Origin of the sequence: Sporosarcina sp. P20a (genome assembly GCF_002743175.1) — a bacterium.
In the GTDB taxonomy this organism is placed as follows: Bacteria; Bacillota; Bacilli; order Bacillales_A; family Planococcaceae; genus Sporosarcina.
On the sequence record NZ_PDYT01000012.1, the window covers coordinates 1 to 57,671 of the forward strand.

At 42.4% G+C, this 57,671-nt stretch carries 53 protein-coding genes, 2 riboswitches and 2 other annotated features (1 of these 57 running past the window's edge); of the genes, 43 read left to right on the top strand and 10 right to left on the bottom strand.

What is annotated here, in order from left to right; genetic code table 11:
* Nucleotides 1-599: 599 nt before the first annotated feature.
* The 4 genes from desA to CSV72_RS10615 all read left to right on the top strand — a co-directional run bounded on the left by desA (nucleotide 600) and on the right by CSV72_RS10615 (nucleotide 4,852).
* Nucleotides 600-1,646 (top strand): Delta(5) desaturase DesA, encoded by a 1,047-nt coding sequence (desA, locus tag CSV72_RS10600; protein WP_099678340.1) that lies wholly within the window; start codon nucleotides 600-602, stop codon nucleotides 1,644-1,646.
* Nucleotides 1,647-1,762: 116 nt separating this feature from the next.
* Nucleotides 1,763-2,890, top strand: coding sequence for a sensor histidine kinase (locus CSV72_RS10605; RefSeq protein WP_099678341.1), 1,128 nt, complete (start codon nucleotides 1,763-1,765; stop codon nucleotides 2,888-2,890).
* 3 nt (nucleotides 2,891-2,893) lie between these two features.
* Nucleotides 2,894-3,505, top strand: coding sequence for a response regulator transcription factor (locus CSV72_RS10610; RefSeq protein ID WP_099678342.1), 612 nt, complete (start codon nucleotides 2,894-2,896; stop codon nucleotides 3,503-3,505).
* 51 nt (nucleotides 3,506-3,556) lie between these two features.
* The gene (locus CSV72_RS10615) at nucleotides 3,557-4,852 is read left to right on the top strand and encodes a D-serine ammonia-lyase (protein WP_099678372.1); all 1,296 of its coding nucleotides are present in this window, start codon (nucleotides 3,557-3,559) and stop codon (nucleotides 4,850-4,852) included.
* 158 nt (nucleotides 4,853-5,010) lie between these two features.
* Here the strand turns inward: CSV72_RS10615 and thiW are convergent, their stop codons facing one another.
* From thiW to thiM, 4 genes are read right to left on the bottom strand one after another with little or no spacing between them, the layout of a single operon-like run.
* Nucleotides 5,011-5,499, bottom strand: a complete 489-nt coding sequence (gene thiW / locus CSV72_RS10620) for an energy coupling factor transporter S component ThiW (protein ID WP_099678343.1) — start codon at nucleotides 5,497-5,499, stop codon at nucleotides 5,011-5,013.
* Between the two features lie 11 nt (nucleotides 5,500-5,510).
* Nucleotides 5,511-6,170 (bottom strand): thiamine phosphate synthase, encoded by a 660-nt coding sequence (thiE, locus tag CSV72_RS10625; RefSeq protein ID WP_099678344.1) that lies wholly within the window; start codon nucleotides 6,168-6,170, stop codon nucleotides 5,511-5,513.
* Nucleotides 6,170-6,985, bottom strand: a complete 816-nt coding sequence (gene thiD / locus CSV72_RS10630; RefSeq protein WP_099678345.1) for a bifunctional hydroxymethylpyrimidine kinase/phosphomethylpyrimidine kinase — start codon at nucleotides 6,983-6,985, stop codon at nucleotides 6,170-6,172. The genes thiE and thiD overlap by 1 nt, the downstream gene beginning before the upstream one ends.
* A gap of 19 nt (nucleotides 6,986-7,004) precedes the next feature.
* Nucleotides 7,005-7,775 carry a hydroxyethylthiazole kinase gene (thiM, locus tag CSV72_RS10635; protein WP_099678346.1) on the bottom strand — a complete coding sequence of 257 codons (771 nt, stop codon included), beginning with the start codon at nucleotides 7,773-7,775 and terminating at the stop codon, nucleotides 7,005-7,007.
* Nucleotides 7,776-7,837: 62 nt separating this feature from the next.
* Nucleotides 7,838-7,940: riboswitch (TPP riboswitch) on the bottom strand.
* 192 nt (nucleotides 7,941-8,132) lie between these two features.
* Here thiM and CSV72_RS10640 point away from each other — a divergent pair.
* Nucleotides 8,133-9,329, top strand: a complete 1,197-nt coding sequence (locus CSV72_RS10640; protein ID WP_099678347.1) for a DUF3238 domain-containing protein — start codon at nucleotides 8,133-8,135, stop codon at nucleotides 9,327-9,329.
* A gap of 55 nt (nucleotides 9,330-9,384) precedes the next feature.
* Here CSV72_RS10640 and CSV72_RS10645 read toward each other — a convergent pair whose 3' ends face one another.
* Genes CSV72_RS10645 through CSV72_RS10655 form a run of 3 tightly spaced genes read right to left on the bottom strand, consistent with a single transcriptional unit; the run spans nucleotide 9,385 to nucleotide 13,096 of the window.
* Complete coding sequence (locus CSV72_RS10645) at nucleotides 9,385-10,527, bottom strand: Ger(x)C family spore germination protein (protein WP_099678348.1); 1,143 nt, start codon at nucleotides 10,525-10,527, stop codon at nucleotides 9,385-9,387.
* Nucleotides 10,524-11,963 carry a spore germination protein gene (locus CSV72_RS10650; protein ID WP_233191237.1) on the bottom strand — a complete coding sequence of 480 codons (1,440 nt, stop codon included), beginning with the start codon at nucleotides 11,961-11,963 and terminating at the stop codon, nucleotides 10,524-10,526. Before CSV72_RS10650 ends, CSV72_RS10645 begins: the two co-directional genes overlap by 4 nt.
* Before the next feature lie 56 nt (nucleotides 11,964-12,019).
* Complete coding sequence (locus CSV72_RS10655; RefSeq protein ID WP_099678350.1) at nucleotides 12,020-13,096, bottom strand: endospore germination permease; 1,077 nt, start codon at nucleotides 13,094-13,096, stop codon at nucleotides 12,020-12,022.
* Nucleotides 13,097-13,386: 290 nt separating this feature from the next.
* On the opposite strand from CSV72_RS10655, the gene adh reads away from it, so the two are divergent.
* Both adh and CSV72_RS10665 read left to right on the top strand, forming a co-directional pair.
* A complete protein-coding gene (adh, locus tag CSV72_RS10660) occupies nucleotides 13,387-14,928 on the top strand; it encodes an aldehyde dehydrogenase (protein WP_099678351.1) in 1,542 nt (513 codons plus the stop codon).
* A 42-nt stretch (nucleotides 14,929-14,970) separates the two neighbouring features.
* Nucleotides 14,971-15,327: a DUF779 domain-containing protein gene (locus tag CSV72_RS10665; protein WP_099678373.1), complete on the top strand. Its 357-nt coding sequence runs from the start codon at nucleotides 14,971-14,973 to the stop codon at nucleotides 15,325-15,327.
* Between the two features lie 103 nt (nucleotides 15,328-15,430).
* Here the strand turns inward: CSV72_RS10665 and CSV72_RS10670 are convergent, their stop codons facing one another.
* Nucleotides 15,431-15,832 carry a thiol-disulfide oxidoreductase DCC family protein gene (locus CSV72_RS10670; RefSeq protein WP_099661750.1) on the bottom strand — a complete coding sequence of 134 codons (402 nt, stop codon included), beginning with the start codon at nucleotides 15,830-15,832 and terminating at the stop codon, nucleotides 15,431-15,433.
* A 172-nt stretch (nucleotides 15,833-16,004) separates the two neighbouring features.
* Between CSV72_RS10670 and CSV72_RS10675 the strand changes: the two genes are divergently transcribed.
* Complete coding sequence (locus tag CSV72_RS10675; RefSeq protein WP_099678352.1) at nucleotides 16,005-16,205, top strand: hypothetical protein; 201 nt, start codon at nucleotides 16,005-16,007, stop codon at nucleotides 16,203-16,205.
* Nucleotides 16,206-16,342: 137 nt separating this feature from the next.
* Complete coding sequence (locus CSV72_RS16575; protein ID WP_143561171.1) at nucleotides 16,343-16,729, top strand: hypothetical protein; 387 nt, start codon at nucleotides 16,343-16,345, stop codon at nucleotides 16,727-16,729.
* Between the two features lie 107 nt (nucleotides 16,730-16,836).
* On the opposite strand, the gene metH is transcribed toward CSV72_RS16575, so the two are convergent.
* Together metH and CSV72_RS10690 are read right to left on the bottom strand one after the other, a co-directional pair.
* On the bottom strand, nucleotides 16,837-20,271 hold the full coding sequence (metH, locus tag CSV72_RS10685) for a methionine synthase (RefSeq protein WP_099678353.1): 3,435 nt from the start codon (nucleotides 20,269-20,271) through the stop codon (nucleotides 16,837-16,839).
* Nucleotides 20,252-22,111 carry a bifunctional homocysteine S-methyltransferase/methylenetetrahydrofolate reductase gene (locus CSV72_RS10690; RefSeq protein WP_099678354.1) on the bottom strand — a complete coding sequence of 620 codons (1,860 nt, stop codon included), beginning with the start codon at nucleotides 22,109-22,111 and terminating at the stop codon, nucleotides 20,252-20,254. The genes metH and CSV72_RS10690 overlap by 20 nt, the downstream gene beginning before the upstream one ends.
* A gap of 83 nt (nucleotides 22,112-22,194) precedes the next feature.
* Nucleotides 22,195-22,306, bottom strand: a riboswitch (SAM riboswitch).
* Between the two features lie 164 nt (nucleotides 22,307-22,470).
* On the opposite strand from CSV72_RS10690, the gene CSV72_RS10695 reads away from it, so the two are divergent.
* The 34 genes from CSV72_RS10695 to rplC form a co-directional block, all read left to right on the top strand.
* Entirely contained in the window at nucleotides 22,471-22,668 is a 198-nt protein-coding gene (locus tag CSV72_RS10695) for a hypothetical protein (RefSeq protein ID WP_085132042.1), read from the top strand.
* Between the two features lie 127 nt (nucleotides 22,669-22,795).
* Entirely contained in the window at nucleotides 22,796-23,398 is a 603-nt protein-coding gene (locus CSV72_RS10700; protein WP_099678355.1) for a biotin transporter BioY, read from the top strand.
* Nucleotides 23,398-24,399, top strand: coding sequence for a biotin synthase BioB (bioB, locus tag CSV72_RS10705; RefSeq protein ID WP_099678356.1), 1,002 nt, complete (start codon nucleotides 23,398-23,400; stop codon nucleotides 24,397-24,399). The genes CSV72_RS10700 and bioB overlap by 1 nt, the downstream gene beginning before the upstream one ends.
* Before the next feature lie 362 nt (nucleotides 24,400-24,761).
* Complete coding sequence (locus tag CSV72_RS10710; RefSeq protein WP_099633777.1) at nucleotides 24,762-25,232, top strand: CtsR family transcriptional regulator; 471 nt, start codon at nucleotides 24,762-24,764, stop codon at nucleotides 25,230-25,232.
* Nucleotides 25,233-25,243: 11 nt separating this feature from the next.
* Nucleotides 25,244-25,795 (top strand): UvrB/UvrC motif-containing protein, encoded by a 552-nt coding sequence (locus tag CSV72_RS10715; RefSeq protein WP_099678357.1) that lies wholly within the window; start codon nucleotides 25,244-25,246, stop codon nucleotides 25,793-25,795.
* Nucleotides 25,785-26,855, top strand: coding sequence for a protein-arginine kinase McsB (gene mcsB / locus CSV72_RS10720; protein WP_099678358.1), 1,071 nt, complete (start codon nucleotides 25,785-25,787; stop codon nucleotides 26,853-26,855). Before CSV72_RS10715 ends, mcsB begins: the two co-directional genes overlap by 11 nt.
* Nucleotides 26,856-27,057: 202 nt before the next feature.
* Nucleotides 27,058-29,508, top strand: a complete 2,451-nt coding sequence (locus CSV72_RS10725) for an ATP-dependent Clp protease ATP-binding subunit (protein WP_099678374.1) — start codon at nucleotides 27,058-27,060, stop codon at nucleotides 29,506-29,508.
* 89 nt (nucleotides 29,509-29,597) lie between these two features.
* Nucleotides 29,598-30,968 (top strand): DNA repair protein RadA, encoded by a 1,371-nt coding sequence (radA, locus tag CSV72_RS10730; protein ID WP_099678359.1) that lies wholly within the window; start codon nucleotides 29,598-29,600, stop codon nucleotides 30,966-30,968.
* A 163-nt stretch (nucleotides 30,969-31,131) separates the two neighbouring features.
* A complete protein-coding gene (locus CSV72_RS10735) occupies nucleotides 31,132-32,220 on the top strand; it encodes a PIN/TRAM domain-containing protein (protein WP_099678360.1) in 1,089 nt (362 codons plus the stop codon).
* A gap of 26 nt (nucleotides 32,221-32,246) precedes the next feature.
* On the top strand, nucleotides 32,247-32,927 hold the full coding sequence (gene ispD / locus CSV72_RS10740; RefSeq protein WP_099678361.1) for a 2-C-methyl-D-erythritol 4-phosphate cytidylyltransferase: 681 nt from the start codon (nucleotides 32,247-32,249) through the stop codon (nucleotides 32,925-32,927).
* A 13-nt stretch (nucleotides 32,928-32,940) separates the two neighbouring features.
* Nucleotides 32,941-33,420 carry a 2-C-methyl-D-erythritol 2,4-cyclodiphosphate synthase gene (ispF, locus tag CSV72_RS10745; RefSeq protein WP_099678362.1) on the top strand — a complete coding sequence of 160 codons (480 nt, stop codon included), beginning with the start codon at nucleotides 32,941-32,943 and terminating at the stop codon, nucleotides 33,418-33,420.
* Nucleotides 33,421-33,503: 83 nt separating this feature from the next.
* On the top strand, nucleotides 33,504-34,964 hold the full coding sequence (gltX, locus tag CSV72_RS10750) for a glutamate--tRNA ligase (RefSeq protein ID WP_099678363.1): 1,461 nt from the start codon (nucleotides 33,504-33,506) through the stop codon (nucleotides 34,962-34,964).
* Nucleotides 34,965-35,021: 57 nt separating this feature from the next.
* Nucleotides 35,022-35,236: a binding site (T-box leader), on the top strand.
* A 93-nt stretch (nucleotides 35,237-35,329) separates the two neighbouring features.
* Nucleotides 35,330-36,004, top strand: a complete 675-nt coding sequence (gene cysE / locus CSV72_RS10755; RefSeq protein ID WP_099678364.1) for a serine O-acetyltransferase — start codon at nucleotides 35,330-35,332, stop codon at nucleotides 36,002-36,004.
* The gene (cysS, locus tag CSV72_RS10760; RefSeq protein WP_099678365.1) at nucleotides 35,985-37,385 is read left to right on the top strand and encodes a cysteine--tRNA ligase; all 1,401 of its coding nucleotides are present in this window, start codon (nucleotides 35,985-35,987) and stop codon (nucleotides 37,383-37,385) included. The genes cysE and cysS overlap by 20 nt, the downstream gene beginning before the upstream one ends.
* A 4-nt stretch (nucleotides 37,386-37,389) precedes the next feature.
* The gene (locus tag CSV72_RS10765; RefSeq protein ID WP_099633788.1) at nucleotides 37,390-37,809 is read left to right on the top strand and encodes a Mini-ribonuclease 3; all 420 of its coding nucleotides are present in this window, start codon (nucleotides 37,390-37,392) and stop codon (nucleotides 37,807-37,809) included.
* Nucleotides 37,806-38,564 (top strand): 23S rRNA (guanosine(2251)-2'-O)-methyltransferase RlmB, encoded by a 759-nt coding sequence (rlmB, locus tag CSV72_RS10770; protein ID WP_099678366.1) that lies wholly within the window; start codon nucleotides 37,806-37,808, stop codon nucleotides 38,562-38,564. The genes CSV72_RS10765 and rlmB overlap by 4 nt, the downstream gene beginning before the upstream one ends.
* The gene (locus tag CSV72_RS10775) at nucleotides 38,561-39,076 is read left to right on the top strand and encodes an NYN domain-containing protein (RefSeq protein ID WP_099633790.1); all 516 of its coding nucleotides are present in this window, start codon (nucleotides 38,561-38,563) and stop codon (nucleotides 39,074-39,076) included. Before rlmB ends, CSV72_RS10775 begins: the two co-directional genes overlap by 4 nt.
* A gap of 82 nt (nucleotides 39,077-39,158) precedes the next feature.
* Nucleotides 39,159-39,797, top strand: coding sequence for an RNA polymerase sporulation sigma factor SigH (gene sigH, locus CSV72_RS10780; RefSeq protein ID WP_099678375.1), 639 nt, complete (start codon nucleotides 39,159-39,161; stop codon nucleotides 39,795-39,797).
* Nucleotides 39,798-39,878: 81 nt separating this feature from the next.
* Complete coding sequence (gene rpmG, locus CSV72_RS10785) at nucleotides 39,879-40,028, top strand: 50S ribosomal protein L33 (protein WP_099633792.1); 150 nt, start codon at nucleotides 39,879-39,881, stop codon at nucleotides 40,026-40,028.
* A gap of 57 nt (nucleotides 40,029-40,085) precedes the next feature.
* A complete protein-coding gene (gene secE, locus CSV72_RS10790) occupies nucleotides 40,086-40,271 on the top strand; it encodes a preprotein translocase subunit SecE (RefSeq protein WP_085132026.1) in 186 nt (61 codons plus the stop codon).
* Nucleotides 40,272-40,378: 107 nt separating this feature from the next.
* Nucleotides 40,379-40,915 (top strand): transcription termination/antitermination protein NusG, encoded by a 537-nt coding sequence (gene nusG, locus CSV72_RS10795; protein WP_099630597.1) that lies wholly within the window; start codon nucleotides 40,379-40,381, stop codon nucleotides 40,913-40,915.
* 170 nt (nucleotides 40,916-41,085) lie between these two features.
* Nucleotides 41,086-41,511 carry a 50S ribosomal protein L11 gene (gene rplK / locus CSV72_RS10800; protein WP_029053289.1) on the top strand — a complete coding sequence of 142 codons (426 nt, stop codon included), beginning with the start codon at nucleotides 41,086-41,088 and terminating at the stop codon, nucleotides 41,509-41,511.
* A 121-nt stretch (nucleotides 41,512-41,632) separates the two neighbouring features.
* Nucleotides 41,633-42,334: a 50S ribosomal protein L1 gene (gene rplA, locus CSV72_RS10805; protein ID WP_099633793.1), complete on the top strand. Its 702-nt coding sequence runs from the start codon at nucleotides 41,633-41,635 to the stop codon at nucleotides 42,332-42,334.
* 40 nt (nucleotides 42,335-42,374) lie between these two features.
* Nucleotides 42,375-42,513: a sequence feature (ribosomal protein L10 leader region), on the top strand.
* A 30-nt stretch (nucleotides 42,514-42,543) separates the two neighbouring features.
* Nucleotides 42,544-43,044 (top strand): 50S ribosomal protein L10, encoded by a 501-nt coding sequence (rplJ, locus tag CSV72_RS10810; protein ID WP_099633794.1) that lies wholly within the window; start codon nucleotides 42,544-42,546, stop codon nucleotides 43,042-43,044.
* Nucleotides 43,045-43,111: 67 nt separating this feature from the next.
* On the top strand, nucleotides 43,112-43,471 hold the full coding sequence (gene rplL, locus CSV72_RS10815) for a 50S ribosomal protein L7/L12 (RefSeq protein ID WP_085427471.1): 360 nt from the start codon (nucleotides 43,112-43,114) through the stop codon (nucleotides 43,469-43,471).
* 87 nt (nucleotides 43,472-43,558) lie between these two features.
* Complete coding sequence (locus CSV72_RS10820) at nucleotides 43,559-44,161, top strand: class I SAM-dependent methyltransferase (protein WP_099678367.1); 603 nt, start codon at nucleotides 43,559-43,561, stop codon at nucleotides 44,159-44,161.
* A 221-nt stretch (nucleotides 44,162-44,382) separates the two neighbouring features.
* Nucleotides 44,383-47,928 carry a DNA-directed RNA polymerase subunit beta gene (gene rpoB / locus CSV72_RS10825; protein ID WP_199168427.1) on the top strand — a complete coding sequence of 1,182 codons (3,546 nt, stop codon included), beginning with the start codon at nucleotides 44,383-44,385 and terminating at the stop codon, nucleotides 47,926-47,928.
* A gap of 180 nt (nucleotides 47,929-48,108) precedes the next feature.
* Nucleotides 48,109-51,702, top strand: coding sequence for a DNA-directed RNA polymerase subunit beta' (gene rpoC / locus CSV72_RS10830; protein WP_099678368.1), 3,594 nt, complete (start codon nucleotides 48,109-48,111; stop codon nucleotides 51,700-51,702).
* Nucleotides 51,703-51,999: 297 nt separating this feature from the next.
* Nucleotides 52,000-52,419 (top strand): 30S ribosomal protein S12, encoded by a 420-nt coding sequence (rpsL, locus tag CSV72_RS10835; protein ID WP_085132019.1) that lies wholly within the window; start codon nucleotides 52,000-52,002, stop codon nucleotides 52,417-52,419.
* 35 nt (nucleotides 52,420-52,454) lie between these two features.
* Nucleotides 52,455-52,925, top strand: a complete 471-nt coding sequence (gene rpsG / locus CSV72_RS10840) for a 30S ribosomal protein S7 (RefSeq protein WP_029053281.1) — start codon at nucleotides 52,455-52,457, stop codon at nucleotides 52,923-52,925.
* A 47-nt stretch (nucleotides 52,926-52,972) separates the two neighbouring features.
* Nucleotides 52,973-55,051 (top strand): elongation factor G, encoded by a 2,079-nt coding sequence (gene fusA / locus CSV72_RS10845; RefSeq protein WP_099678369.1) that lies wholly within the window; start codon nucleotides 52,973-52,975, stop codon nucleotides 55,049-55,051.
* Between the two features lie 117 nt (nucleotides 55,052-55,168).
* Nucleotides 55,169-56,356: an elongation factor Tu gene (gene tuf / locus CSV72_RS10850; RefSeq protein WP_099633799.1), complete on the top strand. Its 1,188-nt coding sequence runs from the start codon at nucleotides 55,169-55,171 to the stop codon at nucleotides 56,354-56,356.
* A 351-nt stretch (nucleotides 56,357-56,707) separates the two neighbouring features.
* Nucleotides 56,708-57,016, top strand: a complete 309-nt coding sequence (gene rpsJ, locus CSV72_RS10855; RefSeq protein WP_085427465.1) for a 30S ribosomal protein S10 — start codon at nucleotides 56,708-56,710, stop codon at nucleotides 57,014-57,016.
* A 36-nt stretch (nucleotides 57,017-57,052) separates the two neighbouring features.
* Nucleotides 57,053-57,671, top strand: partial view of a 50S ribosomal protein L3 gene (rplC, locus tag CSV72_RS10860; protein ID WP_085427464.1) — the 5' portion only. It continues 11 nt past the right edge of the window; the window shows 619 of its 630 coding nt (coding positions 1-619); it begins with the start codon at nucleotides 57,053-57,055; its stop codon lies beyond the right edge, outside the window.

The window sequence follows — 57,671 nt, forward strand, 5'->3', positions numbered from 1 at the left end:
TTCCGTCAACCGCGTTTGAGGTTGGGTAAGATACGCAATTAATCATTCTTAGAACTGCAACCAAAGTAAATTCCACTCAGCAGCGCAGGCACAACTGCGGGGTAGGCCGTGGCCGGGAGACAACTGGCAGCACCACCGCCAGCTGGCTCCTGGCTGTAGGCAATCCCCCAAGTGCCTGCGCGGATCCAGAAAGCAGACACTCACTAACTTCCGTCCCCAACAATCAGTCGAGCAACGCCCCCCAGCAAAAAGTGGCAAAGACCCGCAGCCGCCTAGTCTTTCCGCCAACCACGTTTGCAGGTTGGGTAAGATACGCAATTTATCATTTTACTATCCTACTTAGAACCACAACCAAAATAACTACCACACAGCAGTGCAGACACGCACTAACTTCACTGTCCAACAACTAAATTGAGCACTGACCTAACTCAACTTATCTTTCACAACTTATCTCTCACAACGCATATTGTAATAGGACTACTTGCCCCAAAACATATGACATTTGTCATCTCAAAGTCATGACATCTATGTCTACCCCTCCCGCCGCATACAAGTTATTCTTAATGTACTAGCAAACCCAATAGGAGGGAAATTCAAACATGAGTAAAGAGCAAACGAAGCAACTGCATAAAGACGTCGCGCCTTTCGCGAAGTCTGATTTGAAAAAGAGTATCATTCAGATGATCAATACAATTCCACCAATATTTATCTTATGGTTCCTGGCTTACCAAAGCTTGAGTGTGTCGGTCACATTAACGGTTGCGTTGTCAATCGTTGCAGCGTTCTTCGTAGTTCGTACATTCATCATCTTCCATGACTGCACGCACGGTTCATTCTTCCGCAATAAAAAAGCGAATAGCATTGTAGGAACAATCACTGGCGTCTTGACATTATTCCCATATGAAAAATGGAAAAGAGAGCACTCGATTCACCACGCAACTAGTTCAAACCTAGATAAACGCGGTGTTGGAGACATCTGGGTCATGACGGTTGAAGAATACAAAAATGCTTCGAAGTTCGAGCGTTTTAGCTATCGTGTTTACCGTAACCCTATTGTCTTGTTTGGATTTGGGCCTTTATATTTGGTACTGATCGCAGGTCGTTTTAACCGTAAAGACGCGCGTAAGAAAGAGCGCATGAATACGTATCTAATCAACATTATTTTAGTTGCAGTCTATACAGTACTAATCGTAGCTATTGGCTGGAAAGCATTCTTGTTGATTCAAGGTACTATGATGTTCACAGCTGGTGCCCTTGGTATTTGGTTGTTCTACATCCAACATACATTTGAAGATTCTTATTTTGAAGAGGAATCTGACTGGGATTATGTTAAAGCAGCAGTTGAAGGAAGTTCATACTATCAATTGCCACGTGCTCTTCAGTGGGCAACAGGCAATATTGGATTCCACCACGTACATCACTTGGCACCAAGAGTACCAAACTATAACTTAGAAATGGCGCATGAATTGACACCGCCATTGCAAAAAGCTACAACGATTACATTGAAAACTAGTTTTGAATCATTACGTTACCGCTTGTATGATCCAAATAATAAAAAGTTCATCACATTCAAAGAAGCAAAACAATATTCACTAAAAGATAAGTTGTCGATTGATTTAAAACCAAAACGTACACGTTTATCATAAAATGGCGAGAGAAGGGGCGATCCTTCTCCGCCTTTTTATTTTGTCCATGTCTCTCAAAAGAGCTAGCAGAGACAATATTTGTTACAATGGGATGAAAAGGACGGCGATGAGAACTGATGTATAGTTGGTATAGTATTTTTCCTAAAAGCCCCTGGCTCAGTATTTATGCTTGGGTTGTATTTTGTATTTTACCTTTCTTTTTTATTTTACGAAGTGCATCTTCATTTAATTTAACAATAGGCATCATGTTATTAGTGTTATTTTTCCTTTCTTATTATTTTTCCGCCAAGTCCAAAAGCGGTCTTATGTATATGTGGATCAGTTTTGAAATTGTCATTTCGGTCGTGATGACCTTGTTGTTTGGATATGTGTTTCTATCACTGTTCATTGCGTTCTCTATTGGAAATATAAGAAGACCAGTAGGCTTTTTTATTATTTATGGATTGCATATTGCGATCTTGATCGCGGCGATTGTTGCAGGGTTCTTTCTTGAAATTGAATTATTTTTACCGCAAATCCACTTTGTTATTATCACCGTTATTGGTGTAGTATTATTGCCTTTCAATTTATATAATCGTCAAAAACGAGACTTACTTCAAGATCAGTTGGAGATTGCAAGGGAAAGGATTTCCGAACTGATGATCATTCAAGAGCGTGAGCGTATTGCACGGGATCTCCATGACACGCTTGGGCAAAAGTTATCCATGATTGGTTTAAAAAGTGACTTGGCTTCTCGATTAATGGATCGAGATATCGAGTCTGCCAAAGCAGAGATTCAAGATATACGTCAAATTTCTAGTACGGCATTAAAAGAAGTCCGGGTTCTCGTCAGTGGGATGCGGCGTGTGAAGCTTAAAGATGAGCTGGTGCGCGTCCAACAATTGTTGAATGCGGCGGAAATCGATTTAGATGTAGAAGGCAATCCGAATTTCCCCGACGTGTCTCCCATTGTAGAAAATGTACTTGTCATGTGTTTGAAAGAAGCAATCAATAACGTAGCGAGACATAGTTATGCAAAGCGGTGCTGTATCATATTTGAACAGACAGAAAAGGCATTTGTAATTAAAATAAAAGATAATGGTATTGGTATCGCGCAAAATGGTGCGAATTTACCGGGTAACGGGCTCGATGGTATGAAGGAACGATTGGAGTTCGTCAACGGTAAATTGTTGATTAAAAGTGACGATGGGACTCAACTGAAAATCGTGGTACCTGCTGTTCTAAAGCAAATAAAGGAGGGGTAACGTATGATCCGCATTGTAATTGCAGAAGACCAAGGAATGCTGCTCGGTGCACTAGGGTCGTTGTTGAACCTGGAAGAAGATATGGAAGTAGTAGGCAAGGCTAAGAATGGTCAAGAAGCTGTGGACTTGGTTAAAAGTCTTCAGCCAGATATTTGTATAATGGATATTGAAATGCCGATTAAAACCGGCTTGGATGCAGCGGAAGAGCTACAAGATATGGAATGCCAAATTATTATTCTAACGACGTTTGCTAGAGCGGGTTATTTTGAACGTGCACGCAATGCAGGGGTTCGTGGTTATTTACTGAAAGACAATCCGATCGAAGAACTGGTGAAATCGATTCATTCTATTATTGAAGGTCGCCGAATTTATGCACCAGAATTAATCGATATGGCATTTGAAATGAAAGAAGAAGAGAAGAATCCATTGACTGAACGGGAAGTTCAAGTACTTAAATTGGTATCGGAAGGGAAGACTACGAAACAGATTGCGACTGAACTGTTTTTATCACCTGGCACTGTCCGTAACTATATCTCCACGATTCTGGATAAACTTGGTGTGCGTAATCGTATTGAAGCAATTACGTTATTTAATGAAAAAGGCTGGTTCGAATGAAATCTGCACAGGCATACATTCATAATAGGGAGTGGTTAGTGAGTGAATAAAATGACGCAAAGTGAGTGGCTTGTAAAGCTACCCTTATTACAAAGCGTGGTAGAGAAGAAGGAAGTATTATGGTGTAACCCTACTATTGAATCAGTAAAAGCTGGCCTGTTGAAGACGCGTTTATCAAAAGACAATATAACAGATGCTAGAAATCGCTTAGAAAGATTTGCTCCCTATTTGGCCAAAGTTTTTCCAGACACGGATCAAGGTATCATTGAATCTCCATTAACGCCGATTCCAAAGATGAAGCAAGAAATTGAAGCGGCATACGCTATTGATATTCCAGGCAGGCTTTTATTAAAGCAAGATAATGCGTTACCAATCTCCGGCTCAATCAAGGCGCGTGGTGGGATTTATGAGGTGCTTAAACACGCAGAGACACTTGCATTAGATAATGAGTTGCTGGATCACACAATGGATTATAGCCAATTCGATTCACCGACATTCCGTGCATTGTTTGCAAAGCACAAAATAGCTGTAGGCTCGACTGGTAATCTAGGATTGAGTATTGGCATTATGAGTGCAAAACTTGGCTTCGATGTAACGGTGCATATGTCAGCCGATGCTAAACAGTGGAAAAAAGATTTACTGCGCTCAAAAGGTGTTCACGTAGTGGAGTATATGGATGATTACAGTAAGGCAGTAGAAGAAGGTCGTCGTCAGGCAGAGGCTGATCCGTCTTGTCACTTTGTGGACGATGAAAACTCTACGGATTTATTCTTGGGATATGCAGTGGCGGGGGAACGTGTTGCAGCACAATTGAAAGAGCAGAATATTGCTGTCGATGAAGCGCATCCACTATTCGTCTATTTGCCTTGCGGCGTAGGCGGTGGACCTGGCGGCGTGGCGTTCGGATTAAAACTAGCATTAGGCGATCATGTCCATTGCCTTTTCGCTGAACCAACACACTCACCGTGCATGATGATTGGAATGATGACAGGAATGCACGATCAAGTCTCGGTTGCAGACTTTGGACTGGACAATAAAACTGCGGCCGATGGATTAGCAGTCGGCACAGCTTCGGCATTTGTTGGGAAAACGATGGAACCTTTCCTGACAGGATGCTATACGGTAGAAGATATGACATTATTCACGCTACTGAAAAAGCTGGCGGACAGTGAAGATATCTGGCTAGAACCTTCAGCACTGGCTGGTATGACAGGGCCTGTACAAGTTATTCAGTCTAAATTACCATTAGCGGACTCCAAAGACACGACGCATCTCGTATGGGGAACGGGTGGGAATATGGTGCCTGAAGACGAAATGAAGGGCTATTATAATCATATGAGGAAATAATGCACACTATTTCCCGGGAAATCGACAAAAGATCCGCAGACATTAGTCTCTGCGGATCTTATTTTTTGAGTGTGTAATTTAGGAGCGCTTAGATATCACGGAAGGCGTTGTGAAGTGACAATCCGCCCTTACTATTAATTTTGCCACACTTCATAGTCTTACTGTAAATCTTTAAATAGCTTCAATCTCAAAAGTCTTGGAGCTAATAATAGACCGATAATTGTCCCGCTCACTGTCGATACCAGAAAAGGGGGGAGGAAGAAGAAAGCCGTTACGGTTGTGCCCATCAATATTTTTGCATAAGGTACCGCAAACAAAGGTGCTATCAAACCGGTACCGATTATCTCCCCAATACCTGCACTCCAATTGTTTTTGAAACGCTGATATAATATGCCGGCCAAAACGGCGCCGATCATCCCGCCTGGAAATGCGAGCAGTGAACCTGTTCCCGTCAGTACGCGTACGAGTCCTGTCATAAACGCTACTATGACAGCGGCCCCCGGACCCATTACAATTGCCACTATGACATTCACAGCATGTTGTATGGGATAAGCTCTGGCGATACCAGCAGGAAATGAAACGAACGCAGAGCCGGCAACTGCGATTGCGACAAACATGGTCATGAACATCATTTTGCGTGTATTCATATGGACCTCATTCATTTCAAAAAGGAGTGAATGGTTTTTAATAAATCGCTTGCTGCATACTGTGGATCTTTCGCCGATGCAATTGCAGAAACAACAGCTACACCATCTGCCCCAGCTTGGATAGTGGAGCTAGTAGTAGCCAGTGTAATGCCACCTATAGCAACTAGCGGCATGTTAGGAAACGCAGTATGGATTTCTTCTACCAAAACAGTACCTACAACGGCTGAAGCATCGAGTTTGGTCGAAGTCGGATAAATCGGACCTAGTCCTATATAATCCGCACCAATTGATTGTGCGAGTTGTACTTCTTTTGAGTTGTGAGTAGAAACTCCAAGCCATTTATCCGGACCGATTCGCTGACGCACGCTGTCTGCCTGTTCGTCATCTTGTCCAACATGAACTCCGTCTGCATTAATTGCCAATGCTAGATCCACATCGTCATTGATGATGAAAGGAACGCGGTACAGTCTGCAAAGTGCCTGACACTTCTTGGCGAATCCGAGCAAAGCTTCGCCTTCAAGTGCATTCGATCCTTTTTCACGCAACTGAAAACATGTGATACCACCGCGCAGAGCTGCTTCCACTATTGTTAATGGATCCTGACTACCCGAGTTTGGTGTGCCCATTACAAAATATAAGCCTAATGCTTTCCTCACTTCCATCGTTCGCATCAGTGCAACTCCTTTTTTAGCTCACCGTATGCCCAGTGATTTGTCGGTCCGTGTCCTGAACCAATCTTTAAGCCATGTTCAATCGCAGCCTGTATGAACTGCTTTGCTTCGGCGACTGCATCTGGCAACGAAAAGCCTCTCGCTAGAAAACTCGTCAAAGCAGCTGCAAATGTGCATCCAGTTCCATGTGTATCTTTCGTTTGAATCCAAGGTGTTGTCACAGTGAACGATTGACCGTCTGCGTCCGCGTAATAATCTTTTGCATCCAGCACGTCATTACGGTGTCCGCCTTTCATCACGACGGCTTTCGCTCCCATCTGGATAAAAGCGGTTGCGGCTTGCCGAATGTCTTCGTCTGTCTGTATTTTCATTCCAGTCAGCACTTCCGCTTCAGGAATATTCGGTGTAACAATTGTAGCCAGTGGTAGTAAATGTTCTTTTAATGCTTGAATCGCCTGTTGTTGCAATAAAGATTGTCCGCCCTTTGCAATCATGACAGGGTCAATAACTAAAGGAATTGGAGGATATTCTTTTAATAGCGCAGCAACTTCAGTAATGATTTCTGCCGAAAATAGCATGCCGGTTTTACATGCTTTTACATCAAAGTCATCAAGCACTGCACGTATTTGTGCTATGACTCCGTCGGTCTGTATCGGATATACACCGTGAACGCCATGTGTGTTCTGTGCAGTCACTGCGGTGATCGCAGACGTTCCGAATACACCTAGCTCTTGAAATGTCTTTAAGTCGGCCTGAATTCCTGCTCCTCCTCCGCTATCCGAACCTGCAATGGTCAATGCTACTTGTACTGTCAATTGAAAAACCTCCTGTCTATTATGCTAAAGATGTTTTCGATTCGCGATCCAATGTATGTAATATATTTAAGAAGTTCACAGCAAAGTCTCCAGGACCACGGGAAATTTTCGCTGTTTGTTCACCAGCTCGTTTATAAAATAAAAGTGCATCTGCAACGGCTTCCAAAGGATGTTCCATTCCTACTGAGAGAAAAGCACCTGTGACAGAACTGAGTAAACATCCTGTGCCGGTTATGGTAGTCATCATAGGGTGGCCGCCTGTGATAGACAATGTGGAATGGCCGTCCGTGACGATATCGACTTCGCCCGATACTGCTACGAGACAGTTGTACTTACGAGCAGTCTTTTTCGCCAGATCTTCGATGTCTGCAGAACCTTCTCCTGCGTCCACACCTTTAGCGGCCCAAGGTACATCTGCAATCGCAGCAAGTTCCCCTGTATTACAGCGGATCAATGTGACATCTACTTCGTCCAGTACTTTCAGGACGCTAGCTTTACGAAAAGGGGTGGCGCCTGCACCAACCGGGTCTAGTACAACAGGTTTTCCTGCTGCACGGGCACTGTTTCCAGCTAAAATCATTGCGTCCACTGTTTGTTGCTTTAACGTGCCAATATTTAAAATACTGCAAGCGGCAATTTTTGCAATATCTTCTGCTTCCTCTACTGCATCCGCCATAACGGGAGATGCACCTATTGCAAGTAAACCATTTGCTTGGAAATTCGCGACTACAAAATTTGTAATGCAATGAACGAGCGGTTGCTTTTGACGAAGTTGTTGAATAAGCTGCATGTTTCTCTTCCTTCCTTTAAAGGTATATATACAAAAAGCCCATGCATTGATGGGCGGTTGGGTATGAAAACTACCCACTTTCCTCCGCTAGTATGTACTAGATCAGGTTCAAAGGGTTTGCGTAATTGCATCTCAGCCAAAAAGTAGGCACCCCTAGTGGTTGCTATGTATCAGACAGGCTAATTATATCATATACATGAAAAAGGTTAAAACGATACTGGAATAATGGGGTGGAAGTACGTGGAAATGAGCGATTGCGCATAGAGGAAGAGGTATAACTATATGCTGAATGTTACATAATTATCTGAAGGCGTATAACTGTTTCAGATGAAATAGATAAAAGGGAGCAGATCGCAAATGGAGAAATTATTCGAAATTCAACAAATGGACCATTCAATGGATGATATATCGTTTACGTGGAGTGACACAGGTGGTTATTATCGTGTCTATAAAAATGACCAGCAAGTATATGAAGGAACGGCCCCGAAGTTTACAGATGGGCAGCTAGACCCATCACATCCTTTCCAGTATACAGTGGAACGAGTAGAGGAAGGATGGGTTCGAGATGTAATTGTTATCCAGACATCTGCCCTGACCGCGGTACAAGAAGATGAACATCCTTTACAACGACTAGTGATCACGACGATTGCCGCCTCCTCACAAATTGCTCTGTCGTGGGAGTGGATTAAGGACGTGGAGAAATTCGATATTTACCGTAACGGTCAATACCTCGAAACAATTGCTGATAATCGTTTTATTGATCGCGAGGTAAGTTCTTCGGAGTCGGTCGTTTACAGTGTGTCGGCAACATGCCCGTTGATTGATAGCAATCAGAAAATGAATATCAGTAAGTCAATCGCATCAAAAGTGTATGAAGTGATTATGCCCCCGAATCCGAATAATAAACCAACAGAAGAAGTCTACACCTTTTCTGTGCGTGTAAAGCAACGGGATCAATTACTCACACCGATAGCTGACAGAAAAAAATTAAATGAAGTGAAGCAATGGAAGTTCCGCTATACGACGTTTTTAAAGGAAGATATTATAAAGAATCCAAATCTCTTTTCACCTATTTCATACTTTACGGGGGATGATCGAGACTTTAATCCGGAAGGGAAAAGTTTCCGCACACGTGTGGATATAGAAGGACAGTTTGTCGCAGGAGATAGCACACTTCAATTTACAAAAGCAACCGGACCAACAATTGGTATGAATTATATGAAACGATATAAGCGCCATGACCATGCGTCTGTAGACGGTATAGAAATTGAGCGATTAGAAGGGAAATCGACTGAAGTTCATTTTGCAATCAACCATGACGTGGGCAACCCACTAACTGCTTCGCCACCTATTCATTATGAAGTGAAAGCTCATTTGGATCGGAATGGGAACTTAGACTTAGTTGGTTATCATAATGATGCGCCTCATCATGAAATCTATTTAGCACTTGATGACGAGGACTGGCGATCGGTGCATCGTACTGAAAGTGAAGGGTTAGCGTATTTGACTGGTGTGCTTGGAGATAATTATTGGCGTTACGTGACATGTAATTAATAATAAACCGCCGCAGTCCATAGTGGATTGCGGCGGTTTACTTGACTAAGTCGTGCTATTTGATCGTTTCTTGAAAACTCTTTCGGTCTGAATTAAGCTTGGTGACCCGTACGTTCAACTTACTGATTGATTCCTCTGTTAGTTCAATTCCTCCGTCTTGCTCATATTTCTTCCACGTGTTCAAGTCTTTTCTGTATAACTGTTCGGAAAATCGATAGACGTCAATGTTTTTTTCTATAGCCTCTTTGTATGTCTCTAAAATTTGTTTAGATATCTCTTCCTCCAATCTTTTCTGGATATCTTTTATCGAAATGGAGCCTTCCTTTGTACTCAGTGATGCTTCGACATCTACTTCCACATTAAATTTCACACCATTTTTATTGATGGGTGTAATGGTCGGTTTTACTTTATCGACTATTATGGATACGTGATCATCTTTTTCTGTTTTGAAAGAAATTCGACCACGTTTAGTTTTCTTATTCATCCACTGCAATCCTCTTGCGCTAGAACCCGAAATAAATCCTTTGAAATTGTGGCGTGAAATGGACGCTATGCCTGATAATACAGGTGCTGCAACGGATTCTTTTGCAGACTCCCAATTATCCTTTACATCGATGAGAGGGATTGCTGCTTCGTGACCTGGCTCGTCCAAACCGATAATCAGCTCGCGTATATTCGTAGGATAGACAAACGATTCTTGTTCGTAGGAATTGTCTGGATCACCAAGCTTTGATAGGGTAAGTGCTTTATTAATAACAGGCCGGACCAGCAACACGTCCTGCACCGGATCTTTTGTGGCGTATAACCAAATTTGATAGCGCGTTTCTAGATACCGTGTAATTCTGTCAATGACTGTATTCAATTTGCCGTGCTCCAACACCTTTTCCGATACAACAATGTAAGAAGCATGTCCCCAAAATACCTGCTGGTCAACGGAATGGTACAGCTGGGCAAGGGCATCATCAAACGTATCGGCCTTTGCAAATCCTACTTCTGCCTGAGGTATGTCACTCACGGGTTGTTCAGATTTTGGTGTGTTGGCAAAGTCGATGATCTGTATATATATGTGAAATTGATTGTCTATATAATCAACACCCAAGCCGTTGACATACAGCATTCGCTCGGGTTCTCTCATATCCCAGCAACCCGCCAGTAATAACGTCAGACAAAGTGTTGCGTACAACGCAGCTTTTTTCATTCTCCCGTTCCTTTCTGGCGTGTTTTATCCTTTGGATGCAATACGTCAGGTCGCTCATTGTATTGCTCAGTAGGTAGACGGAACAATGTCTTTTTAATATTTTTCCACTTGATGTCTGTTGCAATACTTAAATAAGGGACCCCGAATGTATGGATAGTTGATAAATATAAAAGGGTAGCAAATAAAGACACATAAAAACCAAATAAACCCATCAGTCCGGTAAGTAAAATAAAAAACACGCGTAATGCACTGACAGCTGTAACGAGTGATTGATTAACTAAAGTATAGGCCGCAATTGTAGAAGTGGCGATCACGACAATCATAGCGGGACTTGTTAAACCTGCGCGTATTGCTGCATCTCCAATAATCAATCCACCTACAACTCCAATCGTACTTCCGATTACAGTTGGCAGACGTAGACCCGCTTCTCGAAATAACTCAAATAAGCCAAGCATCAATAACATTTCAAACATAGAAGGAAAAGGTAGACCTAAGTTTGCCTGTACGATGGTTGCTAACAATTGAATAGGCAACTGATCTTGATGAAAGGCGGTGAGTGCAAGCCAGAAAGCGGGTAACAGTAAACCAATTAATAAACTGCCGAGACGAAGCAGTCGTTGTATCGAACTTTGTAGACTTGGAAATTCAAAATCCTCGGATGTTTTCATTAATAAAAACAAGCTGACCGGAGTGATGACGGCGTAGGCTACGCCGTCCACTAGAATAACAAAGCGGCCTCTCGCCAATGACTGGATTGCATTGTCAGGTCGTCCCGTATAGTCAGATCGGGGAAAGAGCAAGGCTTTTTTATTCACTAACTCCATCAATGCATCACCGCTGAACACAATATCGGTATTCACTTTGCCCAGCTGTGTCCGCAGTTGATTTAATGTATCTTCACTGGCAATATCATCGAAGTATATAAGTGCTACAGAAGTTTTTGACCGTGTGCCTAATTCAAACTTTTCAACGCATAAAGAATTGGTTGGAAGGCGTTTTCTAATGAGTGCAATATTAACTGAGATATCTTCAATGAAGTTATCACGAGGTCCTTTAACCGGAACTTCTAAACGTGTTTCTTCAGGTGACCGATTTGGTTTACTTTCAATATTACCGGTTACAACTAATTGGAGATCTTCAAAATACACGAGCACATGCCCCGTATACACTAGCATAATTAGTTCTTTTTCTGTTTTTGGAATCTGAAGTTTTGGTATATATAAAGAAGAGCAGAGAACTTGCTTACTTATGCTTTCTTTATTGTCAGTATATAATTCACGTACATTTGGAATCACGACTTCATTCAATAATTGTGCGTCGAACATTGAATCGCATGTGATGAAGTAGACTGTATGTGATTGAAAAGTATAGGGCTGGAACTGTATATCACCAGAATGTAGAAAAAGTTGCTGTAGTGAATCCAGATCAATGTTCATATCAGGAGCTTTCATACTATATCACCATTTCCTAATAGATTAGTTCGGCTGTTTTCTTATTTCCTTCCCGACCGTTGTGCGGCAAAGACAAGAAAGAATGTTAGTAGAAACAAGAATACAAATGTGCCAGTTAAAACATAATCACCTTTGATTTTAAGAAACACATGGTCACTCACTAAAAGTAAGGATACGCTCATAAAGAAAAGGGCCGGCAAGATGATCTTTGAAATCCGCTTCTTATCACCAGTCATCCCTAACAGATCAATTGCAATGAAGAGTAGCAAACCAATGCGGATAAAAGCACCGGTTAGCCATTGATAAATGGAAAGGAAGTCTAAGTGTTCAAAAAAACGACCGATCGAGACAAGTCCCCATTCCTCATAAGCAGGATAAAGTTGCTTCGCGGCTTCATTTGGTCCGAACTCCGTAATAGCACCAACGAGGGGACCGATCGTCAGCCCGAGCAAAATGAGCATCATGACCGTGAAATGGTACCAGCGAAACGGATTTTTCACGCGATGCTGAATGAAGAGAAGCAATGACAGCTCTATAAATCCCGACGCAGGATAAATAGCGGATTTGAGGACAGGTTGTACGCCGTGTTCTAAAAAAGGCATTAACATGTTGTAATCTTTCACTTGCAAGTTAGTAAACGCTACGAAAAATCCGAAAATGACTACACCAAATAATACGATTGCATTGACGGTGACTATGGATTGTATATTGGCCATCGCAAGTAGAACGCATAAGACGCTAAATGTTAGCAATAATAAAAATAGGGGAGTTTTCGGCAAAAAAGTGGCGGCAATCCACTCCAACATCTCGACCATTGTAAAAGCAGACAAAATCAGCAGAAAAATTGCAACCATATATCGGATGACGGCCGATGGCACCTTGCCGACATTATCAGTTAGCCACTTCGTCAAATGTTTCCGTTCGGACTTTTTATGGATATAGATAAAAAGAAAGACAAAGGGAAAGATAGCAAGAAACGCAATTATGACCGATATCCATCCATCTCTTCGTGCGTCCTCCAACAGTGAAGGAATAATGGTCACATGATTTTTCAGTCCAATAACCGTCATGGATAAGAATATGACATGCAGAATGCTGATAGAGCTCTTTTGATTCATAGAAACCCCTTCTTAACTAAAGTAGTTTCCTTTAGCTTTACCTAAAATGTGCAGTTTTATAATCTATATAAGTAATTAAAAAGGAACAGCAATATTACAGTCTACGATTTGTATGATCTATAAAACTATTTGATTGAAAGCGCTTACCAAATAGTTTAGAATAAAAGATAGCTTATGAAAGCGTACGCATCAGGAATAAAGTGAAACTATGTTTCGTATAATAGCTTTGCGTGCATAATGATTGCGCTGAGATACAAGCAAAATAATGAGAACAGGGAGTGTGACGCAGTATGGTACAAGCTTCAGAAAATCTAGTTTACGCAAATCCAAATACAGAAGGTTCAAAGGTTCAGTTCAAAGAACGCTATGATAATTTCATCGGTGGCAAGTGGACGGCACCAGTAAAAGGCCAGTATTTCGATAACTCAACGCCAGTTACAGGTAAGGTATTTACTCAGGTGGCGAGATCTACAGAAGAAGACATTGAACTGGCTCTGGATGCAGCTCATGCAGCAAAAGATGCGTGGGGAAAAACATCAGTCACTGAACGTTCGAATATTTTGCTGAAGATTGCTGATCGTATTGAAGAGAATTTAGAAATGCTAGCTGTAGCTGAAACATGGGATAACGGAAAGGCTGTACGTGAAACATTAAATGCCGATCTTCCGCTTGCAGTTGACCATTTTAGATACTTTGCTTCTGCAATTCGTGCGCAAGAAGGCGGAGTCAGTCAAATAGACAACGATACTGTAGCCTACCATTTCCATGAGCCACTAGGAGTTGTAGGGCAGATTATTCCCTGGAACTTCCCTATTTTAATGGCAGTATGGAAACTTGCTCCGGCATTGGCCGCAGGAAACTGTGTCGTGCTAAAACCAGCTGAGCAAACACCAGCGTCTATTTTAGTATTGGTTGAATTAATCCAAGACTTACTGCCGGCAGGTGTTCTGAACGTAGTCAACGGTTTCGGACTGGAAGCAGGAAAACCACTAGCATCCAATCCGCGAATCAATAAGATTGCCTTCACAGGAGAGACGACAACAGGCCGTCTAATCATGCAGTATGCTTCACAAAACTTGATTCCGGTTACTTTGGAATTGGGCGGAAAATCCCCGAACATTTTCTTCGAAGATGTAATGGCGGAAGATGATGCGTTCCTTGATAAAGCAGTTGAAGGTTTTGTTATGTTCGCATTAAACCAAGGAGAGGTCTGTACGTGTCCATCTCGTGCGTTAATTCAGGAATCCATTTACGATAAGTTCATGGAACGTGCACTTGAGCGGGTTAAAGCGATCAAGACAGGAAACCCATTGGATCCAACAGTCATGATGGGTGCTCAAGCATCAACTGAGCAACTAGAGAAGATTCTTTCTTACCTAGACATCGGAAAACAAGAAGGTGCAGAATGTCTGACAGGTGGAGAGCAGAACAAACTCGAAGGTGATCTTGCAGAAGGTTATTATGTGCAACCGACTGTATTTAAAGGACATAATAAGATGAGGATCTTCCAAGAAGAAATCTTTGGTCCTGTAGTAGCAGTAACGACGTTTAAAGATAAAGAAGAAGCGTTAGAAATTGCGAATGATACATTGTATGGACTGGGTTCAGGTGTATGGACGCGCGATATGAATACAGCGTACCGCTTCGGTCGCGGGATTCAGGCAGGGCGCGTATGGACGAACTGCTATCATGCATATCCGGCACACTCTGCTTTCGGTGGCTACAAAGCTTCGGGTATCGGCCGTGAAAACCACTTACAGATGCTAGCGCATTATCAGCAGACAAAGAACATGCTAGTTAGCTACGCAGAAAGCAAACAAGGATTCTTTTGATCGAATCTGTCTGGAGGATCCGCAGTGAATGGAGGAATTCCTATGCCAGATCGAGTAGTCGCAACAGAAGAAGCATTGGCTCTTATAGAGTTGTTAAAAGAGAAGCACGGACCTCTGATGTTTCATCAGTCCGGCGGTTGCTGTGATGGATCTTCCCCGATGTGTTACGAAGATGGAGATTTAATTGTCGGTAACCAAGATGTATTGCTAGGGCACATCGGCGGCATGCCATTTTATATGATGAAAAGTCAGTTTGAGTATTGGAAACATACACAGCTAATTATTGACGTAGTCGATGGACGTGGTGGAATGTTTTCGCTCGAAGGAGTGGAAGGGAAACGTTTCCTGACTAGATCCCGGGCCTTTACTGACGAAGAATATAAGGAATTAACTCCATAAAAAAGCCTTCCGTTAAATAGGAAGGCTAGGACTGAAAGCAACTCCAGGAACATCGGAGTATGTTTTCAGTCCATTTTTTTATAAGTAGATATATATATAATCTTTACGAGATAAAACGTTGCCGTTCTTCAGGTGAGGGCAACATACAAGATAACTCCTTTTTGCCGAACCATTTATATCGATTTGTTGCAATGTAGTCATAGACGATGTCGCGGATTGCGGGTGGAATGACTATGAATAGAAATGCCAAGTGCCATAAACCATCCAATTTTTTTGCGATACGTAAAGCTGCGCCTGACTTTGTATAGGCTTTACCATTTTCAATCAATACTAAGCTATCTACGTTATCAGGAATTTGATAATCCTTACGAAATTTTCTACCTACATCATCTTGTAACGAAGCGAATGAAAAGTGTTTGTAAGGGTCACGTTTAATAATAAATTGCACGCTTGCGTCACAGAAGTTACATTCGCCATCAAATAGTATAATTCTATTTCGTTCCATAAATATTCTCTCCTTCAAAAATACATGATATCGTACTATACCCACATAGCATGAACTTAACTCACTCTATATAAACGGAATAGTTTGACATCTTTAGTGATTCGTATATAATAGAAGGTGACTAGGTTGGTTCTGTCTTGTGTATCATATATAGAAGAAAGGGTGAAAAGGTATGGAACGTCAATACATCCATCCAGCTGAGCTGGAGTTGCGTCGTGACTCTGACTTTTTACGTTCCGAGAATATGGTAGGCGAAGGTGCTCCGGTCTATGGCGCATTAAATGAGTGTAAAATTCTTATAAAGAAATTGGAATCGATAGAAAATAGCCTTGGTTTTGAGAAGCCTTCTACACCTAGAAGCTGTGAGTTATAAATTGTCTATTAAAAGTAAAGCAATCTCCTTTATCTCTATTCATAAAGGATATTGCTTTTTATTTTTGGCTTTCCTATGTCGGTAGCCCGTAACAAATTTATTTACTCGCATGTAATAGGGTATAAGGAGGTGGAGAAATGAATCAAGGACATTGTGGAATGTCAGGCGGACATCACCAGCAAGGATGGGGGCACCAACAGCATCATCATCATCAAGGAATGCAAGGTCATCAAGGTATGCCAGGCGGACAGCAGCAAGGTTTCCAACCCGTATTTTGCCCGCCACAGTATCGGTTTAACGATTGCTTCACTAAACAGGAAATGCCATTTATTCATCCGATCGTGAATGTGAATCGACACCACGTAGTTGGTGTGCCACAGCACTACTATACAGAAACTACTGAAGACGTTATGGGCTCTACTATTATGCCAGGAAGAGGACCAGGAATGGGGCCAGGATTCGGACCAGGATCTGGAGGTATGTGGGGTGGCCAAGGTTGTCATCGCCGTAGAAGATGCCGCTAATTGTTTGTTAATATGAACAATCCGCCATCTCTAGTATTTTAGAGATGGCGGATTGTTTTATTTTTTTAACGCCTGTCGAGTCTATACGGCGCTTTCAGCATTTAATGTTATGCATTAAAGTATCGCGCGTCGGGGTGTGCGAAGACCATTGCGGATACGGATGCTTCTGGTTCCATCATGAATTCTTCGGTCAGAATAACTCCGTGCTCTTCGGGTCTGATGAGGCGGAAGAGTTTGGCTTGGTCTTCTAGGTTCGGACATGCTGGGTAGCCGAATGAGAATCGTTGGCCTTGGTATTTGGCTGCGAAACGTTCGAGCATGGTGAAGTCTGTTGGGTCAGGGAATCCCCATTGGTCACGGATTTCTTGGTGAATCCGTTCAGCAAAGCCTTCTGCGAGTTCCAAAGCAGTTGACTGGAATGCATGGCTTTCTAGGAACTTACCTTCAGCTTTCAATTCGTTCGCATAATCACGAACGCCTTTTCCGGCAGTTACTTGCATGAAAGCGACGTAGTCCATCTCGCCACTATCTACTGTTTTCAAGTAGTCAGCTAAGCATAGGAACGGTTCCTTGTCTTGACGTGGGAACGTGAAGCGTTCGATTTCAGTTTTCGAGTCTTCCGGATCGTAAATGATTACGTCATCGCCATCTGCTTGGGCAGGGAAGAATTGATAAACGCCGGAAGCTTTCATTTTATCGGATTTCAAGAACTCGGTGACCATGTCGTGAAGTTGAACTGCGCGTTCATCTTTTCGTTCAAGCATTTTATCGACATTTCCACGCAGACCTAAGTGGTGACCGATCAGTGTGCGCATATTTACATAAGGATGTAAGTGGGCAACAGAATAATCTTTCACGACACGTCTGCGCAAATCTGTCGGTACGAATACCGGAACGTCGGTGCGCACCGTTTTCACTGGGCGCGGCTTGACCGCAACTGCTACAGCTCCGCGACTTGCTTTTATGGCGTCATTGGCTTCACGTTTTTCGATACTTTGCACTAATTCTTCAAGTAGTTCTTCTTTGCCTTCACTTTGTAGACGGTTTGCCAAATCAAGCCCTTGCATCGCATCCTTAGCGAAAATTACTGGACCATCATATTCAGATGCGATTTTAGTTTCGGTGAAGCGTCTTGTCAACGCTGCTCCGCCAACCATTATAGGCGTATCGATACCCGCTGCTTTGAAGTCTTGGGCAGTCAAGACCATTTGTTGTGCAGACTTAACGAGTAATCCGGACAGACCTACAATATCTGGCTTTTCTTTACGGATTACTTCAATTAATGCGGCAGGGGTTACTTTGATTCCGATATCGATTACTTTAAATCCATTATTGCTTAATATGATTTCTACTAAGTTTTTCCCGATATCATGCACATCGCCCTTAACTGTAGCTAGGATAATTTTACCTTTACCCGAATCATCTTCTTTTTTCTCCATGAACTGCTCGAGATAGGAAACGGAAGCCTTCATGACTCCGGCACTTTGCAGAACTTCTGCTACAATCAGCTGATTATCATTGAATAAACGGCCGACTTCAGCCATCCCTGTCATGAGTGGACCATTGATGATATCAAGTGGTTCGTCATATGTTTTTAAAGCGGAATCCAAGTCGGGAATTAACCCTTCTTTTGTACCTTCGACTATATAGTATGCAAGTCGTTCAGCTACAGTTTTTGGTAAATCATCTTCTGTTTTCTCTTTTTTCTTACCGCGATAAAAGTCTGCGAATGCTGCCAGTGTGTCATCCGTTGTGGAAAACAGTAAATCGTCTGCCAGCTTTACTTCAGCCTCTGGAATCGAAGCATAACGTTCAAGTTTTTCTGTATTTATAATCGCATAATCGAGACCTGCCTGTGTACAGTGATACAAGTACACGGCATTTAAGACTTCACGACCAACAGAAGGTAGTCCGAACGAGACGTTACTGACACCTAGAGTCGTTAGGGTACGCGGAAGATTTTCTTTGATTAACCGAATTCCTTCGATCGTTTCTACTGCAGAGCCGATGTATTGTTCATCGCCTGTGCCGACAGGAAAGACGAGTGGATCAAAAATGATATCTTCAGGCGGGATTTGCCATTTATTGACGAGTAATTCGTATGAACGTAACGCAACTTCAAGTTTGCGCTCTCTCGTTACAGCCATTCCGATTTCATCAATCGTTCCGACTACAACAGCCGCTCCATACTTTTTAACTAAAGGAAGTACCGCGTCAAAGCGTTCTTCACCATCTTCCAGGTTAATGGAGTTGATGATTGCTTTACCTTGTGAGAATTTCAGCGCTTCTGCAATAACATTTTCATCTGTCGAGTCAATGACTAGAGGGACTTTAACTTTCTTCACTACTTCTTGCATGAATCGAGTCATATCATGCAATTCATCACGGTCGGGATTCGCAAGACAAATATCCAATACGTGCGCTCCGCGTTTTACTTGTGCACGTGCGATTTCAGAAGCTTCTTCAAATTTTTCTTCTACTATAAGCTGCTTGAATTTACGCGAACCGATAACGTTTGTACGTTCACCAATTAATAGAGGACGCATAGTATCGTCATAGAGCAATGGTTCAATACCTGAAACTGCATGACCATGAGGCTCCGCCATTTGACGGGGCTTTAGATCTTTCACTGCTTCCCTAATTGCGCGAATATGGTCGGGCGTCGTACCGCAGCACCCGCCAACCATATTCAACCAGCCTTTCTCGGCAAAGCCTACGAGCTTTTTCGATAGGGACTCGGGTGATTCATGGTAATGTCCTTCTGCATCGGGCAATCCAGCATTTGGATAGCATGTAACATAGCCTGTCGCTAAGTCTGACAATGAGCGTAAATGGTCTGTCATAAATTCAGGTCCTGTTGCGCAGTTCAACCCAACCGAAAGAGGTTGAACGTGTTCAATGGAAATATAGAATGCTTCAATACTTTGTCCTGCAAGTGTTGTACCCATAGGTTCGATTGTGCCTGAAATCATAATAGGGATTTCGCGTCCAAGCTCTTTGAACGCCTTTTTAATACCGATCGTTCCGGCTTTAACGTTCAGCATATCCTGACTCGTTTCCATTAGAATCAAGTCACTACCTGCTTCGACAAGTGCCTTTGCTTGAACGTAGAAGTCTTGAGATAGTTCATCAAATGTAATGCCGCCAGTAACGGAAAGCGTCTTTGTCGTAGGTCCGATCGCGCCTGCGACAAAACGTGGCCAGTCTGGTGTGGAGAACTTTGCTGCACTCTTTTTTGCGATTTCCACAGACTTTGCATTAATTTCATCCGCACGATGTCCAAGTGAAAATTCATTCAATACAAGGGGGGTACCACCAAATGTATTCGTACAAATAATATCGGCACCAGCTTCTAAGTACTCATCGTGAATTTTCTCTAAAATGTCTGGGCGTAAAACGCTCATGTATTCGTTACATCCATCGTATTCTTCTCCACCAAAGTCTTCCGTTGAGAAATCTTCCGCTTGCAGCATCGTCCCCATCGCACCATCAATAATAAGGATTCGTTTGTCTAGTTGTTCTTCAATAGGATGTCTCTGCATGTGTTAATTCCCTCTCCTTCTGCTGGTCTATTTCCTTAATATACTCATACAACTCTAATGTCATATCGTAACGAAGGAATGGTGTGATGAGATACAGCCCATTAAAATACTGAGCTGCAGTATCAATCAATTCTTTTGCGATTTCAAGTCCTGTTTGAGTTGATCTTTCACGGTCTTCTCCACATTCACGCATCCTTTCCAACACATCTTCTGAAAGCTTGATGCCCGGCACTTCGTGATGTAGGAACTCTGCATTTCGTATATTTGTCAATGGCATGATACCGATGAAGATTGGTGTATCCAAGTGTTTTGTAGCTTCATATACATCGATAATCTTTTCTTTCGTGTAAACCGGTTGCGTGATGAAATAGTCTGCGCCCGCTTCAATTTTCTTCTCAAGTCGTTGTACAGCTCGATCGATTACACGAACGTTCGGATTGAAAGCTGCTGAAATAGAGAAGTTGGCCTTCTTGCGTAATGGCTTACCAGAGAATGAAATGCCTTCATTCAATTTCTTAATCAATTGCAATAACTCCATGCTGGACACATCGTAGACGCTTGTAGCGCCAGGGAAGTCTCCAACTTTTGTCGGATCGCCTGTTACGGCTAGAATATCGTGAATGCCTAATGCATCGAGTCCCATCAAATGTGATTGTAAGCCGATAAGATTATGATCACGGCACGTCAAATGTACAAGCGGGCGGATATTATGTTGCGTCTTAACGATCGAGCCCATTGCCATGTTGCTGATACGAGGGGAGGCAAGTGAATTATCTGCCATTGTTATAGCGTCAACGCCTGCGTCATATAACACATTTGCGCCCTTAATATACTCTTCTGTTTCCAAGTGGCGAGGTGTATCTAGCTCTACAATTACCGTTCGCTCTGTTTTGGCTTTTTCGTGAAGAGGTTGATGTTTTGTAGGTCCCGCTTCATGAATCACGATAGGCTTTGTCGGTTGCACGACTTTTTTTGTGATAGGTGCTAGTCGCGCTAACTGTGTTTTGGCTGCTTTAATATGCTTAGGTGTTGTTCCGCAACATCCACCGATCAACCGAACGCCTTGATCGCGTAGTAATACAGCAGCGCGTCCGAAGTATTCTGCTTCTGACTCATAGACTATACGTCCGTCTTCTACATCTAATAGACTGGCGTTTGGATATGCCGATAAAAATGCTTTTTCAGGTAATGTTACGTTATCAAATGCTTGAATCGTGTGGTAAGGGCCCAAGCGACAGTTAACGCCTACGATATCTGCTCCAAGCGATTCAAGTTGATGAAGTGCATCATTTAATGAAAGCCCGTTCTGTAATACGCCAGGATCATGCATAGACACTTGTGCGATCAATGGAACATCCGTGATTTTCTTTAACGTGGTAACTACAGATGATAACTCCTCGAAGTCGTAATATGTCTCTAGTAGAAGACCATCTGGATCACCTGCCAATAATGCATTGGCTTGTTCTAGTACGACTTTTTCTATTTCATCCAATGTAGCATCACTTTTACGAATTCCGCGCACGCCACCAATTGTTCCTAGAACAAATTGTCCCCCAGGTGCGGCTGCACGTTTTGCGATTTGAATGGCGGCCTTATTGAATTCCGTCACATGACTTTCTAAGCCGTAGCGAGCTAATTTATTCGCATTAGCGCTGTAAGTATTCGTCTGTATGATATCTGCACCGGCTGAGATGTAGTCTTGGTGAATTTGCTCTATAATTTCAGGCTTCTCTACGTTTAGTTCTTCATAGCAATAATCAATTCCGTAAGAATATAAAATCGTCCCCATTGCACCATCAGCCGTTAAGACGTTCGTTTGTAGTTTCTCTAGCAATGACATAACTCCATCTCCCCTTTGCTTTTTCTAATCAAAAAAAGCCTTCAAGTGTATTAGAAGGCTTTGTAATCTCAATGACTAGTTCCCTCTCATCTTTTCAGAGTGCCAATTTGACAGACTGCTGGAAGTAGCACCTTGCCAAAATGGCTGGTTGCTGAAGCGTCGTCGGGCCAGTCCCTCGGCTTCTCTTGATAAGATATGTTTCTTATTAAACTATTTAGATTATTCTAACCACATCATAGCGGCTTTGTTAGATATCGTCAAGTGAACGTTTGGTGAAGTTCATAGTGCAGGGTTAGTGCATAGAGAAATTGTGGTATATATGCTAAAATCAAAGAAACAACTCGAAAAGGTGAGGAATTATGCGATTCTTTAAATACTCATTTCCAATCGCTGTTCTTGTAGGTACACTTGCTTGGATCATGATAGGTAACAGTTATGAAGAAGTTGCTTATGATATGCGTGTGTACATTACAATTGCGGCTGCTATATTCAGTGGTTTAATCTCAAGCGTTTTATTCCGTAAAGAAAAAGAAGAACAGATTGATGAGAAGAAGTAGGCTGTCAGCATTTGTGCTGCAGTCTTTTTTTATTCACCTTTTAATGTTAACTTAAAAATAAATAGTGTTGACGTAAGATGAGTTAACCGTTATTATTTTTATGGTAACTAATATATAAAGAGGTGACATGATGGCAATAGCAACAGAGAGACGACCGGTAAGTAGGTTCAGTGCATTAACTATTGTATACAGCGGGATGTTCGCATCATTAATGATGATTGGAGCAAATATTACATCCTTCGTGCCATTTTTAGTAGTTGGTGGAGTACCAATTACATTGCAAACGTTTTTCGCGATCTTATCAGGACTATTACTTGGTAGCCGTCTAGGTGCGTTGTCTATGACGGTCTATATGTTAATAGGACTAGCAGGTGCACCGGTCTTCGCTAAATTTTCAGGCGGTTTCGGTCAAATCTTAAGTCCGACGTTTGGCTTTATTCTCACCTTTATTCTAATCGCTTATGTAGCGGGGAAAATTGTCGAGCGAAATCACACACTGCCTGCTTTTATCACCGCGGCACTAGTTGCTACGGCAATCAACTACATACTAGGTACGAGCTGGATGTATGTTGCGTACAAGATGTGGGCTGCTGCACCCGACGTGTTTACCTACAAAATTGCATGGTTATGGATGATGCCTCCGCTGCCAAAAGATCTAATTCTAGCTGTACTGTCAGGCATATTTGCGTTTAGAATGTCAAAACACTTGAAAGTGAGGCGTACACTATAATGAATTACCAAAAATTAGCTACCCAAGTGCTGGAAGGGCATGTAGTAACTGACGAGGAAGCACTCGCAATATTGAATAGCCCAGACGAGGATTTACTATTACTACTTCACGCAACATACTCAATTCGATCGCATTACTTCGGAAATAAAGTAAAGTTGAATATGATCATCAATACGAAATCAGGATTATGTCCGGAGAACTGTGGTTATTGCGCACAATCCATCATTTCAAAAGCGCCTGTCGAAAAGTATGCGATGATGAAATCGGAAGAAATACTAGAAGGTGCAGAACGTGCTGCCGCTAATAAAGCAGGTACCTATTGCATCGTAGCAAGCGGACGGGGACCGCGCGAAAGTGAACTGGACATAGTTATTGACTCTGTTAAACAGATTAAAGAAAAGCATAAAGGAATGACGGTATGTGCTTGCTTAGGTATTTTGAAACCAGGACAAGCAACTCGTTTGAAAGAGGCGGGAGTAGATCGCTACAACCACAACTTAAACACATCCGCAGAGCATCACGAAAGTATAACGACATCGCATACATACGATGATCGTGTTAACACTGTAGGACTGGCCAAAGAAGCAGGCATATCTCCATGTTCAGGCGTCATTGTCGGCATGCGTGAAACAAAGCAAGACATCATCTCTATGGCGCGTAGCTTACGCGAACTGGACGCAGATTCCATACCTGTAAACTTCCTGCACGCGGTAGATGGAACGCCGTTAGAAGGAACATCAGAACTGGACCCACGCTACTGTCTGAAAGTCCTGTGTCTATTCCGCTATATCAACCCTAGCAAAGAAATCCGCATCTCCGGTGGACGTGAAGTTAATCTAAGAAGTCTTCAACCACTAGGCCTCTACGCCGCAAACTCTATCTTCATCGGCGATTATCTCACAACAGCTGGTCAAGAAAATGATCAAGATCAAAAGATGCTTGAAGATATGGGCTTCGAAGTCGACCTCGAACCTTTGCATAAAAAACCTATCACTATATAAAGAGAAAAGAAGAAAGAGTTTGTATACATTATGACTGAAGACAATCCGCTAGAAGGATCTGTTCTTCAGTCTTTTATTATTCAGACAGTCTTCTATGTAAGAAGATTATAGTAGGTAATCTTAAGCGGAAAGCATCCATCTGGATCATCGATCAACGGTGCTTACCAACTCACCTAGTTTTTTTGTCTGGTGATTAATTGAATAATCAATAGCCTAATGTGACAACCTAGCAACAGGTTTCCTTTCAACGTAATAAGGTATACATATAAACAAATGAATTGCATCCCGCCTAATTTCTGCGATACAATCAAGTCAAAGATAGTCAAAGTCAACTAGATGAACGAGCGAAACGAGGTGACGAGATGCGTAATATTTCTGACATTATAGAAGGATATTTGAAGTCGATTATAGAAGAGGAAGATAGTGCTTCTATTGAAATCAAAAGAAACGAGATTGCTGAGAAATTCCAATGCGTACCATCACAGATCAACTACGTGATCAAAACCCGGTTTACCGTCGAAAGAGGCTACGCCGTAGAGTCTAAGCGGGGGGGCGGAGGCTACATACGGATTTACAGGGTGCGTACGAACTCCCGAAAGGACTTACTTGAACAAGCGTTGGGGATTTTAGAGAGTGAAGCATCCTCTACTATGGCGGAAGATGTCATCATCCGTTTAATTGAAGAAGAAGTCATTACAGAACGTGAGGCTAAGCTGATGCTTGCCGCAGTGGGCCGTGCTACTTTGCGTTATATGTTACCTGAGCGGGATGCATTACGTTCGCGTATTCTTCGCGCTATGTTAGTTACATTAATTTATGAAGAGATAGAATGAGGTGAATCTCCATGCTTTGCGAAAACTGTAAGGAACGACCAGCTACTGTAGTGTTTAAACAAGAAACATCTAATGGTGTAACAGAGCGTCATTTATGTGATAAATGCGCATTTTACTCACAAACATTTTCTTTTAGTCCGGATCAGGAGCCGTTATCCATTCAACAATTTCTAGCACACTGGTTGGGCGGATCAGAATTATTTTCAGAACAAAAAGCCGATGAGAGATTGCCGGATGGTCCGAAATGTCCGAATTGCGATTTGACCTTCCATCGTTTCCTTGATATCGGAAAGTTTGGCTGTGCAGAATGTTACGAAACATTTAGGGGACAGTTGCCACGAGTGTTTGTCAAATTGCATAATGGACATACCCAACACCGTGGAAAAATCCCCGTTTCACTTAATGAACGATTTGCTTTAAAGAAAAAGCTTGAAGATATCCGTACAAAAATGCGGGAAGCCGTAGAAAACGAACGTTTTGAAGAAGCGGCCACTTTACGTGATGAGGCGAACCAAGTGAAGGAGCAACTGTCCGATGGGGGTGATGATCAACATGTCATTTGAAAAATTCATCAAACAGGAACTCACAGGCTGGATGGTAGCGGAAGGTGAACATGCTGATATCGTCTTATCCACAAGGATCAGGCTGGCTCGTAATTTGCGTGATCATCTATTTCCAATAAGTGCTTCGCAAGAAGATGCAAACCGCGTAAGCGAAGCGTTGAATCAAGCGGTCGAGACGATGCAGGATCACCACTTTACAGGCACGACAATGGAAGATTTATCACCACTTGAAAGACAAATTTTAGTCGAGAAACATTTAGTCAGTCCGCAGTTGATCAATCCTGAAAAACATGGATCGGTTTTGCTGTCGGAAGACGAAAAGATTAGTATTATGGTGAATGAAGAAGATCATATTCGCATTCAATGTATTTATCCAGGCTTTCAAATAGATCAGGCGTACGAACATGCTGATCGAGTAGATAGCGAGCTGGAAGTGAATTTGAACTATGCTTTCGATGAAACATTCGGCTATTTAACAAGTTGTCCATCCAACACAGGTACGGGAATGCGCGCGTCTGTCATGATGCATTTACCTGCATTAACCATCACTAAGCAAATCGAGCGAATTATTCCTGCGATATCCAGGCTTGGGATGGTTGTACGTGGAAGTTATGGAGAGGGCAGTGAAGCACTCGGTAATATTTATCAAGTTTCCAATCAAATCACACTTGGCAAATCAGAAGAGGAAATCTTGAAAGATCTGGAAAGTATCTCTAAGCGCCTGATTGCGCATGAAAAGAAATCTCGTGAATTATTATTGGCTAAGTCGGAAGTTCACTTGGAGAATAGATTATTCAGGGCACTTGGTACATTGACTCATTCGCGGATCTTGCCGTCAGCAGAAGCGGCAAAATGTTTGTCTGACGTCCGTTTGGGTATTGATTTAGGTATCATTGAAAATATTGATATGACCATCTTGAATGAATTGATGATTTTCATGCAACCAGGATTTCTCCAACAATATGCGGAAGCGGAATTAACATCTGACGAACGAGATATCCTTCGTGCACAATTATTCCGGGATCGGCTAGGTATAGAGAGATCTGCTGCACAAGAATAGGACTGTGATCGGTTATGAGCAAAGTTTTTGCAAGAAAGCCTCATAGCATTTATAATTAATCAAAGATAGTCAAAGTCAATATGCGAATTAGGTTGTATCGCGAACTGGCATGAATATATATAGTTATAGGAAACAAAGCATTGATGCGTTATTTTGCATAACATAGAATATAGTCCACTGATGAAGGAAGAGGGGAATGAATATGATGTTTAATCGATTTACACAACGCGCACAAAAAGTTTTACAACTGGCTCAAGAAGAGGCTATTCGTTTAAAACATGAATCTATTGGTACTGAGCATATTTTACTTGGATTGATTCGAGAAGGTGGCGGCATCGCGGCAAAAGCTCTTGAAGCGATTAGCGTGAATGCAGATACTATTGAACGAGAAGTAGAAATTCTAGTAGGTGTAGGCTCTAAAGATGTGGGTCCGATCGTTCATTATACTCCTCGCGCAAAACGCGTTATTGAACTATCTGTTGATGAGTCCCGTAAATTAGGACATTCTTATATCGGCACTGAACATATTTTATTGGCTTTGATTCGAGAAGGAGAAGGCGTGGCGGCACGCGTTCTGAATAACGCCGGTGTTAGCTTGAACAAAGCTCGCCAGCAAGTACTTCAATTGCTTGGTAATGATGAAAGTTCTGTTGGCAACCCAGCGAATTCTGCGTCAGCAGCCACACCAACATTGGATGGCTTAGCGCGTGATTTAACTGAAATCGCACGTGAGGGTACGCTGGATCCCGTAATTGGACGAAGTAAAGAAATTACACGTGTGATTGAAGTGTTGGCACGACGTACAAAAAACAATCCAGTGTTGATTGGTGAACCGGGTGTAGGTAAGACGGCGATCGCAGAAGGTTTGGCACAGCAAGTTGTAAGTAACGAAGTGCCTGAAATATTGCGTGACAAACGTGTTATGACACTAGATATGGGTACAGTCGTCGCAGGCACAAAATACCGCGGTGAGTTTGAAGATAGAATGAAGAAGGTAATGGAAGAAATCCGTCAAGCGGGTAACATTATTTTATTCATCGATGAATTGCACACGTTGATTGGTGCGGGTGGGGCAGAAGGTGCTATCGATGCATCCAATATCTTGAAGCCATCTCTTGCACGCGGTGAACTACAATGTATCGGTGCTACAACACTTGACGAATACCGTAAATATATTGAAAAAGACGCAGCACTTGAACGACGTTTCCAACCGATTCAAGTTGATGAGCCGTCTGTAGATGAAACAATTCAAATCATTAAAGGCTTGCGTGACCGTTACGAAGCGCATCACCGTGTGAAGATTACGGATGAAGCAGTGGAAGCGGCAGCGAAGATGTCTGATCGTTATATCTCGGACCGTTTCTTACCGGATAAAGCGATTGACTTAATTGACGAAGCTGGATCGAAAGTGCGTTTGCGTTCGTATACAACGCCTCCTAACTTGAAGGAGCTCGAGGTGAAGCTTGAAGCAATCCGTTCCGAGAAGAATGCAGCCGTGCAAAGCCAAGAATTTGAGAAGGCGGCTTCTTATCGTGATAAAGAGCAGAAGATGAAGGAAGAATTAGAAACAACTAAAGCAGCTTGGAAAGAGAAACAAGGGCAAACTGAGTCCGAAGTGACAGTAAATGATATCGCATCTGTTGTGGCGATGTGGACAGGAATTCCTGTTGACAAGATTGCGGAGACAGAGTCAGCTAAATTGCTGAACATGGAAGAAATTTTGCATCAACGCGTCATTGGCCAAAAAGAAGCAGTGTTATCTATTTCGAAAGCCATCCGTCGTGCACGTGCAGGATTGAAAGATCCGAAACGTCCTATTGGTTCATTCATTTTCCTAGGCCCGACTGGTGTAGGTAAAACTGAACTAGGCCGTGCGTTAGCGGAAGTGATGTTCGGGGATGAAGATGCGATGATTCGTATCGATATGTCCGAATATATGGAGAAACATTCTACATCCCGTCTAGTCGGATCACCTCCAGGCTATGTAGGGTATGAAGAAGGCGGCCAGTTAACGGAGAAAGTTCGCCGTAAGCCGTACTCAGTTGTACTACTCGATGAAATTGAAAAAGCGCATCCAGATGTTTTCAATATCTTATTGCAAGTGTTAGAAGACGGACGCTTAACGGATTCTAAAGGGCGTACAGTTGATTTCCGCAACACAGTAATTATCATGACTTCGAACGTTGGAGCAACGGAATTGAAGAAAAACCGCTACGTTGGCTTTAATATTCAAGACGGTGAATCCGATTACGATGACATGAAGGAAAAAATGCTTGCGGAATTGAAGAAAACATTCAGACCTGAGTTCTTGAACCGTGTGGATGACATGATTGTCTTCCATTCACTGGAGAAAGAACACTTGCGTGAAATTGTCAGCTTGATGAGTGATGAACTTTCTAAGCGCTTGACTGAACAGGACATCGAATTGGTGTTAACTGAATCTGCTAAAGATAAGATTACGGAAGAGGGATATGATCCTGAATACGGGGCTCGTCCATTACGTCGTGCATTGCAAAAACATGTAGAAGATCGTTTATCTGAAGAGTTACTTGAAGGTAAAGTTCTGATGGGTGAAAAAGTAATCGTTGATGTAGAGGATGATAAATTTATCGTACGCACGGAGAAACAAACAGTAGTAGCAGCAGAAAAATAATAATATGATCGTCCGGATAGCTCGCTCGCTTAGTTTTTAAAAAGCGCAGCGGGCTGTCCTTTTCGTATTTTTACATAAGGAGAGAGTGTATGGCTAAGCGTAAATCAAAGTTCATGTGCCGTTCTTGTGGATATGAGTCCGCTAAGTGGATGGGCCGTTGTCCTGGTTGTGGAGAATGGAACACAATGGATGAAGAAGTAGAGATTGTACAAAAAGGACCGCGTGCCGCATTTCAACATGGCGAAAGAGTGAAACAGAAAGCTTTGCCGATCAGTCAGGTGGAAATGGCTGAGGAGCCGCGTGTCAAAACGGAATTAGAAGAATTAAACCGCGTACTTGGAGGAGGAATTGTTCCGGGCTCGCTCATATTAATCGGTGGAGATCCAGGTATCGGAAAATCTACATTGTTGCTTCAAGTATCATCGCTACTTGCAAATCAACAACAGCGCGTACTGTATATATCAGGTGAGGAATCGATCAAGCAAACAAAGTTACGTGCAGAACGATTAGGTGTGAAGTCGGACGAGTTATATATTTATGCCGAAACCGATCTCGCAATGATTAATGAAACTGTGGATGAAGTGAAACCGCGATTTGTGGTGGTGGACTCCATTCAGACTGTTCATCATCCTGAAGTATCATCAGCACCTGGAAGTGTCTCGCAAGTGCGTGAATGTACCGCGGAACTTATGCGTATAGCTAAAACGCAAAATATTGCAATATTCCTCGTAGGTCACGTAACAAAAGAAGGACAAATTGCAGGACCACGATTGCTTGAGCATATGGTAGATACAGTGCTGTATTTTGAAGGTGAACGTCACCACACATACCGTATTTTGCGAAGTGTTAAAAATCGTTTTGGATCTACCAATGAAATTGCTATTTTTGAAATGTTGCAAGCCGGATTAAAGGAAGTCTTAAATCCATCAGAAATGTTCTTGCGTGAGCGATCACAAGGTGGAGCGGGCTCGACCATTGTTGCTTCTATGGAAGGTACACGTCCGATACTTGTTGAAATTCAGGCATTGATGACGGCATCCAGTTTCAATTATCCGAAGCGCATGGCAACGGGATTGGATCAAAACCGCGTCCAGCTATTGATGGCGGTATTGGAAAAACGTGCAGGGATGCTATTACAGACACAAGATGCGTATATTAAGGTTGCGGGCGGCGTTAAGCTGGATGAGCCGGCCATTGATTTAGCGGTCTTGCTGAGTATTGTTTCTAGCTATCGCGACACGGCTGTAGGGGCACGGGATTGTTTTGTTGGTGAAGTAGGGTTAACAGGTGAGGTTAGAAGGGTATCTAGAATAGAACAACGCGTCACGGAAGCGGCAAAGCTTGGTTTTGATCGCATTATCATTCCATCATCTAATCTGGGTGGCTGGGATGTTCCGTCTGGAATTGAAGTAGTGGGTGTTGAAACAATAACGGAAGCGTTGGGAATGGCATTCAGATAACATCTATTTACATGACTGGATGAGAAGGAAGGTAAGAAACTTTCCCGCTATCTAGATAGTCCTAGTAGGAGAAGTGAGGAATTTTCAGAAATTCCTCACTTAACCTAAGCGGCTAAGCATAATTCGTTGTATACTATTAAGAAGGAAAAGGAGGTGGAAGAATATGTTGAAAAGAGTAGTCCAAGTTTCATTCTTATTAATCGGAGGAACTCTCGGTGTTTTATTTTTACCGTACTTATTCGCTATGTTTGAGTTTACATCACGCCCCATCATAGAAAATCCTTATGTGGAGGCAATCATAGGAGCTATCATTCTATTTTTATTAAGCCTATTTTTAACCGAGCCGATTGTCAATTTCATTAAATGGATTGAAGAAAGACTCCTGAAAGCACCGATTATGGATTTGTTATTCGGTACAATTGGGTTAGTTGTGGGATTAATCGTTGCATTTTTATTCAGTTTCGGACTAAGTGCGATTGGTTTTCCGGTAGTATCTTCTGTTGTGCCTGTTTTATTGTCTATTCTTCTCGGCTATTTAGGTTTCCAAGTAGGTTTTAAAAAGTGGGAAGAGTTCATTAATGCATTTTCTAATTTACGCTTAACAACAGCGAAAAAGAAAGAATCTGCAGAACCAGTCGTTACTCCACCACAAAAAGATGTATATAAATTATTGGATACTAGTGTCATTATCGATGGACGTATTGCGGATATAGTGGGAACAGGATTTTTACAAGGGATTTTAGTGGTACCTCAGTTTGTACTGACAGAACTACAGCATATTGCCGATTCATCTGACACGTTGAAGCGAACAAAAGGTAGACGTGGTTTAGATATTCTAAAGCGTTTACAAAATGATGACGGTCCTCAAGTACTCATTACGGACGAAGATATTCCGAATGTAGCTGAAGTGGATTTGAAGTTAGTTAAATTGGCGAAGAAAATGGATGGTTTAGTTGTAACGAATGATTTTAACTTAAATAAAGTATCAGATTTACATGGGGTTGCAGTTTTAAATATAAACGATCTCGCAAACGCAGTAAAACCGGTAGTCATTCCAGGTGAAGAAATGCACGTCGTCGTCATCAAGGATGGCAAAGAGCATAATCAAGGTGTTGCATACTTAGATGATGGCACAATGATCGTAATAGAAGATGGTCGGTCTCATATCGGAGATGCCATTGACGTTGTAGTAACAAGTGTATTGCAAACATCTGCAGGACGAATGATTTTTGCGAAACCTAAAGGTCGATAACCAGCATAGAAAGCAGAGTGACAAACGTGAAATATACAGTGATGATTCCTGCTGCGGGAAGCGGCAAACGAATGGGTGCTGGACAAAATAAACTCTTCCTGAAAATTGGGGAGCATTCAATTTTGTATCATACAGTAAGTGTCTTTCAAGAAGACCCCAATTGTGAAGAAGTCATTATGGCTGTAAAGCCGGAAGAACAAGCCGTGATTGAAGAGATTCTTGAACAGCATCAACACGCGAAACCTATTACATTTGTAAAGGGTGGTGGTGAGCGTCAAAACAGTGTTGCGGCTTGTATCTCTGCTTATAAAGGGGAAGGTATTGTTCTCGTCCATGACGCGGCTAGACCCTTCTTGAATTCAACAGTCATTACAGAACTGGTAAGTACTGCGAATGAAAAAGGAGCAGCTATAGCGGCGGTTAAGGCGAAAGATACAATTAAGTACGCGGAAGATGGTACTGTGAAAGAAACATTAGATCGTGAAAAGTTATGGCTTGTACAAACGCCACAGGCATTTCAATATAAATTGCTGAAAGAAGCGTCTGACTCTGCTATTCAAGAAGGTTTCCTCGGCACGGATGAATCTATGTTAGTGGAGCGTATTGGTCACGAAGTCCAAGTAGTGGAAGGCTCATATGACAATGTAAAGATGACAACCCAGGAAGATCTTGCGATAGGCGAAATCTTACTGGCAAGAAGAAAGTAGGAGGAATAATCACATGTTTCGAATTGGACAAGGTTTTGATGTACATGCATTTGAAGAAGGTAGACCACTCATTATCGGAGGTATAACCATTCCGCACACGAAAGGATTGATCGGTCACTCCGATGCGGATGTGCTATTACACACAGTAACAGACGCTGCACTTGGTGCGATTGGTAAAGTGGATATTGGCACACATTTCCCGGATACGGATGATGCGTTCAAAGACGCCGATTCTGCTGTTTTATTGGAGAAAGTATGGGCGATGGTAAAAGACGAAGGCTATCGTTTAGGTAATATTGATTGTACGATTATTGCGCAACGTCCGAAAATGGCACCCTATATTGGAGACATTCGTGAGCGTGTGGCAGAATTGCTCGAAGCAGATCTGTCGCAAGTGAATGTGAAAGCTACGACTACGGAACGTCTAGGCTTCCCTGGGCGAGAAGAAGGAATCGCAGCGATGGCAACGATTTTACTGATGAAAAACCAGTAACTTTCAAAACATCTTCTAGAGTGTTAAAATAGATAGGAAATTATATAAGAACGTAATCAATTCGAAACGGAGAGGTAAATATTATGACACAAGAAGTACGTGTGCGTTATGCACCGAGTCCAACAGGCCAACTACATATTGGTGGAGCGCGGACCGCGTTATTCAACTATTTATTCGCTCGTCACTATGACGGGAAATTCATTGTTCGTATTGAAGATACGGATACTGCACGAAATATTGAAAGTGGAGAACTATCACAACTTGAAAACCTAACGTGGCTCGGTATCCATCATGACGAATCAATTGATATTGGCGGAGAATACGGGCCGTATCGTCAAATGGAACGTCTGGATATATATAAGAAGTATGCAGATGAAATGCTTGAAAATGGAAATGCTTATAAATGTTTCTGTACTCCTGAAGAGCTTGAAGCAAAGCGTGACGCGCAGAAAGAAGCGGGAATCGCAGCGCCTATGTATGATGGAACTTGCCGCCATTTGACAGCGGAACAAGTTGCGGAAAATGAAGAGGCAGGAAAATCTTACAATATCCGTATGCGTGTTCCTGAAGACGTTACGTATACAATCGATGACCTTGTGCGTGGTGAAGTCACATTCGAGTCAAAAGACATTGGTGACTGGGTTATGGTTAAGACAAATGGTATTCCGACGTATAACTTTGCTGTAGTAGTCGATGATCATTTGATGAAAATCTCGCATGTTTTCCGTGGAGAGGAGCACTTGACGAATACACCGAAGCAGCTAATGGTGTTTGACGTATTCGGTTGGGACCACCCACGCTTTGGTCATATGACGCTAATCGTCAACGAAGAACGTAAAAAGCTTTCAAAACGTGATGAATCAATCATTCAATTCATTACACAATATAAGGATTTAGGTTATTTGCCGGAAGCGATGTTTAATTTCTTCGCTTTGCTTGGTTGGTCGCCTGTCGGAGAAGAGGAGATTTTCTCTCATGACGAACTCGTGAAACAATTCGATGAGTCTCGCTTGTCGAAATCACCTTCCATGTTCGACACGGATAAGCTGACGTGGATGAATAACCAATATATAAAAAAGTTGTCCTTAGAAGAAGTAATTGAATTAACATTGCCGCATCTACAAGCAGCTGAACTGGTTTCAGAAAATATGTCTGCCGAAGAACAAACATGGGTACACGATTTGATCGCGCTATACCACGGTCAATTGAGCTTTGGCGCTGAAATTGTTGAGTTATCTGCCCAGTTCTTCCACGACACATTGGAATATGATGAAACAGCATCGGAAATTTTGTCTAGTGAACAAGTACCTGAAGTGATGACGTCACTTAAGAAGCAGCTAGAAGAATTAGAAACTTTTGATGCACCATCTATTAAAGCGGCAATTAAAGCAGTTCAAAAAGAAACGGGACATAAAGGTAAGAACTTATTCATGCCAGTACGTGTTGTAGCAACTGGACAGACGTCAGGTCCCGAACTACCGGATGCAATTGCACTGATCGGTAAAGAAAAAATCATTCAACGCGTTGGAAGATTTGCAAAATAAACAATATTGACATTTCAACGAATATCTGTAAAATGAACCTAATATGAAATTGTCATATGGAAAGCGTCGAGAAGGAAAGTACATAGTGGATACTCTGTAGAGAGGGTCATCTAGGCTGGAAATGACCTGAGTCGTTCACTATCGAAATGCACCTTTGAGCGATGAGCCGAAACTGTTAGTAGGCCATACGTATAGTCTGCGTTAAAGACATTAAGCGGGGAACAATTACGTTCTCAAGCGGAGTGGAACCACGCATTTAATGCGTCTCTGTCATCATGAGTGACGGGGGCGCTTTTTTTTATCTCAAGAAATTTTTCTATAGTGGAAATCGCCGTCATGTGAAAGCAGAAAAAGGGGGAAGTTCATTGTTCAAACGTATGAAAGAAGATATTCGTTGTATTTTCGATCAAGATCCGGCAGCCCGCAGTACCTTTGAAGTAGTCTTAACGTATTCGGGGTTGCATGCGATTTGGATGCACCGTATTGCGCATGTGTTTTATAAGCGTAATCTTCGGTTTTTGGCTCGTATAGTATCGCAAGTTAGCAGGTTTTTTACGGGTATCGAGATTCATCCTGGAGCCGTGATAGGCAGACGTCTTTTCATTGATCATGGAATGGGCGTAGTAATAGGGGAAACATGTGAAATTGGCGACGATGTAACACTTTATCAAGGAGTTACACTAGGGGGAACAGGAAAAGAAGGCGGGAAGCGACATCCGACGCTCTGTGATAATGTATTGGTTGCGTCAGGTGCCAAAGTACTTGGTTCCATCACGATTGGTGAGAATAGTAAGGTAGGAGCGGGGTCGGTCATCTTGAAAGAAGTGCCGCCCAACTCTACAGTGGTTGGAATACCAGGGAAAATCGTTATTTCAAATGGTGTACGTGTGAAGAATAAATTGGATCATTCTACGCAAGATCCTATTGCGGATGAAATCAAACGACTAGAAAAGCAAATTCAGGAGTTGAAGCTGCGTACTGAGCAGTTGGAAACCGAGAATGGAAAAAAGGGAGATTTACATGAGCATTCAACTTTATAATACATTGACACGTAAGAAAGAAAGGTTTGTTCCAATAGAAGAAGGAAAGGTCAAGATGTATGTCTGTGGACCAACCGTTTATAACTATATTCATATCGGTAACGCTCGTCCTGTGATTGCATTTGATACGATTCGTCGCTACTTGGAATATCGCGGATATGAAGTGAATTACGTCTCAAACTTCACGGACGTAGACGACAAAATCATTAAAGCGGCGAATGAATTGAATGAAGAGGTCGGAGAGTTAACCGAGCGTTTCATCGCCGCTTATCACGAAGATGTTAGTGCACTTGGTTGTGAAGTAGCGACAGCGCATCCTCGCGTAACTGAACATATTGATGACATTGTAGAATTCATTCAAGTTCTTATCGATAAAGGATTTGCTTACGAATCTCAAGGGGATGTCTATTTCCGTACACGTCAATTTGAAGGTTACGGAAAGCTTTCACACCAATCTATTGACGAATTAAAAGTGGGTGCACGGGTGGAAGAAAACGCAATCAAAACAGATCCTCTTGATTTTGCACTTTGGAAATCGGCAAAAGAGGGTGAAATCTCGTGGGATAGTCCGTGGGGCAAAGGTCGTCCGGGTTGGCATATCGAATGTTCGGTAATGGCCAAACAACTTCTTGGTGACACAATCGATATTCATGCAGGAGGGCAAGACTTAACATTCCCGCACCATGAAAATGAAATCGCACAGTCTGAAGCGGCTACGGGTAAAACCTTCGCCAACTATTGGATGCATAATGGTTATATCAATATCGATAACGAGAAAATGTCGAAGTCTTTAGGCAACTTCATTTTAGTACATGATATTCGTAAGCAAATCGATCCGAAGGTACTTAGATTCTTTATGTTATCCGTGCACTATCGCCATCCGGTTAACTTTGCGCAAGAACTTGTGGAGAGTGCGGCAAATGGATTGGAACGTATCCAGACATCGTACAGCAACTTGCAGCATCGTCTAACGATTTCGGCAGACTTGGCGGAAAATTCCGAGTCATGGTTAAATAAGATTAAAGAACAAATTAATGCATTTGAGAAATCGATGGACGATGACTTCAATACGGCAAATGCAATTGCATCCATTTTTGAACTATCCAAACAGGCGAACGTTTACTTGCTTGAGAAAAATACAGATCGTCACGTGCTCCAGCAATTCATCGATGCCTTGGATCAATTAATGGGTGTACTCGGAGTGCCGTTTGATAGTGCGGATGAATTAGTCGATAACGAAATTGATGCGTTGATCCAAGAACGTCTTGACGCTCGAAAGAACCGTGATTTTGCGCGTTCGGATGAAATTCGTGATGAACTAAAAGCGCGAGGAATCATTTTAGAAGATACAGCGCAAGGCACTCGCTGGAAAAGAGGGTAATGGTGTGGAGAATTTACGTGAAATAGACGTCAAACAGCTCAATGCACTTGCTCTCGCTTACATGGGAGATGCTGTATATGAAACGGCGGTCAGAGAGCATTTACTACGCTGTGGGCGAGTAAAACCACAAATTTTGCATAAGGAAGCTACGCGCTTTGTCTCTGCAAAAGCGCAGGCGCGAATCATCCTAACAATGAGAGATCAACAAATTCTCACGGAAGAAGAATTGGCGGTAATGCGCCGTGGCCGCAATGCGAAAGCGGGATCCGTTCCTAAGAATACTGATGTGACAACGTATAATTATAGCTCTGCATTCGAAGCGGTTCTCGGATATGTACATTTATTGGATCGGCAAGAGCGTCTCGCTGAACTAATCGAGACGGCGATTCGACTGGTGGAGCATCCTGAGGAGGAGAAAGTATGACAGAGTTAGAAGTTGAGTTGATTGGTGGAAGAAACCCTGTTGTGGAGGCGTTGCGTTCAGGCAGACAACTGAATAAAATTTGGGTGGCAGAAGGCGTTAATAAAAAAAGTATTGGTGAAATTATGAAGCTAGCTAAAGAAGCGGGAGTAGTTGTGCAGACAGCGCCAAAGCAGAAACTAGATGGTATGACAGATCTGAGTCACCAAGGGATTCTCGCTTCGGTTGCTGCTTATGATTATGCGGAGCTGGAAGACTTATTTACAATTGCTAAAGAGAGACAAGAAGATCCCTTCTTCATCATTCTTGATGAGCTAGAAGATCCGCATAACTTGGGATCTATCTTACGAACAGCTGATGCTTCAGGGGTTCATGGCATCATCATTCCGAAGAGACGTGCTGTTGGTTTGACAGGTGTAGTGGCGAAAGCGTCAACAGGTGCGATTGAACATATACCGGTTGTGCGCGTAAACAATTTGTCTCAAACTGTGGATGAGCTTAAGAAACAAGGGGTTTGGATTGCGGGAACAGATGCATCCAACTCCACGGATTATCGCCATATGGATGCTACGTTACCTTTAGCTGTCATTATTGGTAGTGAGGGAAAAGGGATGTCACGCATTTTACGTGAGAGATGCGATTTCCTTTATAGTTTGCCGATGGTCGGAAAAGTTACATCTTTAAATGCTTCGGTAGCGGCAGCATTGTTGATGTATGAAGTTCTACGAAAGCGTCAATCCGATCAGGCTACATCATGAAGAAAGATGTGCTGCTCGTTGATGGATACAACATCATCGGTGCGTGGCCTGAACTGCAACAACTGAAACAAGAAGATTTTGCGCAAGCGCGTGATCGACTCATCGAGCGGATGGCGGAATTCCAGGCGAACAGGGGATGGCGTGTTATCGTGATATTTGATGCTCACTTAGTACCGGGTATCGAAAAACGAAAAAAACAATACCGCGTGGAAGTCGTCTTTACAAGAGAGAACGAAACAGCGGATGAACGGATTGAAAAATTGGTATCCGAATTATCCAATCGCTTGACGCAAATTCATGTAGCTACTTCCGATCTTGTAGAACAATGGGTAGTGTTTGCTCAAGGTGCGCTTCGCATCTCTGCACGAGAGCTGGAAATTGCTATGAAAGAAGTGGATCGCGTAATTGCGCAAAGGTTAAAAAAGTCATTAGAACAACGCCCTCTATCAAAGATTCCTCTGACGGATGAAGTGGCAGCGGAATTCGAAAAAATGAGACGTGGTGGAAAATGAGTAGTTGACGTGAAAAATTACCGCGTCTATACTGACATATAAAACCAATTAGTACTCTGGGGTGGAGAGGTTGGTGCGGGACATGGAAAATGTTAAGAGTAAAAACGAGTTTTCTAAACTAACTGATGAAGAGATGGTGGAATTGATCCATCTAGGGAATTCGGATGTATTAGATTATTTAATTACTAAATTTCAGCCGATTGTTCGAATGAAAGCAAGAACATATTTCATTATTGGTGGAGATCGTGAAGATATTATGCAAGAAGGAATGATCGGACTCTATAAAGCGATACGTGATTTCCGTCCTGATAGGTTGAGCTCATTTAAAGTCTTCGCGGAGCTGTGTATTACGCGACAAATTATTACAGCTATCAAAACTGCTACGCGCCAAAAACATATTCCGCTTAATACGTCTATTTCGTTGGACAAGCCGATGTACGATGAAGATCAAGAGCGAACGTTGCTGGATATTATATCGGGCTCTACATTAGATGACCCGGAAGACTTGATAATCCATAAAGAAAACTTCACATTCATGGAACAAGAGATGAATAAAGTGTTGAGTGGATTGGAAAAAGAAGTATTAACATTGTACTTAGAAGGTCAATCCTATCGCGAAATTTCTGAAGTACTGAATCGTCAAGTGAAATCGATAGATAATGCTTTGCAACGGATAAAACGCAAACTGGAACACTCGATGGCAATGGATCTGGTACGCTAAACATATCGAAAGTAAATTGACATATCGCTGGTTAAATGGTACTCTTTAGCAAGACTATTGTCTTGAATTAGGTGAATTGAAATGTCAAAAAAAATAACTTTAAGCTGTGAGATATGTGGTTCGCGAAACTATTCTTTACCTGCAGGCAACAACAGCCGTGAGGGAAGAATGAGTATAAAAAAGTTTTGCAGTCATTGCAATGCGCATACATTGCATAAGCAAACCATTTGACCAGTTACATAGAGTTCGTGTTCAGAACGCTATGTCATTCGGAAGGGTTGGAGAAGAATGGGCAAGATTACCGATTTTTTGAAAAAAGTCGTTTCGGAAATGCGGAAAGTCAGCTGGCCGAAACGTAAAGAATTAACGAAGTATACTGTAGTCGTTATTTCGACGGTCATATTCATGGCTGTCTATTTCTTCGTAGTGGATCTAGGTATCTCTGGAGTAATGAAATGGTATACAGGTCTTTAATAAAGAAAGTATGAATAGCGTGAGAATATCCCGTTTTGATGAATAAACGGGTTTTTTCAGCTTTAATTTAAGGGAGGGACGGACGCGCAGTCCTCAACGTCATGGAAATGGATAAAAATTGGTATGTTGTGCATACGTACTCGGGGTATGAGAACAAAGTAAAGGCAAATCTTGAAAAACGTGTCGAGACAATGGGCATGTCAGATAAGATATTCCGTGTAGTCATTCCGGAAGAAGAAGAGACAGATATTAAAGATGGTAAAAAGAAAACGGTTATGCGTAAAACGTTCCCAGGTTATGTTTTGGTTGAATTGATCATGACAGATGACTCTTGGTATGTTGTTCGTAATACGCCGGGTGTTACTGGATTTATCGGTTCATCAGGTGGCGGAGCGAAGCCTACCCCGCTGTTGCCGGAAGAAGTAGAGTTCATCCTGAAACAAATGGGTATGAAAGAACAACGCGTAGATATCGATTTCGGAGTGGGTGAAAGTGTAACGGTGCTTGAAGGGCCGTTTGCTCACTTTGAAGGTAAAGTGGAAGAGATTGAAATGGATAAAGGCAAAGTCGTTGTGAGTGTTGATATGTTTGGGCGCGAAACGAAGATGGAGCTTTCATTCGACCAAGTAGAAAAAATGGATTGATGGGTAATGGGAATTTCCCACTTGCCAAATCTGTGTAATGGTGGTATCATTTCAAAGGTCAGACCTAGTCTGTACGGATTAACCAATTCTACCGACATCGTCGGCAGGCACATATTTGAGTGGGAGGGGCAACCCAATTACCACATCACGGACTTAAGGAGGTGTGTCTCGTGGCTAAAAAAGTTACTAAAGTAGTGAAATTGCAAATTCCAGCTGGTAAAGCAAATCCAGCACCACCAGTAGGGCCGGCATTAGGTCAAGCAGGTGTTAACATTATGGGATTCTGTAAAGAATTTAACGCTCGTACAGCAGATCAAGCTGGTCTTATTATTCCAGTTGAAATCTCAGTATTCGAGGACCGTTCATTTACATTCATCACAAAAACTCCGCCAGCAGCAGTATTGCTGAAGGTTGCAGCAAACGTTCAAAAGGGTTCAGGTGAGCCTAATAAAAACAAAGTTGCTACAGTTAAGCGTGATAAAGTTAGAGAAATCGCAGAACAAAAGATGCCAGACTTAAACGCGGCGTCAGTTGAAGCGGCGATGGCAATGGTCGAAGGTACTGCTCGCAGTATGGGATTCAAAATCGAAGACTGATTTTGGTTTTTCATAATACAGCAATTGTTTCAAGGTGAAGGCTGCGGTCGAATGTGATTCGCGGCCTTCATTAAGTGGGAGGTTTAATCCGTTAAAACCACAAATGAGGAGGAAAATTCTGATGGCTAAAAGAGGTAAAAAATTCGTAGATGCAGCGAAGCTTGTAGATCGTACTGCTACATACACTGCGAAAGAAGCAATTGAACTTGCTAAAAAGACAACTACTACTAATTTTGATGCAACAGTTGAAGTAGCTTTCCGTCTTGGTATTGATACTCGTAAAAATGATCAGCAAATCCGTGGAGCGGTAGTTCTTCCAAACGGTACTGGTAAAACTCAGCGTGTATTAGTATTCGCTAAAGGTGAAAAAGTTAAAGAAGCAGAAGCTGCAGGCGCGGACTACGTAGGCGACGCAGAACTAATTGCTAAAATTCAACAAGGTTGGTTCGATTTCGACGTAATCGTTGCTACACCTGACATGATGGGCGAAGTTGGTAAGATCGGTCGCGTTCTTGGACCAAAAGGTCTTATGCCGAACCCGAAAACAGGTACTGTAACATTCGACGTAACAAAGGCTATTGAAGAAATCAAAGCAGGTAAAGTTGAATACCGTGCGGACAAAGCTGGAATTATCCACGCGCCGATCGGGAAAGCATCTTTCACTAACGAGAAGTTGGAAGAAAACTTCTTGACTATCTTTGAAACGATTCAAAAAGCTAAACCAGCTTCATCAAAAGGAACATTCATGAAATCGGTAAACGTTACGACAACTATGGGTCCTGCTGTTAAAGTAGATCCGTCAAGCGTTGCTGTTAAAAAATAATTGACAAGCATAAAGTGATCTGTTAAGATTACGCTTGTTATGATGATAACCATTTGTACCGAAGACAGCAGGTGTGGCTTGCCACTTAATGCTCCTGCCGAGGACAAGACGCTCTTTTTTAAAGATGACGACTTTTCTGCCCTCATGTCTTAGACATTGAGGGCTTTTTATATCGGTATAAGTGACCCTAATTACCAGGAGGTGTCAACATGAGCAAAATTTTAGAAGCTAAACAAGCGGTCGTATCGGAAGTCGCTGAGAAGTTGCAATCAGCAGCATCTGTAGTGGTTGTCGATTACCGTGGTCTAACGGTTTCACAAGTAACAGAATTGCGTAAACAACTACGTGAAGCGGGCATCGAGTTCAAAGTTTATAAAAACTCTATGGTGCGTCGTGCGACAGTAGTTGCAGGACTAGAAAGTTTGAACGAAAACCTTACAGGTCCAAACGCTATCGCTTTCTCTACAGAAGACGTAGTAGCGCCAGCTAAAATCTTAAATGATTTCGCTAAAAAGAACGAAAAGCTTGAAATTAAAGCAGGTGTGATCGAAGGAAACGTCGCATCAGCTGAAGAAATGAAAGCATTGGCTACTCTACCGTCTCGCGATGGTCTATTGTCTATGCTACTCAGCGTTCTTCAAGCGCCAGTACGAAACTTTGCACTTGCTACAAAAGCAGTTGCAGAACAAAAAGAAGAGCAAGGTGCTTAATTTCGCATTTTGACTATGACCGGAAAAAACTAGCCGGTTAAATACAACTTTCCAGGAGGAACTTAAAATGACTAACGCACAAATTTTAGACGCAATCAAAGAAATGACAGTTCTTGAACTAAACGACCTTGTTAAAGCAATCGAAGAAGAATTCGGCGTAACAGCAGCAGCACCAGTTGCAGCAGCTGGAGCAGTTGCAGAAGCAGCTGAAGAGCAAACTGAATTCGACGTAATCCTTGCATCAGCTGGAGATCAGAAGATCAAAGTTATCAAAGCTGTTCGTGAAATCACTGGCCTAGGATTGAAAGAAGCTAAAGCTCTTGTAGACGAAGCTCCTAAAGCTGTTAAAGAAGCAGCAACTAAAGAAGAAGCAGAAGAAATGAAAGCTAAACTTGAAGAAGTTGGCGCATCTGTAGAAGTTAAGTAATTTCTACTTCCCTGAGAAAAGCCCGTCTATTTGACGGGCTTTTTTCTTCATATACAGATATTGTAACTCAACGCAGGAGGTGTATGCATGGGAGAGCATTATTACTCAAAAACCCCACAAGTTTCAAGTGCCCCCAAGCAATGGAAGGCTGAGATTCGTAACAAAGTCTTTTCATTTACAACAGATGCTGGTGTATTCAGTAAAGGTAGTATCGATGAAGGGTCAAAATTGCTAGCTGAAACGTTTAAAGAACCATCCATTGGGGGAGACTTCTTGGAAATAGGTTGCGGCTATGGACCAATTGCGTTGTCTATTGCATCGGATTTCCCTGAACGGCTTGTCCATATGGTTGACGTGAACGAGCGCGCGTTGGCTCTTTCTAAAACTAATGCGCAGCAAAACAAGATCGCCAATATACGAATTTATGAAAGTAGTGGAGTCGATCATGTTCGATCAAATGACTTTGCTGCAATTATAACAAATCCTCCCATTAGAGCAGGCAAGCAAACGGTCTTTTCATTCTACGACGGCGCTTATGAAAAAATGGCTTCAGGTGGAGAACTATGGGTTGTCATTCAAAAGAAACAAGGAGCTCCATCTACGATGGATTACTTGAAGAAGTTGTTTGGTAACGTGGATACGGTTGCCAAGAAAAAAGGCTACTTTATTTTGGTGGCTAAAAAAGATTGACAGGATCAATTTCATGTAGTAGCATTATTAAATGCATAAATATTTATATTGCAGCTGTATGCCCTTTTGTGTGATGTAGTAGAGGAAAAGGTATATTGATGTTTGGATAAAGATTGTGAAATCGAAAATGAGCTCTTGTCGGAACTCGTTTTCTTTTTGTTTTTTCGAAGTCACAGCGGAATTTCTGATTTTGCAAAAAACTAATATTGTCTTAATGAGGGGTGAATGAGTTGACAGGTCATTTAGTTCAGTATGGTCAACATCGTCAGCGTAGAAGTTTCGCGCGAATCAAGGAAGTACTCGATTTGCCGAATTTAATTGAAATTCAAACGGCATCTTATGAGTGGTTCTTAGAAGAGGGGCTACGTGAAATGTTCCGGGATATTTCTCCTATCCAGGATTTCACAGGTAACTTGTCCTTGGAATTTATCGATTACAAACTGGGCGAACCAAAATATCCGGTTGACGAATCAAAAGAGCGCGATGTGACATATGCCGCACCACTTCGTGTAAAAGTACGTCTTCATAACCAAGAAACCGGCGATGTGAAGGAACAAGACGTTTTCATGGGAGATTTCCCGCTTATGACAGAAAACGGAACATTCATTATTAACGGAGCGGAGCGTGTTATTGTTTCACAGCTCGTTCGTTCGCCAAGTGTTTACTACAATGATAAGACTGACAAAAATGGTAAGCGTGGATTTGGCGCTACTGTTATTCCGAACCGCGGAGCGTGGCTTGAGTATGAAACAGATGCAAAAGACGTAGTACATGTCCGTATCGACCGTACTCGTAAGTTGCCAATCACTGTTTTATTGCGTGCATTAGGCTTCTCTACCGATCAAGAAATTATCGATTTAATCGGTGATAATGAATATTTACGGAATTCATTAGAGAAAGATAATACCGAGACTTCAGAAAAGGCGATGCTTGAGATCTATGAGCGACTTCGTCCAGGTGAGCCACCAACACTAGACAGCGCAAGAAGTCTTTTGTATTCACGATTCTTCGATCCGAAGCGCTATGATTTAGCGAATGTCGGTCGCTATAAAATGAATAAGAAGCTTCACTTGCAAAATCGACTGTTCAATCAAACGGCTGCTGAGACACTTGTCGACCCTGAAACAGGCGAGATTTTAGTGGAAAAAGATCAGCTGATCGACCGACGTACATTAGATAAATTACTGCCATTTTTATCTCAAGGTATCAATTCTGAGTCGATCGAACATGTAGGGTCTATATTGGAAGAACCAATGGTTATCCAGACGCTAAAGATTTACGCGCCGAAAAGTGAAGAAAAACAAGTGATTAATGTTATATCTAACGCTGAAGTAGACGAGTCTATTAAACATATTACCCCGTCAGATATCGTTGCTTCTGTCAGTTATTTCTTTAACCTCTTGCATGGTGTAGGAAACACAGATGATATTGACCATCTTGGAAATCGTCGTTTGCGTTCTGTTGGTGAATTACTCCAAAACCAATTCCGTATCGGTCTTTCCCGTATGGAGCGTGTGGTTAAAGAGAGAATGTCTATCAATGACACGCAATCTATAGTGCCTCAACAATTGATCAATATCCGTCCTGTAATCGCATCTATTAAGGAGTTTTTCGGAAGCTCGCAGCTTTCTCAGTTCATGGACCAAACAAATCCATTGGCTGAATTGACGCATAAGCGTCGTCTATCTGCACTAGGACCTGGTGGTTTGACACGTGAACGAGCAGGAATGGAAGTTCGTGACGTTCACTACTCTCACTATGGTCGTATGTGTCCAATTGAAACGCCTGAGGGACCGAACATTGGACTCATTAACTCGTTGTCTACATTTGCGAAAGTGAATCGATTTGGTTTCATTGAGACTCCTTATCGTAAAGTAGATCCTGAAACGGGTCGTGTTACTGCGCAAATTGATTATCTGACAGCAGATATTGAAGATAACTATGTAGTAGCACAAGCAAACTCACTGCTTGATGAAGACGGATCATTTACGAATGAAGGCGTGGTAGGGCGTTTCCAAGGGGATAACACTGTATTCCGCCGCGAACAAATTGACTATATGGACGTTTCACCTAAGCAAGTTGTTTCAGCAGCTACTGCATGTATTCCATTCTTGGAAAATGATGACTCTAACCGTGCATTGATGGGTGCGAACATGCAACGTCAAGCAGTTCCTTTATTGAATCCTGAAGCGCCGTTTGTTGGTACAGGTATGGAACATATCTCTGCACGTGATTCAGGTGCGGCTGTTGTTTCTAAACACCACGGTATCGTAGAGCACGTAGAAGCAAAGGAAATTCGTATTCGTCGTATTGAAGAAGTGGGCGGTAAAGAAGTTAAGGGTGACCTTGTCGTTTGCCGTTTATCTAAATTCATTCGTTCGAACCAGGGAACTTGTTATAACCAACGTCCGATTGTAAAAGTTGGCGACCGTGTAAAACCGCTTGATATTCTTGCGGACGGACCATCAATGGAACAAGGAGAACTTGCGCTTGGCCGTAACGTTCTAACTGCATTCATGACATGGGATGGTTACAACTATGAGGATGCGATTATCATGAGTGAGCGTCTGGTGAAAGATGATGTATTCACATCTGTTCATATCGAAGAATATGAGTCGGAAGCACGTGATACAAAGCTTGGACCAGAGGAAATCACACGTGATATTCCAAACGTCGGAGAAGATGCATTGCGCAACTTGGATGACAGAGGAATTATCCGTATTGGTGCTGAAGTGCGCGATGGTGATATCTTGGTCGGTAAAGTAACGCCTAAGGGAGTTACAGAATTGACTGCGGAAGAACGTCTTCTACATGCAATCTTCGGTGAGAAAGCACGCGAAGTACGCGATACTTCATTACGTGTACCTCACGGAGCAGGTGGAATCGTTCTAGATGTGAAGGTCTTTAACCGTGAAGATGGAGATGAGTTGTCTCCTGGAGTAAACCAGTTAGTACGTGTATATATCGTACAGAAGCGTAAAATCTCTGTCGGGGATAAGATGGCAGGACGTCATGGTAACAAGGGTGTTATTTCCCGGATTTTACCTGAATCAGAAATGCCGTTCCTTCCAGATGGTACGCCGATCGATGTCATGTTGAATCCACTAGGTGTTCCATCACGTATGAATATCGGACAGGTCCTTGAAATGCACCTTGGTATGGCTGCACGTAGTCTAGGTATTCACACAGCTTCTCCTGTATTTGACGGTGCAAACGAGGAAGATGTTTGGGCTACAATGGAAGAAGCGGGTATGAACCGTGACGGTAAAACAATGCTATATGATGGTCGTTCAGGTGAACCATTTGATAACCGCGTATCAGTCGGCGTTATGTACTTGATCAAACTTGCCCACATGGTAGATGATAAGTTACACGCACGTTCTACTGGACCATACTCACTCGTTACACAGCAACCACTTGGCGGTAAAGCCCAGTTCGGTGGACAGCGTTTCGGGGAAATGGAAGTTTGGGCACTGGAAGCATATGGTGCCGCTTATACATTGCAAGAAATCTTAACAGTCAAATCTGATGACGTCGTAGGTCGTGTGAAAACATACGAAGCGATCGTCAAAGGCGATAGCGTTCCTCAACCGGGTGTACCAGAATCATTTAAAGTACTAATCAAAGAACTTCAGAGTTTAGGGTTAGACGTTAAAATGTTGACGGAAGACTTTGAAGAAATTGAGCTTCGCGATCTAGACGACGAAGAAGATATGCAACCAACTGACGCATTGAACTTGATGAAAGAAGATCAACCGATCGCCTAAACTAAAAGCGAAAAGCACTGATCTGTAATATAAATAAACAAACAAAAACGAATAGAAGAGGGCTTCGAGCACCCTCTTCTATTCTATTCAGTAAGAAGAACGTCTTACGTGAATGCGCTACTACAAGATAAGTTGATTGATAAGCCGTTATGGCGATTAGACTAAAGGGAGGTTGGCTCCTTGATAGATGTTAATAATTTTGAGTATATGAAAATCGGCCTTGCTTCACCTGACAAGATTCGTTCTTGGTCATATGGAGAAGTGAAAAAGCCTGAAACGATCAATTACCGTACACTAAAGCCAGAGAAAGACGGATTATTCTGCGAGAGAATTTTCGGTCCTACAAAAGACTGGGAATGTCACTGTGGTAAATACAAGCGGGTTCGTTATAAGGGCGTTGTTTGTGATCGTTGTGGCGTAGAAGTAACGCGTCAAAAAGTACGTCGTGAACGAATGGGTCACATTGAGCTTGCAGCACCTGTTACACATATTTGGTACTTCAAAGGAATTCCTAGCCGTATGGGCTTGATTTTAGACATGACGCCACGTGCGTTGGAAGAGATTATCTACTTCGCGTCTTACGTAGTTGTCGAACCGGCAGATACGCCACTTGAGCGCAAGCAGTTGCTTTCTGAAAAAGAGTACCGTTTATACCGTGAAAAGTATGGTTCTAAGTTCCAAGCGGCAATGGGAGCGGAAGCAATCGAGCAACTACTTCGTGCAATCGACTTGGATAAAGAAACAGATTCATTAAAAGAAGAGTTGAAAACAGTACAAGGTCAGCGTCGTACACGCGCAATCCGACGTCTGGAAGTTGTGGAGTCTTTCCGTAACTCCGGAAATCGTCCGGAATGGATGGTGTTGGAAGTACTTCCTGTTATCCCTCCCGAATTGCGTCCGATGGTACAGCTAGACGGAGGACGTTTTGCGACATCCGATTTGAATGATCTTTATCGTAGGGTTATTAACCGGAACAACCGTCTAAAGCGACTATTGGATCTAGGAGCGCCTGGCATTATCGTTCAGAACGAGAAGCGTATGCTTCAAGAAGCAGTAGATGCACTTGTAGACAATGGTCGTCGCGGAAGACCTGTAACAGGTCCAGGTAACCGTCCGTTGAAATCCCTTTCTCATATGCTGAAAGGTAAGCAAGGGCGCTTCCGTCAGAACTTACTTGGTAAACGCGTAGACTATTCTGGTCGTTCGGTTATCGTAGTAGGTCCTAACTTGAAAATGTATCAATGTGGTCTACCTAAGGAAATGGCGATCGAGCTATTTAAGCCATTTGTTATGAAAGAATTAGTAGAACGCAACTTGGCGCATAACATTAAGAGTGCGAAACGTAAGATTGAACGTCTTCATTCCGAAGTGTGGGATGTATTGGAAGATGTTATTAAAGAACATCCAGTACTTCTTAACCGGGCACCGACGCTTCACCGTCTGGGAATCCAGGCGTTCGAGCCGATACTGGTTGAAGGACGCGCTATTACGTTACACCCGCTCGTATGTACAGCTTATAACGCTGACTTCGATGGTGACCAAATGGCTGTTCACGTACCGCTATCTGCTGAAGCACAAGCTGAAGCACGTCTATTGATGCTAGCTGCTCAAAACATTTTGAACCCGAAAGATGGGAAGCCAGTTGTAACTCCTTCACAGGATATGGTGCTTGGAAACTATTACTTAACAGTCGAGCGTAAAAACGCAGCTGGAGAAGGTTCTGTGTTCAGTGATCCGAATGAAGCGTTAATTGCGTATCAAACAGGACATGTTCACTTGCATTCCCGCATCGCGGTTCAGGCAGGTAGTATTAAGAATCCTACATTTACGGATAAGCAAAATAGTCAGCTATTGTTAACGACGGTAGGTAAAATCATATTCAACGAGATTCTACCTGAGACGTTCCCATACATCAACGAACCGACAAATTACAACTTGCAAGTGGAAACACCTGGAAAATATTTCATTGACGGCACAGTTAATGTGAAGGAGCATTTGCAAGAAGCAGAACTGATCACACCGTTTAAAAAAGCAATCCTTGGGGAAATTATCGCGGAGATCTTCCGTCGCTTCCACATTACAGAAACTTCTAGAATGTTGGATAGAATGAAAAACCTAGGATTTAAATATTCTACTCGTGCTGGAATTACAATCGGTATTTCTGATATCGTGGTCTTGCCGAATAAAGCGGAAATCCTTCATGAAGCGCAAGAAAAAGTGGATAAAGTCACGCAGCAGTTCCGACGCGGTTTGATTACCGAAGAAGAGCGTTACGATCGTGTTATCTCTTATTGGAGCCATGCGAAGGACGTCATCCAGAATAAGCTAATGGATTCATTGGATATTGAAAACCCAATCTTCATGATGAGTGACTCTGGAGCCCGTGGTAACGCATCGAACTTTACACAACTTGCTGGTATGCGTGGACTAATGGCCAACCCGGCTGGACGGATTATCGAACTTCCGATCAAATCTTCCTTCCGTGAAGGTCTGACAGTACTCGAATACTTTATCTCTACACACGGTGCGCGTAAAGGTCTTGCCGATACAGCACTGAAGACTGCCGACTCAGGGTACTTGACTCGTCGTCTCGTAGACGTTGCACAAGATGTTATTGTTCGTGAAGAAGATTGCGGAACTGACCGCGGTCTTGCTATCACTGCTTTAACAGAAGGTAATGAAATGATTGAAACATTGTTTGAACGTATTGAAGGTCGTCACACGAAGAAGACGATCAAACATCCAGAAACGGGTGAAGTCATTCTTGCGAAAAACGGATTAATTACTGCGGACATAGCGAACATAGTAATTCAAGCTGGTATCGAAGAAGTGACGATTCGTTCTGCGTTTACATGTAATACGAAACACGGCGTATGTAAAAAATGTTACGGTATCAACTTAGCTACTGGAGAAACGGTAGAAGTAGGGGAAGCAGTAGGAATCATTGCGGCACAATCTATCGGTGAACCAGGAACACAGTTAACGATGCGTACATTCCACACAGGTGGAGTTGCCGGAGATGATATTACACAAGGTCTTCCGCGTATTCAAGAGATTTTCGAATCTCGGAATCCGAAAGGTGTAGCGGTTATTTCTGAAATTGCTGGTACTGTAATTGAAATTGATGAAATCCGTGAAGGCTTAAAAGAGATCACTATTGAAGGTGAAGTAGAAACACGTAAATACCCTACGTTGTACAATGCGCGTTTAAGCGTAGAAGTAGGCGATGTGGTTGAGCGTGGGCAAACTATTACCGAAGGTTCTATTGACCCTAAACAATTGATCGTAGTAAAGGACGTTTCAACTGTACAAGAGTATCTGTTGAAAGAAGTTCAAAAAGTTTACCGTATGCAAGGTGTAGAGATCGGTGACAAGCACGTTGAAGTGATGGTACGTCAAATGCTTCGTAAAGTTCGGGTAATTGAAGCGGGAGACACTGATCTTCTTCCAGGTTCATTACTGGATATCCACCAATTCTCTGAAGCGAATGCAAAAGTGTTGTTAGCAGGTAAAGTCCCAGCTACTTCACGTCCTGTAATTCTCGGAATTACGAAAGCTTCACTTGAAACGGAATCATTCTTGTCTGCGGCATCGTTCCAAGAAACAACAAGAGTTCTTACAGATGCAGCTATCAAAGGTAAAACAGATGAGTTGCTAGGTCTGAAAGAAAACGTCATTATCGGGAAATTGGTCCCTGCAGGTACTGGAATGCAGAGATACCGCCAAATCAAGATGCAACATGATGGGGTAGAAGAAACTATTACAGCTGAATAAAAATAAACGGGACATCGTTCCCGTTTGTTTTCTTAAAATTGTTGACAAGTCATTGTAGAGATGATAATATACAAAAGGTTGATAGTTGTTGACCGTTAACTTTTCGGAAAGAAAAAAGTTCTTTCGAATAAGTGCAAGGCGATAAGCAATCATCATTATAAAATAACAGTAAGCAGAGATCTCTGGAGTTACTGTCACCCGTTTTTGTGTGTGCACGCACAAAAACTTTGTTTTTACTTAAAAATGAACCACCTGGGTGTGTGGTATTATAAAAAGCTCGGAAGGAGGAACAACCTGATGCCTACAATTAATCAATTAGTCCGTAAACCTCGTAAATCGAAAACGGAAAATTCTAAGTCACCGGCTCTAGGAAAAAGCTATAACAGCTTTAAAAAGTCTATGACAAACGTAAACTCACCACAAAAAAGAGGTGTTTGTACACGTGTTGGTACTATGACTCCTAAGAAGCCGAACTCGGCACTACGTAAGTATGCTCGTGTTCGTTTAACTAATACATTGGAAGTAAACGCATATATTCCAGGTGAAGGCCACAACTTGCAAGAACACAGTGTGGTACTAATCCGCGGAGGACGCGTAAAAGACTTACCGGGTGTTCGTTACCATATCGTACGTGGGGCACTTGATACAGCTGGAGTTACTGGCCGTATGCAAAGCCGTTCAATGTATGGAGCTAAAAAGCCTAAAGTTAAGAAGTAATACAAAACTAACGATATTGAAAGGAGGAACTAATTATGCCTCGTAAAGGTCCTGTAACAAAACGTGATGTACTACCTGATCCGATTTATAATTCCAAGCTTGTAAGCCGCCTTATCAACAAAATGATGGTAGACGGTAAAAAAGGTACTTCTCAAAAGATTCTTTATGGAGCGTTCGAAATTGTTAAAGAACGTTCTGGACAAGAGCCAATCGAAGTATTCGAAGCAGCTTTAAATAATGTAATGCCAGTTCTTGAAGTGCGCGCTCGCCGTGTAGGTGGAGCTAACTATCAAGTACCGGTTGAAGTACGCCCTGAACGTCGTTCTACTCTAGGCCTTCGTTACCTTGTAAACTATTCACGTACACGTGGAGAGAAGACAATGGAAGAACGTCTAGCGAACGAAATTCTTGATGCATCAAACAACACAGGTGCTTCTGTTAAACGCCGTGAAGAAATGCACAAAATGGCTGAAGCCAACAGAGCATTCGCTCACTATCGCTGGTAAGGTCGGATAAACAACAGCAGTAATCCGAAACGGAAGGAGATTACAAAATGGCTAGAGAGTTCTCACTAGAGAATACTCGTAACATTGGTATCATGGCTCACATTGACGCTGGTAAGACAACGACAACAGAGCGGATCCTTTTTTACACAGGTAAAATCCACAAAATTGGTGAAACGCACGAAGGTGCATCACAAATGGACTGGATGGAGCAAGAACAAGAACGTGGAATCACGATTACTTCTGCTGCAACAACAGCAGCATGGAAAGGTCACCGCGTAAACATTATCGATACACCGGGACACGTAGACTTCACGGTTGAAGTTGAACGTTCACTTCGTGTATTGGATGGTGCTGTAGCGGTACTTGATGCACAATCAGGTGTTGAACCACAAACAGAGACAGTTTGGCGCCAGGCGACAAACTACAAAGTACCACGTCTCGTATTCGTAAACAAAATGGATAAAACAGGTGCTGACTTCCTTTATTCAGTAGGTACACTACGTGACCGCCTACAAGCGAACGCACACCCAATCCAATTGCCAATCGGTGCGGAAGATAACTTCTCAGGAATTATCGACTTAATCGAAATGAAGGCAACAATGTATCCGAATGATCTAGGAACAGATACAACGGTGGAAGAAATTCCGGCTGAGCATCTTGAACTAGCTAAAAAATACCGTGAGAGCCTAATCGAAGCTGTTGTAGATTTCGATGAAGATCTTATGGAAAAATACCTTAGCGGTGAAGAACTTACAATAGAAGAACTTACAACGGCTATTCGTAAAGCTACGTTGGCAGTTGAATTCTATCCTGTTGTTTGTGGTACTGCTTTCAAAAACAAAGGTGTACAACTAGTATTAGATGCGGTAGTAGACTACCTACCATCACCACTTGATGTACCACCAATGATGGGCTTCAACCCTGATACTGAAGAAGATGAAGTGCGTGAGTCGACTGACGAAGCGCCATTCTCAGCACTAGCATTTAAAGTTATGACGGATCCTTATGTAGGTAAACTTACATTCTTCCGTATTTACTCTGGTGTTCTTCAAGCAGGTTCTTATGTAACTAACTCTACAAAAGGCAAGCGTGAGCGCGTAGGACGTATCCTACAAATGCACGCAAATAGCCGTGAAGAGATTTCTGAAGTACATGCGGGTGAAATAGCTGCTGCTGTTGGTTTGAAAGATACAACTACTGGAGATACACTATGTGATGAGAAGTCATTGATCATTCTTGAATCAATGGTATTCCCAGAGCCAGTTATCTCTGTAGCAATCGAACCTAAAACAAAAGCGGACCAGGATAAAATGGGCCAAGCTCTTGGTAAGTTACAAGAAGAAGATCCAACATTCCGTGCGCATACAGATCAAGAAACAGGAGAAGTAATCATTGCGGGTATGGGTGAACTTCACTTGGATATTATCGTCGACCGTCTACGCCGTGAATTTAAAGTGGAAGCAAACGTGGGTGCACCACAAGTTTCTTACCGCGAAACATTCCGTGCGTCAGCTGAAGTCGAAGGTAAATTCGTTCGTCAATCAGGTGGACGTGGACAGTTTGGTCACGTATGGGTCGAATTTGGTCCAAACGAAGAAGGAAAAGGATTCGAGTTCGTAAACAACGTTGTTGGTGGTTCTGTTCCTCGTGAATACATCCCAGCAGTTGAAGCAGGTATTCGTGATTCACTAGATAACGGTATTTTGGCTGGATATCCTTTAATCGATGTCAAAGCACGCCTGTTTGACGGATCTTACCATGACGTTGACTCCAACGAAATGGCATTTAAGATCGCTGCGTCAATGGCTTTGAAAAATGCTGCATCAAAATGTAAACCTGTAATCCTTGAACCAACTATGAGAGTAGAAGTTATCATTCCGGAAGAATACATGGGCGATATCATGGGTGATATTACATCACGCCGTGGCCGTGTAGAAGGTATGGAAGCTCGTGGTAACGCACAAGTAGTTCGTGCAATGGTTCCACTTGCTGAAATGTTCGGTTATGCAACATCTCTACGTTCAAACACACAAGGCCGCGGAGTATTCTCAATGGTGTTTGATCACTATGAAGAGCTACCAAAGTCTATTGCAGAAGAAGTAATTAAGAAAAACAAAGGTGAATAATAAAGTTCATCCTTGTTTCCTATAAAAAATACTTGTAAGATATGGATAGTCGAGAGGACGCTTTCGGCTTTCATACTATAAAAACTAATTTTTTTAAATAAAGGGAGGACCTCTAAAATGGGTAAAGAAAAATTCGACCGCTCCAAGGAGCACGCAAACGTAGGAACAATTGGTCACGTTGACCATGGTAAAACAACTTTGACTGCTGCAATCGCAACAGTTCTTTCTAAAGCACAAGGTGGAGAAGCAAAGTCATACGCTGACGTTGATAACGCACCTGAAGAAAAAGAGCGTGGAATTACAATCAGTACTTCACACGTTGAGTACGAAACTGACAAGCGTCACTATGCACACGTTGACTGCCCGGGTCACGCTGACTATGTTAAAAACATGATCACTGGTGCTGCACAAATGGACGGCGGAATCCTAGTAGTATCTGCTGCTGATGGCCCAATGCCACAAACTCGTGAGCACATCCTTCTTTCACGTCAAGTAGGTGTTCCTTACCTAGTTGTCTTCATGAACAAATGTGACATGGTAGATGACGAAGAACTACTTGAATTAGTAGAAATGGAAATCCGTGAACTTCTTTCTGATTACGATTTCCCAGGTGATGACATTCCAGTAATTAAAGGATCAGCACTTAAAGCTCTTGAAGGAGAGCCAGAGTGGGAAGAAAAAATCCTTGAACTTATGCAAGCAGTAGATGACTATATCCCAACACCAACTCGTGACACTGACAAGCCATTCATGATGCCTGTTGAGGACGTATTCTCAATCACAGGTCGTGGTACAGTAGCAACTGGCCGCGTTGAGCGTGGAGTAGTTAAAGTCGGAGATGTTGTTGACATCATCGGTCTTGCTGAAGAACCAAAAGCTACTACTGTAACTGGTGTAGAGATGTTCCGTAAACTTCTTGACTATGCAGAAGCTGGCGACAACATCGGTGCTCTTCTTCGTGGTGTAGCTCGTGAAGATATCGAACGTGGACAAGTTCTTGCTAAGCCAGGAACAATCACTCCACACACACAGTTTAAATCTGAAGTATACGTTCTATCAAAAGAAGAGGGTGGACGTCACACTCCATTCTTCTCAAACTACCGTCCTCAGTTCTACTTCCGTACAACTGACGTAACAGGTATCATTCAACTTCCTGAAGGCGTAGAAATGGTTATGCCTGGGGATAACGTTGAAATGACAGTTGAACTTATTTCTCCTATCGCGATTGAAGAAGGTACTAAATTCTCAATCCGTGAAGGTGGACGTACAGTTGGAGCTGGCGTTGTAGCAACAATCACAAAATAATTTGTTTTGATCCCGCCCTTGAGGCGGGATTTTTTTGTTTTTAGAAAAAGTATATAATAGAAAATACTTTCAATTGCTCAGTAAACAATAGAGAAATTAAATCTTTAAGTGGACTTCGAATCACGTGCAAAACACAAAGAAAGCTGATAGTATAGTAAACGGATTAAAAGTTAAACTAATTTCTTCAAAAGGGTTGCACAATCCTTTTATATTATGTATAATGTTGAATGTTGGTCTTTGACTGCGATGAAGCGAGAGGTTACCGATACACCCGGCCGCTTTGCCATGGCGCGTGTAAGGAAAATTTTCGTGGAGAATTGTCTAGAAAATAGGCGAAAGGGAGGGAAAATAATGGCAAAACAAAAGATTCGTATTAGATTGAAAGCTTACGATCACAGAATGATCGATCAGTCAGCTGAAAAGATTGTTGAAACGGCTAAACGTTCTGGAGCTAGTGTTTCAGGTCCAATTCCGTTGCCAACTGAAAGATCAGTTTACACGGTATTGCGTGCTGTTCACGTATACAAAGATTCACGTGAGCAATTTGAAATGCGTACGCACAAACGTTTAATCGATATTGTGAATCCAACACCACAAACGGTGGATGCACTAATGAAGCTTGATTTACCATCAGGCGTCGACATCGAAATTAAACTATAAAACATAAATTAAACAATATTACAGGAGGTGTGACTAATGACCAAAGGAATCTTAGGAAGAAAAGTCGGAATGACGCAAGTATTTGCTGAAAACGGCGATCTAATCCCAGTAACAGTGATTGAAGCTACTCCAAACGTTGTACTTCAAAAGAAGACAATCGAGACAGACGGCTACGAGTCAATCCAACTAGGATTTGATGATAAACGTGAAAAGCTTTCAAACAAGCCAGAACAAGGCCACGTTGCAAAAGCTAACACTGCACCTAAGCGCTTCATTCGCGAAGTTCGCGGAGCTGACGTTAGTGCATACGAAGTTGGTCAGGAAGTCAAAGTCGATACATTCGCAGAAGGCGAAGTAGTAGACATTACAGCAAAATCAAAAGGTAAAGGTTTCCAAGGGGTTATCAAGCGTCACGGTTACTCACGCGGACCTATGTCTCACGGATCACGTTTCCATCGCGCACCAGGTTCACTTGGAGCAGTTGATGCACAACGCGTATTCAAAGGCAAAAAACTACCTGGACGTATGGGTGGCAAAACCATCACGATCCAAAACGTTGAAATCGTACGAGTTGATCTAGAGCGCAACTTGATATTAGTAAAAGGTAACGTTCCTGGAGCACGTAAATCACTTGTACAAGTGAGAAGCGCAATCA

Coding starts and splice junctions, on each gene's coding strand:
- cysS (WP_099678365.1), top strand. CDS start 35,985: ATGAGCATTCAACTTTATAATACATTGACACGTAAGAAAGAAAGGTTT.
- rplL (WP_085427471.1), top strand. CDS start 43,112: ATGACTAACGCACAAATTTTAGACGCAATCAAAGAAATGACAGTTCTT.
- thiM (WP_099678346.1), bottom strand. CDS start 7,775: ATGCAGCTTATTCAACAACTTCGTCAAAAGCAACCGCTCGTTCATTGC.
- rplJ (WP_099633794.1), top strand. CDS start 42,544: ATGAGCAAAATTTTAGAAGCTAAACAAGCGGTCGTATCGGAAGTCGCT.
- CSV72_RS10615 (WP_099678372.1), top strand. CDS start 3,557: ATGACGCAAAGTGAGTGGCTTGTAAAGCTACCCTTATTACAAAGCGTG.
- rpmG (WP_099633792.1), top strand. CDS start 39,879: ATGTCAAAAAAAATAACTTTAAGCTGTGAGATATGTGGTTCGCGAAAC.
- CSV72_RS10690 (WP_099678354.1), bottom strand. CDS start 22,111: ATGTCATTGCTAGAGAAACTACAAACGAACGTCTTAACGGCTGATGGT.
- nusG (WP_099630597.1), top strand. CDS start 40,379: ATGGATAAAAATTGGTATGTTGTGCATACGTACTCGGGGTATGAGAAC.
- CSV72_RS10640 (WP_099678347.1), top strand. CDS start 8,133: ATGGAGAAATTATTCGAAATTCAACAAATGGACCATTCAATGGATGAT.
- CSV72_RS10645 (WP_099678348.1), bottom strand. CDS start 10,527: ATGAAAAAAGCTGCGTTGTACGCAACACTTTGTCTGACGTTATTACTG.
- ispF (WP_099678362.1), top strand. CDS start 32,941: ATGTTTCGAATTGGACAAGGTTTTGATGTACATGCATTTGAAGAAGGT.
- thiE (WP_099678344.1), bottom strand. CDS start 6,170: ATGCGAACGATGGAAGTGAGGAAAGCATTAGGCTTATATTTTGTAATG.
- CSV72_RS10735 (WP_099678360.1), top strand. CDS start 31,132: ATGTTGAAAAGAGTAGTCCAAGTTTCATTCTTATTAATCGGAGGAACT.
- rpsG (WP_029053281.1), top strand. CDS start 52,455: ATGCCTCGTAAAGGTCCTGTAACAAAACGTGATGTACTACCTGATCCG.
- CSV72_RS10605 (WP_099678341.1), top strand. CDS start 1,763: ATGTATAGTTGGTATAGTATTTTTCCTAAAAGCCCCTGGCTCAGTATT.
- CSV72_RS10665 (WP_099678373.1), top strand. CDS start 14,971: ATGCCAGATCGAGTAGTCGCAACAGAAGAAGCATTGGCTCTTATAGAG.
- CSV72_RS10820 (WP_099678367.1), top strand. CDS start 43,559: ATGGGAGAGCATTATTACTCAAAAACCCCACAAGTTTCAAGTGCCCCC.
- sigH (WP_099678375.1), top strand. CDS start 39,159: ATGGAAAATGTTAAGAGTAAAAACGAGTTTTCTAAACTAACTGATGAA.
- CSV72_RS10695 (WP_085132042.1), top strand. CDS start 22,471: ATGCGATTCTTTAAATACTCATTTCCAATCGCTGTTCTTGTAGGTACA.
- CSV72_RS10655 (WP_099678350.1), bottom strand. CDS start 13,096: ATGAATCAAAAGAGCTCTATCAGCATTCTGCATGTCATATTCTTATCC.
- bioB (WP_099678356.1), top strand. CDS start 23,398: ATGAATTACCAAAAATTAGCTACCCAAGTGCTGGAAGGGCATGTAGTA.
- thiW (WP_099678343.1), bottom strand. CDS start 5,499: ATGAATACACGCAAAATGATGTTCATGACCATGTTTGTCGCAATCGCA.
- CSV72_RS10675 (WP_099678352.1), top strand. CDS start 16,005: ATGGAACGTCAATACATCCATCCAGCTGAGCTGGAGTTGCGTCGTGAC.
- gltX (WP_099678363.1), top strand. CDS start 33,504: ATGACACAAGAAGTACGTGTGCGTTATGCACCGAGTCCAACAGGCCAA.
- rpsL (WP_085132019.1), top strand. CDS start 52,000: ATGCCTACAATTAATCAATTAGTCCGTAAACCTCGTAAATCGAAAACG.
- metH (WP_099678353.1), bottom strand. CDS start 20,271: ATGCAGAGACATCCTATTGAAGAACAACTAGACAAACGAATCCTTATT.
- rpsJ (WP_085427465.1), top strand. CDS start 56,708: ATGGCAAAACAAAAGATTCGTATTAGATTGAAAGCTTACGATCACAGA.
- CSV72_RS10650 (WP_233191237.1), bottom strand. CDS start 11,963: ATGAACATTGATCTGGATTCACTACAGCAACTTTTTCTACATTCTGGT.
- CSV72_RS10670 (WP_099661750.1), bottom strand. CDS start 15,832: ATGGAACGAAATAGAATTATACTATTTGATGGCGAATGTAACTTCTGT.
- CSV72_RS10700 (WP_099678355.1), top strand. CDS start 22,796: ATGATGGCAATAGCAACAGAGAGACGACCGGTAAGTAGGTTCAGTGCA.
- fusA (WP_099678369.1), top strand. CDS start 52,973: ATGGCTAGAGAGTTCTCACTAGAGAATACTCGTAACATTGGTATCATG.
- tuf (WP_099633799.1), top strand. CDS start 55,169: ATGGGTAAAGAAAAATTCGACCGCTCCAAGGAGCACGCAAACGTAGGA.
- CSV72_RS16575 (WP_143561171.1), top strand. CDS start 16,343: ATGAATCAAGGACATTGTGGAATGTCAGGCGGACATCACCAGCAAGGA.
- CSV72_RS10715 (WP_099678357.1), top strand. CDS start 25,244: ATGCTTTGCGAAAACTGTAAGGAACGACCAGCTACTGTAGTGTTTAAA.
- CSV72_RS10610 (WP_099678342.1), top strand. CDS start 2,894: ATGATCCGCATTGTAATTGCAGAAGACCAAGGAATGCTGCTCGGTGCA.
- secE (WP_085132026.1), top strand. CDS start 40,086: ATGGGCAAGATTACCGATTTTTTGAAAAAAGTCGTTTCGGAAATGCGG.
- CSV72_RS10775 (WP_099633790.1), top strand. CDS start 38,561: ATGAAGAAAGATGTGCTGCTCGTTGATGGATACAACATCATCGGTGCG.
- rplA (WP_099633793.1), top strand. CDS start 41,633: ATGGCTAAAAGAGGTAAAAAATTCGTAGATGCAGCGAAGCTTGTAGAT.
- mcsB (WP_099678358.1), top strand. CDS start 25,785: ATGTCATTTGAAAAATTCATCAAACAGGAACTCACAGGCTGGATGGTA.
- radA (WP_099678359.1), top strand. CDS start 29,598: ATGGCTAAGCGTAAATCAAAGTTCATGTGCCGTTCTTGTGGATATGAG.
- adh (WP_099678351.1), top strand. CDS start 13,387: ATGGTACAAGCTTCAGAAAATCTAGTTTACGCAAATCCAAATACAGAA.
- rlmB (WP_099678366.1), top strand. CDS start 37,806: ATGACAGAGTTAGAAGTTGAGTTGATTGGTGGAAGAAACCCTGTTGTG.
- CSV72_RS10710 (WP_099633777.1), top strand. CDS start 24,762: ATGCGTAATATTTCTGACATTATAGAAGGATATTTGAAGTCGATTATA.
- desA (WP_099678340.1), top strand. CDS start 600: ATGAGTAAAGAGCAAACGAAGCAACTGCATAAAGACGTCGCGCCTTTC.
- CSV72_RS10725 (WP_099678374.1), top strand. CDS start 27,058: ATGATGTTTAATCGATTTACACAACGCGCACAAAAAGTTTTACAACTG.